Origin of the sequence: Arcobacter sp. YIC-80, assembly GCF_044841725.1 — a bacterium.
In the GTDB taxonomy this organism is placed as follows: Bacteria; Campylobacterota; Campylobacteria; order Campylobacterales; family Arcobacteraceae; genus Arcobacter_B.
In genome coordinates, this window is sequence record NZ_JBJBSI010000012.1 from 5,057 (window position 1) to 62,727 (window position 57,671).

50 protein-coding genes and 3 tRNA genes (1 of these 53 cut by a window edge) are annotated in these 57,671 nt (G+C 27.1%); 15 read left to right on the forward strand and 38 right to left on the reverse strand.

Annotated elements, in window-relative coordinates; all coding sequences use genetic code 11:
- The 5 genes from ACH5BK_RS12920 to ACH5BK_RS12940 form a co-directional block, all read right to left on the reverse strand.
- A partial coding sequence (locus tag ACH5BK_RS12920) for a Calx-beta domain-containing protein (protein WP_404308068.1) occupies positions 1-1,398 on the reverse strand: 1,398 nt, incomplete at its 3' end.
- 29 nt (positions 1,399-1,427) lie between these two features.
- Positions 1,428-1,613: a hypothetical protein gene (locus ACH5BK_RS12925; protein WP_404308070.1), complete on the reverse strand. Its 186-nt coding sequence runs from the start codon at positions 1,611-1,613 to the stop codon at positions 1,428-1,430.
- A gap of 105 nt (positions 1,614-1,718) precedes the next feature.
- Positions 1,719-3,269, reverse strand: a complete 1,551-nt coding sequence (locus tag ACH5BK_RS12930; protein WP_404308072.1) for an HlyD family type I secretion periplasmic adaptor subunit — start codon at positions 3,267-3,269, stop codon at positions 1,719-1,721.
- On the reverse strand, positions 3,269-5,431 hold the full coding sequence (locus ACH5BK_RS12935) for a type I secretion system permease/ATPase (protein WP_404308074.1): 2,163 nt from the start codon (positions 5,429-5,431) through the stop codon (positions 3,269-3,271). The genes ACH5BK_RS12930 and ACH5BK_RS12935 overlap by 1 nt, the downstream gene beginning before the upstream one ends.
- Positions 5,432-5,448: 17 nt before the next feature.
- Positions 5,449-7,275: a TolC family protein gene (locus ACH5BK_RS12940; protein ID WP_404308076.1), complete on the reverse strand. Its 1,827-nt coding sequence runs from the start codon at positions 7,273-7,275 to the stop codon at positions 5,449-5,451.
- 188 nt (positions 7,276-7,463) lie between these two features.
- Between ACH5BK_RS12940 and ACH5BK_RS12945 the strand changes: the two genes are divergently transcribed.
- The 3 genes from ACH5BK_RS12945 to ACH5BK_RS12955 all read left to right on the forward strand — a co-directional run bounded on the left by ACH5BK_RS12945 (position 7,464) and on the right by ACH5BK_RS12955 (position 11,899).
- Positions 7,464-8,171 (forward strand): response regulator transcription factor, encoded by a 708-nt coding sequence (locus ACH5BK_RS12945; protein ID WP_404308078.1) that lies wholly within the window; start codon positions 7,464-7,466, stop codon positions 8,169-8,171.
- 69 nt (positions 8,172-8,240) lie between these two features.
- Positions 8,241-10,289 (forward strand): PAS domain S-box protein, encoded by a 2,049-nt coding sequence (locus ACH5BK_RS12950; RefSeq protein WP_404308080.1) that lies wholly within the window; start codon positions 8,241-8,243, stop codon positions 10,287-10,289.
- Positions 10,286-11,899: a WG repeat-containing protein gene (locus tag ACH5BK_RS12955; RefSeq protein WP_404308082.1), complete on the forward strand. Its 1,614-nt coding sequence runs from the start codon at positions 10,286-10,288 to the stop codon at positions 11,897-11,899. The genes ACH5BK_RS12950 and ACH5BK_RS12955 overlap by 4 nt, the downstream gene beginning before the upstream one ends.
- Before the next feature lie 15 nt (positions 11,900-11,914).
- Here the strand turns inward: ACH5BK_RS12955 and ACH5BK_RS12960 are convergent.
- From ACH5BK_RS12960 to ACH5BK_RS12970, 3 genes are all read right to left on the reverse strand, one after another.
- Positions 11,915-11,990: transfer RNA gene (locus ACH5BK_RS12960), tRNA-Cys, on the reverse strand.
- 62 nt (positions 11,991-12,052) lie between these two features.
- A tRNA-Ser gene (locus ACH5BK_RS12965) sits at positions 12,053-12,141 on the reverse strand.
- A gap of 15 nt (positions 12,142-12,156) precedes the next feature.
- A tRNA-Leu gene (locus tag ACH5BK_RS12970) sits at positions 12,157-12,243 on the reverse strand.
- Positions 12,244-12,445: 202 nt separating this feature from the next.
- Here ACH5BK_RS12970 and ilvD point away from each other — a divergent pair.
- From ilvD to ACH5BK_RS12990, 4 genes are all read left to right on the forward strand, one after another.
- Positions 12,446-14,134: a dihydroxy-acid dehydratase gene (gene ilvD / locus ACH5BK_RS12975; protein WP_404308085.1), complete on the forward strand. Its 1,689-nt coding sequence runs from the start codon at positions 12,446-12,448 to the stop codon at positions 14,132-14,134.
- Positions 14,135-14,252: 118 nt separating this feature from the next.
- Complete coding sequence (locus ACH5BK_RS12980; protein ID WP_404308087.1) at positions 14,253-15,671, forward strand: Do family serine endopeptidase; 1,419 nt, start codon at positions 14,253-14,255, stop codon at positions 15,669-15,671.
- Between the two features lie 12 nt (positions 15,672-15,683).
- Positions 15,684-16,370, forward strand: coding sequence for a response regulator transcription factor (locus ACH5BK_RS12985; protein WP_404308174.1), 687 nt, complete (start codon positions 15,684-15,686; stop codon positions 16,368-16,370).
- Positions 16,367-17,596 carry an ArsS family sensor histidine kinase gene (locus tag ACH5BK_RS12990; RefSeq protein ID WP_404308089.1) on the forward strand — a complete coding sequence of 410 codons (1,230 nt, stop codon included), beginning with the start codon at positions 16,367-16,369 and terminating at the stop codon, positions 17,594-17,596. The genes ACH5BK_RS12985 and ACH5BK_RS12990 overlap by 4 nt, the downstream gene beginning before the upstream one ends.
- Here the strand turns inward: ACH5BK_RS12990 and ACH5BK_RS12995 are convergent.
- Genes ACH5BK_RS12995 through ACH5BK_RS13005 form a run of 3 tightly spaced genes read right to left on the reverse strand, consistent with a single transcriptional unit; the run spans position 17,593 to position 20,286 of the window.
- Complete coding sequence (locus tag ACH5BK_RS12995; RefSeq protein WP_404308091.1) at positions 17,593-18,021, reverse strand: hypothetical protein; 429 nt, start codon at positions 18,019-18,021, stop codon at positions 17,593-17,595. The two genes, ACH5BK_RS12990 and ACH5BK_RS12995, sit on opposite strands and share 4 nt — an antisense overlap.
- Entirely contained in the window at positions 18,018-18,905 is an 888-nt protein-coding gene (cbiB, locus tag ACH5BK_RS13000) for an adenosylcobinamide-phosphate synthase CbiB (protein ID WP_404308093.1), read from the reverse strand. The genes ACH5BK_RS12995 and cbiB overlap by 4 nt, the downstream gene beginning before the upstream one ends.
- Positions 18,895-20,286, reverse strand: a complete 1,392-nt coding sequence (locus ACH5BK_RS13005; protein WP_404308095.1) for a cobyric acid synthase — start codon at positions 20,284-20,286, stop codon at positions 18,895-18,897. The genes cbiB and ACH5BK_RS13005 overlap by 11 nt, the downstream gene beginning before the upstream one ends.
- Before the next feature lie 143 nt (positions 20,287-20,429).
- Between ACH5BK_RS13005 and ACH5BK_RS13010 the strand changes: the two genes are divergently transcribed.
- Both ACH5BK_RS13010 and ACH5BK_RS13015 read left to right on the forward strand, forming a co-directional pair.
- A complete protein-coding gene (locus ACH5BK_RS13010; RefSeq protein ID WP_404308097.1) occupies positions 20,430-21,833 on the forward strand; it encodes a sensor histidine kinase in 1,404 nt (467 codons plus the stop codon).
- A 58-nt stretch (positions 21,834-21,891) separates the two neighbouring features.
- Positions 21,892-23,415, forward strand: a complete 1,524-nt coding sequence (locus tag ACH5BK_RS13015) for a diguanylate cyclase (RefSeq protein WP_404308099.1) — start codon at positions 21,892-21,894, stop codon at positions 23,413-23,415.
- A 127-nt stretch (positions 23,416-23,542) separates the two neighbouring features.
- Here the strand turns inward: ACH5BK_RS13015 and dtd are convergent, their stop codons facing one another.
- From dtd to ACH5BK_RS13060, 9 genes are all read right to left on the reverse strand, one after another.
- Positions 23,543-23,992 (reverse strand): D-aminoacyl-tRNA deacylase, encoded by a 450-nt coding sequence (gene dtd, locus ACH5BK_RS13020; RefSeq protein ID WP_404308101.1) that lies wholly within the window; start codon positions 23,990-23,992, stop codon positions 23,543-23,545.
- On the reverse strand, positions 23,989-24,597 hold the full coding sequence (locus ACH5BK_RS13025; protein WP_404308103.1) for a hypothetical protein: 609 nt from the start codon (positions 24,595-24,597) through the stop codon (positions 23,989-23,991). Before ACH5BK_RS13025 ends, dtd begins: the two co-directional genes overlap by 4 nt.
- A complete protein-coding gene (locus ACH5BK_RS13030) occupies positions 24,591-25,604 on the reverse strand; it encodes an aminotransferase class I/II-fold pyridoxal phosphate-dependent enzyme (protein WP_404308105.1) in 1,014 nt (337 codons plus the stop codon). The genes ACH5BK_RS13025 and ACH5BK_RS13030 overlap by 7 nt, the downstream gene beginning before the upstream one ends.
- Positions 25,601-26,347, reverse strand: a complete 747-nt coding sequence (locus tag ACH5BK_RS13035; RefSeq protein WP_404308107.1) for an adenosylcobinamide-GDP ribazoletransferase — start codon at positions 26,345-26,347, stop codon at positions 25,601-25,603. Before ACH5BK_RS13035 ends, ACH5BK_RS13030 begins: the two co-directional genes overlap by 4 nt.
- Positions 26,344-26,838, reverse strand: a complete 495-nt coding sequence (locus ACH5BK_RS13040) for a bifunctional adenosylcobinamide kinase/adenosylcobinamide-phosphate guanylyltransferase (protein WP_404308109.1) — start codon at positions 26,836-26,838, stop codon at positions 26,344-26,346. The genes ACH5BK_RS13035 and ACH5BK_RS13040 overlap by 4 nt, the downstream gene beginning before the upstream one ends.
- Positions 26,838-27,437 carry a MarC family protein gene (locus ACH5BK_RS13045; protein WP_404308111.1) on the reverse strand — a complete coding sequence of 200 codons (600 nt, stop codon included), beginning with the start codon at positions 27,435-27,437 and terminating at the stop codon, positions 26,838-26,840. The genes ACH5BK_RS13040 and ACH5BK_RS13045 overlap by 1 nt, the downstream gene beginning before the upstream one ends.
- Positions 27,438-27,441: 4 nt before the next feature.
- Positions 27,442-28,509, reverse strand: coding sequence for a nicotinate-nucleotide--dimethylbenzimidazole phosphoribosyltransferase (locus tag ACH5BK_RS13050; protein WP_404308113.1), 1,068 nt, complete (start codon positions 28,507-28,509; stop codon positions 27,442-27,444).
- 61 nt (positions 28,510-28,570) lie between these two features.
- A complete protein-coding gene (dsbD, locus tag ACH5BK_RS13055) occupies positions 28,571-30,349 on the reverse strand; it encodes a protein-disulfide reductase DsbD (RefSeq protein WP_404308115.1) in 1,779 nt (592 codons plus the stop codon).
- A gap of 5 nt (positions 30,350-30,354) precedes the next feature.
- Positions 30,355-30,729 carry a thioredoxin family protein gene (locus ACH5BK_RS13060; RefSeq protein ID WP_404308117.1) on the reverse strand — a complete coding sequence of 125 codons (375 nt, stop codon included), beginning with the start codon at positions 30,727-30,729 and terminating at the stop codon, positions 30,355-30,357.
- Between the two features lie 138 nt (positions 30,730-30,867).
- On the opposite strand from ACH5BK_RS13060, the gene ACH5BK_RS13065 reads away from it, so the two are divergent.
- Positions 30,868-31,230, forward strand: coding sequence for a rhodanese-like domain-containing protein (locus ACH5BK_RS13065; RefSeq protein WP_404308119.1), 363 nt, complete (start codon positions 30,868-30,870; stop codon positions 31,228-31,230).
- 13 nt (positions 31,231-31,243) lie between these two features.
- Here the strand turns inward: ACH5BK_RS13065 and ACH5BK_RS13070 are convergent, their stop codons facing one another.
- From ACH5BK_RS13070 to ACH5BK_RS13080, 3 genes are all read right to left on the reverse strand, one after another.
- Positions 31,244-31,480: a hypothetical protein gene (locus ACH5BK_RS13070; RefSeq protein WP_404308121.1), complete on the reverse strand. Its 237-nt coding sequence runs from the start codon at positions 31,478-31,480 to the stop codon at positions 31,244-31,246.
- Between the two features lie 65 nt (positions 31,481-31,545).
- Positions 31,546-33,585 (reverse strand): EAL domain-containing protein, encoded by a 2,040-nt coding sequence (locus ACH5BK_RS13075; protein WP_404308123.1) that lies wholly within the window; start codon positions 33,583-33,585, stop codon positions 31,546-31,548.
- Between the two features lie 68 nt (positions 33,586-33,653).
- Positions 33,654-34,460 carry a phosphatidylserine decarboxylase gene (locus ACH5BK_RS13080; RefSeq protein WP_404308125.1) on the reverse strand — a complete coding sequence of 269 codons (807 nt, stop codon included), beginning with the start codon at positions 34,458-34,460 and terminating at the stop codon, positions 33,654-33,656.
- A gap of 161 nt (positions 34,461-34,621) precedes the next feature.
- On the opposite strand from ACH5BK_RS13080, the gene ACH5BK_RS13085 reads away from it, so the two are divergent.
- A complete protein-coding gene (locus ACH5BK_RS13085) occupies positions 34,622-34,861 on the forward strand; it encodes a hypothetical protein (protein ID WP_404308127.1) in 240 nt (79 codons plus the stop codon).
- Between the two features lie 9 nt (positions 34,862-34,870).
- Here the strand turns inward: ACH5BK_RS13085 and ACH5BK_RS13090 are convergent, their stop codons facing one another.
- A complete protein-coding gene (locus ACH5BK_RS13090) occupies positions 34,871-35,941 on the reverse strand; it encodes a murein transglycosylase A (RefSeq protein WP_404308129.1) in 1,071 nt (356 codons plus the stop codon).
- A 141-nt stretch (positions 35,942-36,082) separates the two neighbouring features.
- Here ACH5BK_RS13090 and ACH5BK_RS13095 point away from each other — a divergent pair, with 141 nt between their 5' ends.
- The gene (locus ACH5BK_RS13095) at positions 36,083-36,499 is read left to right on the forward strand and encodes a DoxX family membrane protein (protein WP_404308131.1); all 417 of its coding nucleotides are present in this window, start codon (positions 36,083-36,085) and stop codon (positions 36,497-36,499) included.
- Between the two features lie 25 nt (positions 36,500-36,524).
- Here ACH5BK_RS13095 and ACH5BK_RS13100 read toward each other — a convergent pair whose 3' ends face one another.
- The 4 genes from ACH5BK_RS13100 to ACH5BK_RS13115 all read right to left on the reverse strand — a co-directional run bounded on the left by ACH5BK_RS13100 (position 36,525) and on the right by ACH5BK_RS13115 (position 40,316).
- A complete protein-coding gene (locus tag ACH5BK_RS13100; protein WP_404308133.1) occupies positions 36,525-36,806 on the reverse strand; it encodes a hypothetical protein in 282 nt (93 codons plus the stop codon).
- A 10-nt stretch (positions 36,807-36,816) separates the two neighbouring features.
- Entirely contained in the window at positions 36,817-38,712 is a 1,896-nt protein-coding gene (gene dnaK / locus ACH5BK_RS13105; RefSeq protein WP_404308135.1) for a molecular chaperone DnaK, read from the reverse strand.
- A gap of 215 nt (positions 38,713-38,927) precedes the next feature.
- Entirely contained in the window at positions 38,928-39,509 is a 582-nt protein-coding gene (grpE, locus tag ACH5BK_RS13110) for a nucleotide exchange factor GrpE (RefSeq protein WP_404308137.1), read from the reverse strand.
- A 15-nt stretch (positions 39,510-39,524) separates the two neighbouring features.
- Positions 39,525-40,316 (reverse strand): heat-shock protein, encoded by a 792-nt coding sequence (locus ACH5BK_RS13115; protein WP_404308139.1) that lies wholly within the window; start codon positions 40,314-40,316, stop codon positions 39,525-39,527.
- Positions 40,317-40,674: 358 nt separating this feature from the next.
- On the opposite strand from ACH5BK_RS13115, the gene ACH5BK_RS13120 reads away from it, so the two are divergent.
- Entirely contained in the window at positions 40,675-41,622 is a 948-nt protein-coding gene (locus ACH5BK_RS13120) for a TAXI family TRAP transporter solute-binding subunit (RefSeq protein ID WP_404308141.1), read from the forward strand.
- Positions 41,623-41,729: 107 nt separating this feature from the next.
- Positions 41,730-43,853: a TRAP transporter permease gene (locus ACH5BK_RS13125; protein WP_404308143.1), complete on the forward strand. Its 2,124-nt coding sequence runs from the start codon at positions 41,730-41,732 to the stop codon at positions 43,851-43,853.
- A 34-nt stretch (positions 43,854-43,887) separates the two neighbouring features.
- Here ACH5BK_RS13125 and ACH5BK_RS13130 read toward each other — a convergent pair whose 3' ends face one another.
- From ACH5BK_RS13130 to ACH5BK_RS13175, 10 genes are all read right to left on the reverse strand, one after another.
- Positions 43,888-44,607, reverse strand: a complete 720-nt coding sequence (locus ACH5BK_RS13130) for a response regulator transcription factor (RefSeq protein WP_404308145.1) — start codon at positions 44,605-44,607, stop codon at positions 43,888-43,890.
- A gap of 57 nt (positions 44,608-44,664) precedes the next feature.
- Entirely contained in the window at positions 44,665-47,199 is a 2,535-nt protein-coding gene (locus ACH5BK_RS13135) for a PAS domain-containing protein (protein ID WP_404308147.1), read from the reverse strand.
- A 13-nt stretch (positions 47,200-47,212) separates the two neighbouring features.
- Positions 47,213-47,935 (reverse strand): tRNA pseudouridine(38-40) synthase TruA, encoded by a 723-nt coding sequence (truA, locus tag ACH5BK_RS13140; RefSeq protein WP_404308149.1) that lies wholly within the window; start codon positions 47,933-47,935, stop codon positions 47,213-47,215.
- 3 nt (positions 47,936-47,938) lie between these two features.
- Positions 47,939-48,955 (reverse strand): LptF/LptG family permease, encoded by a 1,017-nt coding sequence (locus ACH5BK_RS13145; RefSeq protein ID WP_404308150.1) that lies wholly within the window; start codon positions 48,953-48,955, stop codon positions 47,939-47,941.
- Positions 48,952-49,734 carry a prepilin peptidase gene (locus ACH5BK_RS13150; RefSeq protein WP_404308152.1) on the reverse strand — a complete coding sequence of 261 codons (783 nt, stop codon included), beginning with the start codon at positions 49,732-49,734 and terminating at the stop codon, positions 48,952-48,954. Before ACH5BK_RS13150 ends, ACH5BK_RS13145 begins: the two co-directional genes overlap by 4 nt.
- The gene (locus ACH5BK_RS13155) at positions 49,709-50,398 is read right to left on the reverse strand and encodes a di-trans,poly-cis-decaprenylcistransferase (protein ID WP_404308154.1); all 690 of its coding nucleotides are present in this window, start codon (positions 50,396-50,398) and stop codon (positions 49,709-49,711) included. The genes ACH5BK_RS13150 and ACH5BK_RS13155 overlap by 26 nt, the downstream gene beginning before the upstream one ends.
- A complete protein-coding gene (gene coaBC, locus ACH5BK_RS13160) occupies positions 50,391-51,662 on the reverse strand; it encodes a bifunctional phosphopantothenoylcysteine decarboxylase/phosphopantothenate--cysteine ligase CoaBC (RefSeq protein ID WP_404308156.1) in 1,272 nt (423 codons plus the stop codon). The genes ACH5BK_RS13155 and coaBC overlap by 8 nt, the downstream gene beginning before the upstream one ends.
- A gap of 10 nt (positions 51,663-51,672) precedes the next feature.
- Positions 51,673-52,968 (reverse strand): bifunctional UDP-N-acetylglucosamine diphosphorylase/glucosamine-1-phosphate N-acetyltransferase GlmU, encoded by a 1,296-nt coding sequence (gene glmU, locus ACH5BK_RS13165; protein WP_404308158.1) that lies wholly within the window; start codon positions 52,966-52,968, stop codon positions 51,673-51,675.
- Positions 52,969-52,973: 5 nt separating this feature from the next.
- The gene (locus ACH5BK_RS13170) at positions 52,974-54,896 is read right to left on the reverse strand and encodes an ankyrin repeat domain-containing protein (protein ID WP_404308160.1); all 1,923 of its coding nucleotides are present in this window, start codon (positions 54,894-54,896) and stop codon (positions 52,974-52,976) included.
- Between the two features lie 69 nt (positions 54,897-54,965).
- On the reverse strand, positions 54,966-56,540 hold the full coding sequence (locus ACH5BK_RS13175; protein WP_404308162.1) for a helicase-related protein: 1,575 nt from the start codon (positions 56,538-56,540) through the stop codon (positions 54,966-54,968).
- A 55-nt stretch (positions 56,541-56,595) separates the two neighbouring features.
- Here ACH5BK_RS13175 and trmA point away from each other — a divergent pair, with 55 nt between their 5' ends.
- Positions 56,596-57,671, forward strand: the 5' portion of a protein-coding gene (gene trmA / locus ACH5BK_RS13180; RefSeq protein WP_404308164.1) for a tRNA (uridine(54)-C5)-methyltransferase TrmA. It continues 46 nt past the right edge of the window; only the first 1,076 of its 1,122 coding nucleotides appear in the window; its start codon is at positions 56,596-56,598; the stop codon falls past the right edge of the window.

Genomic DNA, 57,671 nt, shown 5'->3' on the forward strand with positions numbered 1-57,671 from the left:
TCCATCTTTATCTACTAATTTAACTGTATATGTTAACTCTCCACCTTCTTCTACACTTGATTTATCTACACTTATCTGCGCGTATACTGTATCTTCTGCACTTGGTGGGTTTGTTGGTGTTGTATCATCTGTTATAAAAGATTTACCTGAAGCAGTTGTATTTGTAGTTGTTCCTGAAATTATTGTAGCTTCTAAAGAAAAAGATTCTGTAGGTTCTTTATATACATCATCAATAGTTTTTACTCTTATTTTTATTGAATCTTCACCTGCTGGAATTGTAGCTGTTGTTGATTCAACCCATTGACCATTTACAAAAACTTCTATTTTTTGGCTATAGTCATTTTGTGTTGCTGTATCTTCTTTAGTTTGTAAAGAAAAAGTAATGTCTTCATAGCTTGAGCCACTTAAACTTATATCAAAATTAGCATATTCACCTTCAACTACTTCGCTACCTGTAATACTTAAAGTTGGTATACCATTATCTAAAATAGTACCTTCACCTTGTGCATCTGCAATTGTTGCATTTATTACATTCGTAATATTTAAAAAGAAATTTTCACTTGCTTCATAAATATTATCATTAATTATTGGGATTCTAACTTCTTGTACTGTTTCTCCAGGGAAAAATCTTAAAGTCCCTATAGAATTAAGATAGTCTTTAATTTCTTCTGCTGTACCATCAGAAGTTGAGAAATCAACACTTACTAATACTGTTGTAGGGGCACTTAACGTAATATTAAATACTATTTCACCATCATTTTCATTAACTGTAACATTTGAAACTGAAACTTCAGGAATAAAAACATCCTCAGCAGTAGAAACAGCTGTAGAAGAAATAGATTCTGATAAGTTTTCCCATCTATCAGTTTCAGCAATTCCAGGTAAAGAATCATCTGTAGGATTAAGAATTGAATTAAATGTAGAACCGTCTGATGTAGGCTCCGCTGCTTCTGGACCAGCAGCTGCTGCATCAAGTGCTCCAATTAATGTTTGAAAATCAGAAATTAATGCTAAATTATCAGAAGGTTCAGTATTTACACCTAAAGAAGCTAATTGTTCTAATTTATCTAAGATTTCACTTCCATTAAATGCTGATTCTTCTAATGCTTCTTCAATTTTATTATTATCAACATTTTTATTAATAATAATAGATGTAGGATTATCTGTATTAGTATTATTTTGTAATAATGGAACAATACCATTTAGTTCAACTTGAATATTTTTACCACTAATATTAAATACTAAAATAATTGATTCTTGATCATCTTTAAAGTTTAATACATAATTAGTAAATCCATTAGAAAATACGTACTGTTCGCCTTTATTGACATTAAAAGATAAATCTTTATTTAAATCTATCTCTTTTAATTGTGTTCCAGTTTTTATTGTAAGTTTCATTTTCAATCCTTCTTTATTTCTTCAAAATCTTATAAATCAACTATTATTTCTTCATTAATATATAATTTAACTAATGAGTTTTGTCCTGTTCCTTGATAAACATTATATGTATTACTATCTACAGTTTGAGTATTCTCTTGAATCCACTCAGTATTAATGTTTTCAGTATTCTCATCAGAAATTAAAATGTCTTCTAAATATAAGTCATAATTCATCTTAGACCCTTTTATAATATATTCATATTATATATACTATATAAAAAAAGTCTCTAAAAAGTTTTTTTTGATATTTTTTAATGTTTTAATAAATGAGAGATAAAATTATCTCTCATGAAGTGAGTCTTGTTTAACTTTTAAAATAGGTTTTAAAATAAAGTCCAGAATAGTTTTCTTTCCTGTTATAATATCAACAGAAGCTACCATTCCAGGGATAATAGGTAATTTCTTACCTTTTCTTTCTAAGTAGTTTTTATCAGTTTTTACTAATACTCTATAGTAACTTTTATCATCTTTTGAGTCTTTATCTTGAATAGTATCAGCTGATATTTCTACAATTTTACCTTCCAATCCACCATAAATTGAAAAGTCATAAGCTGTAATCTTTATAATTGCCTTTTGACTAGGGTTTATAAAGGCTATATCTTTAGGATCAATTTTTGCTTCAACAACTAAAGCATCGCTTAAAGGTACAATTTCAACTAAATCCATACCAGATTGAATTACTCCACCTATTGTGTTTAAATTTAATTGTTTTATAATACCATCTACAGGTGAAGATATTATTGTTTTTTCAACCTTATCTTTATCTCCAACTAGTTTTGCTTCAAATCTATTTACTTTACTTATAACCTCTTGTAAACCTTTTGAAGAGGCAGCTTTAAAAGTATCAATTTTTTCTAAAATTCTATTTCTTGCTTCAGAAATAGCATATCTTGATCTTGAAATTGATAATTTTGCTGTTTCTAAATCACCTTTTGTTTGATTATATTCTTTTTCAATATCTAGTAAATCAAACCTTGATTTAACGCCTCTTGCTACAAGTTTTTTAATAGTTTTTCTTTGTTGTTCAATAAACTCTAAACTTTTAGTTAATTTTCTAATAGTACTTTGTATTTCTAGTTGTTCTTGTATTTTTTGATTTACTTGATTTTCTAAAACTCTAATCGATGATTTCAATTCATTAACTCTATTTTCTAAAAGTAATTTCTCAGTCTTATCATATCTTGAAGGATCATTTAAAACTTTTTCATCAAATTTTAATTCAGGAATTTTTTTATCTAAATCTAATTGAGACTCAATTTCTAACCTTGCTTTTAAAGCTAATAAAGATAAATATTCTTGTTTACTCTCTTCAAGAGAAGCTTGAAACCTTGTTGTATCAATTTTCATTAAAGGATCATTTTGTTTTACTCTTTGTCCTTCTTTTACTAAAATTTCAGAAATGATACCACCATCCAAAGATTGAACTGTTTGAATTTTATCTGTAGGGATTACTTTTCCTTTACCCCTTGCTAGTTCGTCAATTTGGGCTAAAGAAGCCCATATTAAAAATATTGTAAAGATACCAATAATTGTAAAAGCAATTACATTTGATCGTAAAGAAGGTTTTTCATTAGCAAAAGAGTATGTAGAATAAACAAACTCTAAATCTTCATCTTCATTATCAAAGCCATATAATTTTTTAATACTAGAAAAAAAACCTTTTTTCTTTTTTTTCGGTCTTACATCCTCAAACTCTTTTTCATAATTTTTATTTTCTTTAATACTTGAATCATAAATAGATGAAGTTTCTGGTTTATCATTACCAAGAATTGTTAAATGTTCTAAATTTTCATTTTTAGGTTTATTATTGTTTAAATCATTTTCTTTCATTAATTACTCGCTTTTGTAGTAAAAACTTCTTCTTTTGGCCCATCAACTACTATTTGTCCATTTTCAACGATTATCACTCTATCTACTAATTCTAATAAAGATGTTTTATGAGTCACAACTATTAAAGTTTTATCTTCAATAATTGTTTTAAGCCTTTTAATAAATGCTTTTTCTGTTTGTCTATCCATTGAGTTCGTTGGTTCATCTAGCATAATAATACTAGGATCTGAGATTAAAGCTCTAGCTAAAGTTACAGATTGTCTCTCACCTCCACTTAAGCCTTCTCCTCTCTCTCCAACAAGTAAATCATAACCTGCTTCATGTTTTCCTAGGAATTCATCTAAACCTGCAATTTTCGAAACTCTTAATAATTCTTCATCTGAAACATATTGTTCCCCTATTGTTAAATTATCTTTTATTGTTCCCATAAATAGAAATGGTTCTTGAGGAACACATCCTATTGCATGTCTTAAATCAGTAGGATCTACTTGTCTAGTATCTAAACCATCAATTAATACTGATCCTTTTTTAGGTTCATATAAATTCATAATTAGTTTTAATAAAGTTGATTTTCCTGAACCAATTTTTCCTAAAATTGCGACTTTTTCACCCTCTTTAATTGTAAGATTGATGTTTTTTAAAGTTTGATGATTTTGATCTTTATATGCAAATTCAACATCTTTTAATGTTATATCTCCTCTTAAATTAGGTCTACTAATATAAGATTTATTCTCTTTTTCCACAGGCATATTCATAATTTCATCAAGATTATTTAAAGAAAGCATTGTTTTATCAAACTTAATAATCATACCTACAAGTTGAGAAACTGGGGCAATTACTCTACCATTTAAAATCATTGCTGCAATAATTGCACCCATTGTAATCTTTCCATCTTGTGCTAAATAAACTCCACCTGCAACAATAGCAATATTTGAAAATTGAGATAAAAAAGCTGTAAAGTAAGTAATACTTTGAGATAAAAAATGACCTTTATCAGAATAATGCACTGTTTTGTTAATAGATTGATCCCAGTGTGTTTTCATTCTATTTTGAGCTTTTACACTTTTTATTATTTCTAAACCTGCAACTGCTTCTATTAAAGTAGTTTGTTTAATTTGTTCTTCTTTTACAGATTTCTCAATTAAAGCTTTTAAGGGTCTTTGTAAATACCAAGAAAGAGTTATAGATATTAATACTGTTGCTACTGTTATATAAGCTAAAGGTCCTGCAATAAAAACAATTACTAAAATAAAAATTATAACAAAAGGTAAGTCAACAATAGCTGCAATTGTAGCACTTGTAAAAAATTCTCTAACACTTTCAAAGGATTGTAATCTACTTACAAATTGACCAGTTGAAGAAGGTTTTGCATCCATTTTTATATTCATTAAATGATTAAATATCTTATTTGACATAACCGTATCAGCACGTTTACTTGCTATACCTAAAAAATGAGAACGTAATACTTTTAATAGTAAATCAAAAATCATCACAAGTGATATTCCGATGAATAAAGCCCACAATGTTTCTATTGCATTATTTGGTAAAACTCTATCATAAACATTCATTGTAAATAAAGGTGTTGCTAAAATAAAAATATTAATAAATAAAGATACTAAAACTACTTGTTTATAAATACCTTTATTTCTAAACATAGTACCCCAAAACCATTCTTTAGGACTATCTACAATTACTTCTTTTTCTATTCTATTATTAAAATTATACTCTGGTTTAATAATTAAAACATCACCTGTAAATTCTGATTCTAGTTTTTCTATTGTTATTTGAGTTTCACCTGAACTTAAACCCGGTACAATAACATTAGCAATTTGTTCTTCTAAATCATAATCAAGTAAAACACATGCCCTATTTTTATTAAGAATTAAAACAGAAGGTAAAGCTAGTTTTGTTATATCAGATATATTTTCTCTTTTTACAGTTTTAGGAACTAGACCTATTCTCTTTGCAGCTTGATGAAACATAGAGATATTCATAGAAGTTTTATGTATAGGCAAGCCATAAGTTAAAGAGGCTTCTGATGTTTCTCTTTTATGATATTTTGATAAAAAAAGTAGACAACCTAGTAAGTCGTCTACTTTCCGTCTGTCTTTTAAGTTTGATAAGGTTTCCGTTCTGATTTCATTTGAATCATGATTTTCCATGTTCACCTTTTAAATAATTAATGATACTTTTTATATAGTTTTTGATGTTTACTAACATTATCTATATATGGATTACCTTTTAAAACTGATTTAGGTAAAGAAGATAATGCAGCTTTTGCTTCTTTTACAGAATCAAATATACCATAAATTACCTTTGCACTTTTCATACTAGGTCCAAATTCATAAGTATAAGCTTTTGAACTATCTAAACCATTTGATTGTACATAGTTTTTTGCAGCATTTAAACCTTTTGTTGTTGTAATATTAATAGTATATGTTTTTTCTGATGAATTAAGAAACTCTAATATACTACTATCTTCTCTTACTTCTACTGTATCAGTTACTTCTAAAAGTTCTTCTGTTAAATCATCTATATTTTCATTAACTACTACATCTTCTTCTTTATTTTCAAGACTATTTTTTGCTTCTTCATCGCCTAATAAAGCTGTTAACTCTTCTGAAACATTTAAATTGTTTTTTGTAGTATTATTTTTTTGAACATCTTGTTTTATATTTGTTTTTGCACATTGTGCTATATTTGAATCTAAAACAGTCGGAATTAAAATAGATAAACTATTTAGTAAATCATAATAATTTGAATATAATTCATACTCTCTAATTACTAAACTTTTTTTTGCCTCATATAATACTGTTTGGGCATCTAAAATATCTACAAAAGTTCTTGTTCCTGCTTCAAATTCACTTTTATATACTTCAACAATATTTTCATTAGCAACTACATATTTTTTAAGAACATTTATTCTATCTTTATTCTTTTTATATCTTTGATAAGTAACTTTTACAGATTCAACTACTTTTTTTGTAATAGCATCTAATCTTTGTTTTTGCTCCGCTAAAAAAAGTTCTTCTTGTTTAGATATAGCATAATCAGAACCACCATTATAAATATTCCATGCCAAATTTATTCTACCGAAAACTTGATTTTCTTTTCCTTCTTCATTTAAGCTTAAATCATTATCTGTAATAGCCTTTAATTCAAGACTTAAGTTTGGTAAAAAAGTTGCATCTGCTTGTGCAATTTTTTCTCTTTGAGCTTTTACTCTTTCAATTTGTTCTAAAATTTCATAGTTATTTAAAACTGCTTGCTCTACTATTTCTTGTAAAGGTTTATTAACAATAGTTTCATTGATAAAAGGTCTACACTCATTACCTGTAGGTTTTTCACCGATATATCTTTTAAAAGTACTAATTTTTGAAGATTTTAAATCTTGCTCTTCAATATATTTTTCTTTTACAAAACTAAGTTTTGAATCTACTTGATAAGTTTCAAGTACTTCACCACTTATTTCTTCTTTTTGTTTAGCTATTTCTAAATTATCTTCATTTGTAGTTATCATACCTTTTGTTAGTTTTAGAAATTCATTATATTGAACATATCCAGTATATGCGTTAATTGTTTCTAATACTATATTGCTTATGTTTCTATTTGTCCTATATTTATTTGCGATATCATTATGCTTGGCTTCTCTTACTCTACTTGGAGTTAAATCTCCATCATAAAGCATTTGATTTAAAGCAATACCAAAGTTATAACCATCTTCTTGATCTGAACCATCTTCATTATTATTAGGATTTGGTTGATTATAATTTTTATCTGTATTTACTTTTTCAATTCTACCATCAATATCAATTCGAGGGTAATAATTACCTCTTCTTTCATCAACATATTTTTTAAATGCTTCTTGATTTTTCTTTTCTGCAATTATCTCTGGATTTTTATCTAAGACTTTTTCAACACTTTGCTTTAATGTATAGGCATTAAGTAATGTTGTACTAGCAATAATAGATAAAAATGAATATTTTAATATTTTAGAAACTCTCATGATATAGCCTTAGTAATTTTTTTTATTATTTTAAACATATTATGTTTAATTATATATTAAACATTAACTTATATATCATATATTATAACTTTTTTTTCCATTTTTTTTATAAAAATTACATATTTAAATAATTTTAAATTTAATTTATTAAAGTTATAATTAGTCTAAGAAGCGAAATAAGGTAAATAATGAGTGAAGATAATATTAAAAAATTTAACAATATTTTAAAGAATTTAAATGTTCTTTACATTGAGGATGAAGAAAACATAAGATTAAATATAAAGAAAGTTCTTCTTTTATTATGTAAAAATGTTTTTGATACAGGAAGTGTTGAAGAGGCAAAAGAAATATTGGAAAAACAAAGAATAGATATTATTATCTCTGATATAAATTTACCTAAGCAAAATGGTTTAGATTTTGTAGAAGAAATAAGAAAAATCAATAAAAAAATCCCAGTGATTTTATTAAGTGCATATACTGAAACAAACTACCTTTTAAAAGCTACAAAACTTAAACTTATTGATTATCTAACAAAACCTGTTAATTTTGAAACTTTGAATCAAGCTTTATTAAAATGTGCAGAAGATATTTATGAAAATGCAATGTTTATTATAAATTTTCAAAATAAGATTCAATACAATGTCTTAAATAAGAAACTAGAAGACTCTAATAAACAAGAAATTAATCTTACGTCAAAAGAGGTAGCTTTGCTTGATTATTTTATAAAAAATAATACTAGAGTCATATCCCATGAAGAACTTAAAAATAATATTTGGGAAGATTCCTATGAAACTACTGATTCAGCTTTAAAAAATTTATTAAATAAACTACGAAAAAAAATAGGGAAAGACTCAATTTCAAATATTTCTGGGGTTGGTTACAAATTAAATATCTAATTTTTTAATTTAATACTTATTTTATATAGTTTTAACTAGAATTAATAATACTATATAAAAGAGCATATTATGAATAAATTTTTACTATTATTTTTATTACCTTTTTTTACACTTAATGGCGCTACTAAAGAGCTTTTAAATACATTTGAAACTAATTCAGATGTAATGCTTTTAATTGATCCCAAAAATGGGAAAATAGTAAAAGCGAATAAGGCTGCAAGCAATTTATATGGCTACTCAATAAATAAATTAAAAAAAATGAATATAAAAGATATAAATACTTTTACAAAAGAACAAATTTCAAAAGAAATGAACTTAGCTAAAATTGAAAATAGAAATTTTTTTATTTTTAATCATAAATTAGCTTCTGGTAAAATAATAAAAGTTGTGGTTCATTCATACCCAATAAAATACAAAAATAAGAAATTACTGTTTTCAATTATTCACAAACAATTATCATCTCAAAATATTAAAGAATTTAATCAAAGATTAGAAGAACAAGTTCAGATACAAATCAAACAAATAAAAGAAAACGAAGAGAATCTAATCACTATATTTTTAATTTCCACTATTTTATTTATTATTGGTATTATATTTTTATTTTATTTATTAAAACAAAGAGATTTATTAACAAAAAAACTACTAAAAACAAACAAAGAATTAAACGAACTTAATCAAAGATTTGAACTAGCTATGAATAGTACAAAAGATGGTCTTTGGGATTGGGATCTAAAGACAGATTATATATATTATTCACCTACCTGGAAAAATATGTTTGGTTATAAAGAAGATGAGATTAAAAACTCAATAAAAGAATGGGAAATCAGAGTTCATCCAGAAGATAAAGAACAAGCACTTATAGATATAAAAGAGCACCTCGAAAATAAAACTAAATTTTATGAAAATATACATAGAATTAAACATAAAGACGGAAGATGGCTATGGATTTATGATAGGGGAAAAGCTATTTTTGATAAAGATGGTAAACCTATTAGATTTATTGGTTTTCAAACAGACTTAACAACACAAAAAAAGATTGAAAAAAGAATAGAAGAACAAAAAGAAGAATTTAAAGCCATCTTTGAAAACTCAATGGATCCAATTGCTATTTTAGATAAAAATGCAGATTTAATAAAATTTAATAAATCATTTTTAAAAATTACAGGTTATAAAAATGAGGATTTAGTAGAAAAATCATATTATGATTTAATTGTAGAAGATGAAATCGAAAAGATGAAAGAAATACTAAATATAGTTTTAAACCAAGGACAAGTAGAAAACATAGAAAAAAGATGTATAACAAAAAACCTTGAACAAATAACTGTAAGTATGAGTATAACTTTAATGCCTGATAAAAAACGTTTCTTAATTAATATGAAAGATATTAGTAAACAAAAACTTATTGAAACCCAATCAAAATTAATATCAATGGGTGAAATGATTGGTAATATTTCACATCAATGGAGACAACCCCTAACAATAATTTCAACAGTAGCAAGTGCTTTAGTTGTAAAAAAAGAGTGTGGAATATTAGAAGATTCAGATATAAAAGAGAGTTCAAATACAATTGTTTCTCAAACTAAATATTTATCCCAAACAATTGATGATTTTAGAACATTTATTAAAGATGCTGAACCAAAAGAAGATTTGAGTTTAATAAAAGCAATAAATAAAACTGTTTCATTAGTAACACCTAGTTTAAAAAACAACTATATTACTTTGATTAAAAACATTGAAGATGATATTTCTATTCCAGGATATGAAAATCAATTAGTACAAGCTTTTGTAAATATTATAAATAATGCAAAAGACGCTTTAAAAGAAAACTTAAATGATACAGAAGATAAACTAATATTTATATCTACAAAAAAGATTGATTCAAAACTTATTATTACAATAAAAGATAATGGAGGTGGTATCTCAAAAGATATTATTTCAAGAATATTTGAACCTTACTTCACGACAAAACATCAAAGTGTTGGAACAGGAATAGGTTTATCTTTAGCCAATGATATTATTTCTAAGAATCATAAAGCTAAAATAGAAGTTTTAAATGAAAAATATGAATATAAAGGAAAAGAATACACAGGTGCTGTATTTAACATAGAATTTAAATGAATATCAAAAAATTAATAAAGAAATATATAACATTACAAAAGTTTTTAAAAGAAGACTATAAGAATTTGTTAGAAAAAAATTATACATTTTATATACTTGAACTTTCTCAAGATGCAAGAAAATGGCAAAGTAATATTTGTTTATCACAAAATGAAGTAAAAGCCCTAAAAGCTTTTTATGTAAATAATACAAATAAAAGAAAACCTTATCTTTTAGAATTAGAAAAACCAAGAAAAGCAAAAATCATCAAACTATCTCTTGAAGATATTTTAAAAGATGAAATATTAACAAAAAAACTTACTAGAAGAATAGAATTAATTCCAAAATACAATGAAAAAATACTTGTTAGTTTAACTAAAAAGTCTGATATTAAGATATTTTGGAATTTTGAAAAGAATCTTGAAGTAAGATATCTTTACTATAAAGAAGATAAATTCATATATAACTTTTATGAAAATAAAAAATTACCCTTTTTTATAAATGAACCCTACCTTGAAGTAATTAATAGTAAAGGTAAATATGGACTTATTCATAAAGATGGTATATATCAAAATGGTCAATTAAAATTAATATATAAATGTAAATATCATCATATATTAACAAAAGGTGTATTAGCTCAGATTCAAAAAGAAAAAACAAAGAGTACTCAAAACTATAAAAATTATTTGTGTACTATTATTGATTTGGAAACAAATGATATTTATTCAAATAAAGCTTTATGTAATACTTTAAATCAAGATAATTTTATAGAAATAACAAAAAAGAAGAAATTTAAATATATTAAAATTGATAAAAAAAGAGAAAAACCTATTATCAAAAGTAAAGAATATGATTATATTATAAATTTAAGCATTCTAAATGAAAAACCCGTTTTTAGCAAAAAAGAAAAATTATGGGGATACATAAATAAAAATGGCGAAGAAATAATAAAGCCTAAATTTAAAAACTATGGTATTTTTAATAGTGGATATGCACTTATCAATGAAGATGAAAAGTATTTTGTCATAGATACTCAAGGGAAAATACAAATAGCAAAAAAAGAGTTTATAAAACATTTTAGAAACGATGTTTTTTTTGTGAAAGAAAACAAAAAATATGCCATATACAAAAAAAATAAAAAGATAATTGATTTTATAGATATCAACAAAGAACTTGAAAAAATAAAAAATGATCAAAACTTTGATGAAAAAGAACTTTTAAAGTATTTAAGAAGAATCCATAGAAAAAACACTTATCAATTTAGCCAAGAAAAAAATCCTATATTTTTATTTTTAGAGCTTGAATTAATAAAAGAAAAATCAAAACTTATTAAAAATAAATATAAATTATCTCTAAAAGAGTATATAAATCAATTTAAAAAGTTTGAGAATCAAATAGATTTAAATATAAGTGAACTTACAAATCATAAAGTAAAAGTAAAAAACTGTGAAATATTAAAAAAGTACAAAGATATCATAATAGAATCAACAAAAGGTACAATAAGCCTTAAATATCCAATAAATAAAAATATGTTTGATATGAACAAAGAACTTCCTGTGCAATTTGTAAAAACAAATAATGAAATATTAACATTAGGAATAAAGTTTAAATATCTTGAATTAATCAGGTAAGTTTAAAAGATAAAATGGAGGAGCTAGTCGGACTCGAACCAACGCATACCGGATTTGCAATCCGGGGCATTACCAGCTTTGCTATAGCTCCAATTGTCAGAAAATCATTAACAATGATAAAAGTTAGATGATTTTGCATGATTAAAAAAGAAGTGGCAGAGAGTGGGGGATTCGAACCCCCGGAGGCGTGAACCTCGCCGGTTTTCAAAACCGGTACTTTCGACCAACTCAGTCAACTCTCTACAATTCTAAAAAAGTGGTGCGAATGGTGAGAATCGAACTCACACTCCGAAACCGGAATGGGATTTTAAGTCCCACGCGTCTACCTATTCCGCCACACTCGCACTTTTAAATCTAAGTTTTCTTCGGTTTTTTGAACCGTTCTTCTTAAATTGGACTGGAATTATAATAGATTTTTTTTTCTTTGTCAAGGGTTTTTGAAAAGAATTTCAAAATTTTTTAAAATTTAGCTGTTTTAATAAAAAATGAAAATCAATAAATGTATAATATCTGCTATACATATAAGAAGAATTCAAAGGATTATAATTGAGAAGTAATGAGATAAAAAAAGGATATGATAGAACTCCACATAGATCTTTATTAAGAGCTACTGGATTACAAGATGAAGATTTTGATAAGCCATTTATTGGTGTAGCAAACTCTTTTATTGAACTTATTCCTGGTCACTTCTTTTTAAATAAAGTTGGTGAAATTATAAAAGAAGAGATTAAAGCAAATGGTTGTGTTCCATTTGAGTTTAACACTATTGGAGTTGATGATGGTATTGCCATGGGACATGATGGTATGTTATTTTCACTTCCATCAAGAGAACTAATAGCAAACTCTATTGAAACTGTAATGAATGCACATAAACTTGATGCAATGATTGCTATTCCAAACTGTGATAAGATTGTACCAGGTATGATTATGGGTGCCTTAAGAGTAGATGTACCTACTGTATTTGTATCAGGTGGACCAATGCAAAAGGGTCATACAAAAGATGGAGCTCCTATTGATTTAGCTACTGCTTTTGAAGCTGTTGGAAAACATGAATCAGGTGAAATGAGTGATGAAGAGTTAAAAGATATCGAATGTAATGCCTGTCCAAGTGGTGGTTCTTGTTCAGGAATGTTTACAGCAAACTCTATGAATACTCTTATGGAAGCTATGGGTATTGCTCTTCCAGGAAATGGAACAATCTTAGCTTTAACTCCTGAAAGAGAAGAGTTATATAGACAAGCAGCAAGAAGAATTTGTGAAATAGCAAAAGATGAAAAAGCAAGAGAAGAGTACAAATTAAAAAATATTTTAAATGAAAATGCTGTAAGAAATGCTTTTGCAGTTGATATGGCAATGGGTGGATCTTCAAATACTGTTTTACACATGTTAGCTATTGCTAAAGAAGCAGGAGTAAACTTCAACTTAGAAGATATTAACTCTATTTCAAAAAGAGTTTCTCATATTGCTAAAATCTCTCCATCTTTATCAACTGTACACATGGAAGATATTAATACAGCTGGTGGAGTAAATGCTGTAATGAAAGAGATGTCAAAAAGAGGTGATGATATTCTAATTGACAATCCAACTATTGGTGGAATTTCAACTTTAGAAAAAATCAAAGACTCTGAAATTAAAGATACAAATATTATTCACACTATTGACAATCCATACTCAGAAGTTGGTGGATTAGCTATTTTATACGGAAACCTTGCAGAACAAGGTGCTGTTATCAAAACTGCTGGTATAACAGGAGATAGAGTTTTCACTGGGAAAGCTGTATGTTTTGATGGACAACCAGAAGCTATTGCTGGTATTGTTGGAGGCAAGGTTAAAGCTGGTGATGTAGTTGTTATTAGATATGAAGGGCCAAAAGGTGGTCCAGGTATGCAAGAGATGTTAGCTCCAACTTCACTTATTATGGGAATGGGACTTGGAGATAAAGTTGCATTAATTACTGATGGTAGATTCTCTGGTGCTACAAGAGGCGCTTCTATCGGTCACGTTTCTCCTGAAGCTGCTGAGGGTGGTATGATTGGTTTACTAAAAGATGGTGATGAAATTCATATTGATGTTGACCAATATATCTTATCTGTAAACTTAACTGATGAAGAAATAGCAGAAAGAAAAGCAAACTTCACTCCTCTTAAAAAACCTCTTAACTCTTCTTGGTTAGGACAATACAGAGCACTTGTAACAAATGCAAGTTCTGGAGCAGTTTTAAAAACTGACTTATAAACACTAAAACTAGGGCTTTGCCTTAGTTTTAACTATTAACCATTTATTAACTATTTATTGAAAAATAGTTTACAAACATACCCTACAATTATATTATCAAAATTCGAAAGGATGAATTGTGAAGAAAAAACTTTTATTCGCTTCAGCAATGATTGCAAGTCAATTATTTGCACAATCAATTGACTTTGAAATGATGAATAAAAACCCTCAAAGAGTGGTTCCTAATTCTACTACTGAAATATTATCATTTAATAAAAATATTGAAAACTCTATGCATTCAGTAGTTAATATTTCTGCTAAAAGACATGTAAATACAAGAGTAAATAATTTACCTCTTGAAATGTTTAATGACCCATTCTTCAAAAGATTTTTTGGAGAACAGTTTGGTAATCAGTTTAGACAAAATAGAGTTCAACGATCACTTGGTTCTGGTGTAATTGTTTCAAAAGATGGATATATTGTAACAAATAACCATGTTATTGAAAATGCAGAAGAAATTACAGTAACTATTGGTGATGATACAACAGAATATAATGGAAAATTAATTGGAAGAGATGCAGATAGTGACTTAGCTGTTATTAAAATTGAAGGTAAAAACCTTGAAGCTATGAAACTAGGTGATTCATCTTCACTAAAAGTTGGTGATGTAATTTTTGCTATGGGTAATCCTTTTGGTATAGGAAGTACTGTAACACAAGGTATTATCTCAGCACTTAATAAAAATAAAGTTGGTATCAACAGATATGAAAATTATATTCAAACAGACGCTTCTATAAACCCAGGTAATTCAGGTGGTGCTTTAATAGATTCAAGAGGTGCGCTAATTGGTATTAATACTGCAATTTTATCAAAAAGTGGTGGTAATAATGGAATTGGTTTTGCTATTCCCGTAAACATGGTAAAAGATGTAGTTAAAAAACTTGTAACAGACGGGAAAGTAACTAGAGGTTATTTAGGTGTTGCTATTGGTGACTTAGATAAAGACTTGTCAAAAGTATATAATCATAAAAAAGGTGCTTTAGTTCTTGATGTGTCTACTGGAACTCCAGCTGAAAAATATGGAGTTAAAAGAGGTGACTTAATTTATGCTATAAATGGCAAAAAAATAACTGATAGAACATCTTTACAAAATGTTGTTGCTTCATTTAAACCACAACAAAAAGTAACTATTTCACTTGAAAGAAATAAGAAAAATATTAAACTTGATATAGTTTTAGGAAATAGAGAATCTTTAATAAAAATTTCTTCAAATAATAGTAAAGTTCTTGGTGGATTACGACTTAAAAATATTGATATGAATATTAGAAAACAATATAGACTGCCATTAAGTGCACAAGGTATTCTAATTTCAGATGTTGAACCAAAATCAAAAGCTGAAAAAACTGGTTTCCAACCAGGGGATATTATAATTCAAATTGAAGATGTTGAAATAAAAGATTTTAGTGATGTTGAAAAAGCTTTAAGTAAGTATAATAAACAACACAAAAGAATTTATGTAAATAGATATGGTCAAACAATTCTATTTGTAACTAAATAAAAAGGATTTGTCATAATTAAAGTACTAATGATAGAAGATGATTTAGAATTAGCTCAAATCATTACTGATTACTTAGCCTCATTTGATATAGAAGTTACTAACACAGATAGCCCATACACAGGGCTATCAATGTTAAGTGTTAATAAAGACTATAAACTTCTAATTTTAGATTTAACTCTTCCTGAAATTGATGGTTTAGAATTAATTCCTAAAATTAGAGAAAAAAGTGAAATACCTATTATTATTTCTAGTGCAAGAGATGATATTTTAGATAAGGTTATGGGCTTAGAAAGAGGTGCTGATGATTATCTTCCAAAACCATATAACCCAAGAGAGCTTCAAGCTAGAATAAAAACTATTCTAAAAAGAGTTGAGACAAATACACCTGAAGTTAAAAGTGATATAAAGCAAGCTAATACAACATTTGAAATCAAAGAAGATGATATGCAAATCAATTTTAAAGATAATGCTTTAACTTTAACTTTAGCAGAATATGACATCCTAAAGCTTCTTATTCAAAGAAATGGTGGTGTTGTATCAAGAGAAGATTTTATTTATGCAAGTGATCATATTGAAGATGATTCATCTCTTAAAAATATCGATGTAATTATTTCAAGAATAAGAACAAAACTAGCAAAAATAGATGATAGTCAAACTTATATCAAATCAGTTAGAGGTATTGGATATAAACTAGTATGACAAAAAATATTTCTATTTCTGCTTTTATTAATATGATATTTTCATTAGCATTTGTGGCCATTATGATTACATTTGCTTTATTTATAAGATTTGATCAACAAAGACATGAAATAACCCTACAAAATAGATATGAACTAATTGCAGAAAACTTTTTGAGTGCTTTTCAAAACCTTCCTACAGTTGAAACACTTGAAAATCTTTTCGAAAAATTTAAAGTTGAACCTATAAAAGAAAGAGATGCAAAACTTGAAATAATTAAGCAAGCCCAAGAGCTTACTATTACTCAAAACTATTTAGGAACATATAGAGTTTATAAATACAATGAACACTATTATATTTATGTACAACAATATGGTTATAATATTATGCTTAAAGATATTAGAAACCATAATTATAGTGTTGCTATTATTATACTTGCAATGATTTTATCTTTAGTAACTTTACTTTTTTTATACATAACTTTAAAGAGAAAACTTTTACCTTTAAAGCTTTTAAATAAACAAATTATAGAGTTTTCAAATGGGAAAAAAGATGTAAAAATAAAAAGTGTAAGCAATGATGAAATAGGAACCATCGCAAAAAGTTTTAACGAAGCTTTAACTATCATAAGTAATCAAACTAAATCAAAAGATTTATTTATGAGAAATATGATGCATGAACTTAAAACACCTATTACAAAAGCCATGTTTATAGCTGAAACTCTTGAAGATGAAAAAGCTAGAGATAATCTTCAAAAAGCTTTTAAAAGAATGGATGCCATTATCAAAGAGTTAGCAACTGTTGAGAAAATCACATCTCAAAATAGAGTTGTGTATAAAGAGCTTACATCTTTTTTCAATATCTATAATAAAACATTAGAAATTATGATGATCAACCCTGAAAATATTGCTTCAAAAATTAGAGATTTTAAATTTGAAGTTGATATTTATATGTTTTCAATAGTTCTTAAAAATTTAATTGATAATGCAATAAAATTTTCACCAAATAAAAAAGCTATTATAAATGCTTCAAAAGAACAAATTATTGTAAGTTCAAAAGGTGAACCTTTAAAGCATGAACTTGAGTATTATACAGAAGCTTTTTGTCAAGAAGAAAAAAGAAGTGATGGCTTTGGTCTTGGACTTTATATAGTTAAAACTATTGCTAATTTACATGGTTATAAGTTAGAGTACTTCTATAAAGATGAAAAAAATCACTTTGTGATAAATATGAAAGAGAAGAACTAAGATTCTTCTCTAACATCTTTCATAACTTCAAACCAGTCCCTTGAAAATTTATTTTTAATATATTTGGCCCTATGGGGCACAATACAGCCAGAACAGTTTTGGTGAATATAATCATCACCTTTATACTGAGCTCCATCTTTTGAGTTAATTCCACACTTTGAAAAAAGTGTTCTACCCTCAACTACTTCAAAACCTTCCATTTTAAATCTAAAGTTTGGACAGGCACATAAATAGCAGTTTAAATCTTCGTAATCATGGCATTTTTTATTGTCTTTGTATAAAGGACAAAAATCTGGTTCATTCTTAACCATGTTGTCAAATCTAAAATACTCTATAACCTCATCAACAGATTTATCACTTAGTTTCTTCATTACGTTTGCATGAAGATTACCTTGCTTGATAAACCACTCTTCATAAGTCATCATAGTACTCCTAAAATTAATACAATTATTATAAATATATCTAGTTTTCTTTTAATTGATAATGCATTTAGCACATCATAATTTTCTATAATTTCTCTACCTCTACCAAAAAATGGTTTTTCTTTTAGTTTCCCAAAATAAGAAGTAGGACCGCCAAGTTTAACACCTAAACCTAAAGCAATAGCTGAGATAGGAAGTCCTGCATTTAAACTATCATGTTTTTTCCCATATTTCCCAAACTCCAAAAGTGCAGATTTTGAGAAGAAGAAAAGTGCTATTAACACTGCGGTAATTCGAGAGGGAATATAGTTTACTATATCATCTAATATGGCAGATATTTTACCAAAGTTCTCATATTTTTTATTTCTATATCCTACCATAGAATCAAGTGTATTTATAGCTTTATATATGAAAGCCCCAACTATTCCAAAACATATAAGATAAAACAAGGGAGCTATTACACCATCACTTAGGTTCTCTCCATAAGTTTCCACTGCTGCTTTATTCACATCACTATTTGACATCTCACTTGTATCACGGCTTACTAAATATGAAATCTTTTGCTTTTTTACTTCTAAGTCATTGGAACTAACTATATCTTTTACACTCTCATATAACATCTTTGAAGCTAGAGTAAAAGAAGCTAAGAAACCTTGAACAAATACATTATCAATTAGTGATAAAACATACGAAATTACAAATACCACTAGTACTGTTGATATTGTAAGAAATGCACCTCTTAAAACAGAGTCCTTATAAAACTTCTTTTGAAACCAAGAGATATAATTTCCTATTAGAATAATTGGATGTTTTATAAACTTCAGTTTTTCAAACTCACCAAAAACTAAATCAAGAACATAAGCTATTAAAGCAATACTAGAAAACACTCTGCTCTATCCTCTTCACATCTAATCTACTTCTCATCTCATCTATAAAAGTATCAACTGTATTTTTCTTATACTCTTTAAAACTATAACCTATATAGTCCTTATTGATTGCTTTAAAATATGATGTTCTAAACTCATCATTATCAAAGATACCATGAACAAATGTTCCTTTGAATTTATTAGACTCATAAGATAATGGATACTTATCACAAACCCCGTGATGTATCTCAAAACCATCTATCTTACAATCAAATAAATCATAAGATTGCTTTTTTAAAACCTTTTTTTTCTCAAAAACAATATTTGATGGTATTTTTCCAAAGCCCTCTTCTACTAAAGGCTCGCTATTTTCTAAAGCATACTTATCATTAAGTGTTTCAAACATCATCTCATATCCACCACAAATAGTACAGATATATCCATCATAGTTTTTTATTTTATCAAATAGCCCCATATCTTTTAGCCATTTTAAATCTTTGATTACAAGTTTTGAACCAGGAAGAATCACTAAATCAAATTTCTCTAAAGATATATTATAATCTACAAACTCTACAAATACTTCATCATCAGCAATTAATGGCTCTATATCATTATAGTTACTCATAAAAGGATATGAGATAACAGCAATATCTAGTTTTTTCTTTTTTGGCTTTTGTACGAAGTTTTTTAGACTTGCAGAGTCTTCAAATCCTAAGTTAAATGGAATATATGGTAATACTCCTAATACAGAGATTTTAAACTCTTCTTCAATAATCCTAATACCTTCATCAAAAAGCGTTAAATCGCCTCTAAATTTATTTACTATAACTCCCACTACATTATTTCTTAGTTTCTCTGGTAATAAGTGATAAACTCCATAAATAGAAGCAAACACTCCACCCTTTTCTATATCTGCTACAAGTATAATTTTTGTATTGTACTCATCTGCTATAAAGATATTTGATAAGTCTTTATCCATTAGGTTTAACTCTACTGGGCTTCCTGCACCTTCATTTACTACAATGTCATACTTATCATCTAAGTACTCATAACATCTTTTAACTGCAGGTTTTAATAAATCTAAGTCTCTATAATATTCTCTAACATCTTTATTTGTAACTATTTGACCTTCTACTATAAGTGAAGCAGAGTTTCCACGACCTGATTTTAAAAGTACTGGGTTTAGATGATAAGAAGTCTCTACTCCTAAAACTTCACTTTGAAAGTATTGGGCTATTGCTATTTCACTGCCGTCATCACATACATGTGAGTTATTAGATACATTTTGTGCTTTAAAAGGAGCAACACTATAACCTAAGTCTTGAAGTATTTTTGCTATTACGAAAGTGATAGTTGATTTACCAGCATCAGAACTAGTTCCAAAGATAGAGATATTTTTCATTTTATTCCTGAACTTATATTTTGTGATATTATAGTAAAAATTAAATTAGAGTCATTTTCTCATACTTTATCACAAATAAATAAAAATATATTTAAGTATTTATAAAACACTTATATGATATTTTTCTATCTTAGGATTTTATAATGTATCAGAAAATAAAAAACTTATTTGACATAAAAGTCATATATACTATTATATTCATAACTCTAGCATCATGGTCTTTCTTCGCCTACTATACTATGAGTACTTTAATCAAAGAACAAAAAGTTTATGCAAATATAATCAATCTTAGTGGAAAACAAAGAATGCTTTCTCAAAAAACTGCACTTATGGCAGAAAGATTTTATGAATCAAATAATAAAAATTTTAAAATACATTTTTATGAATTAATTACTCTTATGGAAAAAGAGCATAAATACATCACTAATAATCTAAATACAAAAGAAAGCCAAAATATATATTTTAAAAAGCCTTATAACTTAGATAAAAAAGTAACTACTTATATATCCATGCTTAAAGAATTTTATAAAAATAAACAAAAAGAGACTTTAGAAAAAATACATGATTATTCTTTTAATCTTTTGCCTAAACTAAATCATGCAGTATATCAGTTTGAAAAAGAGAGTCAGGATATGACTCAAAACCTTTTAGAAAGAGAACTCTTTATTTTAATTGGTACTTTATTTACGCTATTTTTAGAAGCTATATTTATAGTAATTCCATCTATAAAATTAACACAAGAAAAAGAAAAAGAACTTCAAGAGTTAAATAGTGTATTAGCTCATAAAATAGAAAATGCAATAAAAGAAAATCGCAAAAAAGAAAATATGCTAAAACATCACTTTAGACTTGCTCAAATGGGAGAAATAATAAAAAACATTGCTCATCATTGGAGACAACCTTTATCAGTAATATCAACCCTAGCAAGTAGTATGAAAATAGAAAAACAATTAAATATACTTGAAGATAAAAGGCTTATTCAAAATTTAGATACAATTGTTGATTATACACAAGACTTATCAAAAGTTATTGAAAATTTCACTTTATTTACAGATGACTCACATGATTTAATTTATTTCAATGTTACAAAATGTATGTATCTTACAACAAACCTAATAGACGCTACTTTAAAACATGAAAATATAAAACTTATTAAAAATTATGATAATAAAGAACTTCGTATAGAAGGTAATAATATCAAGTTTAGACAATTGCTTTTAAATATTTTAAATAATGCAAAAGATGCTTTAGTAAAAAGTACTAATAAAGATAAATATATAAAAATATCATTAGAAGAAAAAGCAGATTCAATCAAAATTCTAATTGAAAATAACGGTGATAAAATAAAAGAGAATATTCTGCCTAAAATATTTGATATATATTTCACGACGAAACACTCATCAAAAGGAACAGGATTAGGATTGTTTTTATCTTATGAAATTGCAACTAAGCACTTCAAAGGTGATTTAAGTGCAAAAAATTTAACAAATGGTGTTCTTTTTGAAATAAATCTTCCTAAATTCTCTAATACTAGTAAAACCTTATAATTTATATGTAATTATTATTGCTATATACTTAATATAAATTCTTATATTAAGGAAAATAATGAAAAGTCATAAGTATTTATTTATAAAAGTATTTATTCCATTTTTTATAGCTTTTGTAATAATTGGTGCTTTTTCACTGTTTTCACTTGATAAATTAAACAATAATTATCAAAAAAATCGGACAAAAGATATTTTGCTAAATATTGAAAGAATCTATGAAAGTAAAATAAATGAAAATAATAATATTTATAAAGAACTCTTACATAATATCAAAAATGATAAAACAATTGCTAAACTATATCTTCAAAAAAATAGAAAAGCTCTTTATGATTATACAAAAGACACCTATTTAAGATTGAATAAATCTTTTGGTATTACGCACTTTTATTTTCATGATTTAGATTCAAGAGTATTTTTAAGAGTTCATAATTATAAAAAACACTCTGATAAAATAGATAGATTTACACTAAAAAAAGCTCAAAATACTTTAAAAGATAGTGAAGGAATTGAATTTGGTATTGCTCATAATCTAACTAGTCGTTATGTAACTCCGTATTTTATAAAAGGAAAGCTTGTAGGTTTTTTAGAATTAGGAGAAGAAGTAGATTATATGACTCAATATTTATCAAATATTCTTAATGCACAAATACTTGTAGCCATAAAAAAAGATTTAATAAATCTAAAAAATATAAGACTTACAAGTAAACTAAATAAACAAATAAAAAACTATCCAGAAACTGCAAAATACTATATAATAAATTCAACAATTAAAAATATTGATGATAATATAAAAAACTTGATAGATAAAGATGTAGATATATTTAAAATACAAAAGAACATATCAATAAACTATGAAATAGGTATGTTGGAACTTTATGATATAGAAAAAAGAAATGTAGGAGAAATAATAGTTCTTATAAATACCCAAGAAGATAAGATAAACCTTCTATCTGAAAAGACTAAACTAAGTACTTTGATTTTTTTAGTAGGATTTTTTATAGTAAGTACTTATTTTGTTTACGTTAAAGGTATTACTAAAAAATTAGATAAATCTACAGAAGATATTATAAAACTTACGAATATTGATCAATTAACTTCACTTTATAATAGAAGATATTTTAATGAAATAATTCCTAAAGAAATACAAAACGCTATAAATGCTAATCAAAATGTATCTTTTATAATGATAGATATTGACGACTTTAAAAAATATAACGATAACTATGGACACTTAAAAGGTGATATAGTTTTAAAAGAAGTTTCAAAAATATTACTTAATCATCAAAAAAGGGCCAATGATATTGCCTTTAGAATGGGAGGGGAAGAGTTTGCTTTATTTGTTATAGAAAGAGAAAATCAAATCAGTGCCATAAATATTGCAGAACAAATACGTAAAGAAGTATTTGATTTAGATATTGAACATAAAATGTCTCAACATAAAAAAATAACTCTATCAATAGGTATCACAACTCAAAAAGCAACTAAAAACCTAGAAATAGATGAGTTATACAAACAAGCAGATGAAGCTTTATATATAGCGAAAGAAACTGGTAAAAATAAACTACATCCTTACATGAAATAAAATATAATTACCAAAAGTTTGCCTATTTAAACTTATATCCTTCGTTTACTATATTCTTAATGATTTCTACGGGACTGTTTAATCATTGAGATTCAAACTATTCCATAAATGGTAGATGAGTAAATATCTAATTTAACTCACTACTATCTAAAATAAAAGTTACCGGGCCATCATTGTGAATATCAACATCCATATGAGCTCCGAACTCTCCTATTTGAGTGTGAATTCCTAAAGACTCAAACTCCTTTACAAACTGTTCATACATAGCCTTTGCAATATCTGGTTTTTCACTGCTATCAAAACTAGGACGTCTTCCTTTTTTCACATTTCCTGCAAGAGTGAATTGAGAGATAATCAAAGCTTCACCTTTTACATCTAAAAGAGATAAATTCATCTTTCCATCACTATCAGAAAAGATTCTAAGATTTGCTATCTTACTTACAAGCTTACTTATATCTTCTTGTTTATCGCCTTTTTTTACACCAAGTAAGATATTTAAACCCTTCCCTATTTTTCCAACCACTTTTCCTTCAACTGTAACACTTGAAGAACTAACTCTTTGAATTACTGCTATCATCTATACTCCAACTTTTCAATTACTAACTTTTTATTCTCAAAAGGATCAATTATCGCTTCTATTTCATCAAACTTATACTTTAATCTAAAGCCTATTTTAGAACCTGTTGCTGTGCTTTCTAAGATATAAAATCTCTTATCATTTACATATAAAGCTTTCTTATTTGCTATTTTTTCTTTTAGATTTACTATTACAAATATATGTTTTGGAACTAGTACAAAATAAGCTTCATATCCACTTATTTTAAGAAGAGAGATTAAAAGATTTGATTTATCATCACAATCTCCAAAGTTTTGTTTTACTACTTGTTTTGCACTTCTTGCTACTGATTCATTTATCTTATATGGTATTGCTGTTGTGAAATCAAGCATTGCTTGAACTTCACACTTTTCATCACCTTTGATACAATCTTTTGTTAAGTATGAAGCTAATCTTTTTGTATAATCATCAACTCTTACTTGATTTACATAAGTGCTATCACCTATATCTATAAACTGATTTTTAACAATAAAAAATGAAGTGATTATCATATAAATCACATAAGCTATAAATACAAAAGATAGTATAAAAGAGAAGTATTTTAAAAACTTATTGTCTATTAGCATATCTTATTTAGTGCCTCTTTTAACACTTCATTACTATGTGAAGACTTCACAGCTATTCTTGCATAAGTACCATCTAAAAAATCAAAATTACTACAATCTCTTATCATGATTTTATAAGGTTTTAGTTTCTGTTGAAACTGTTTTGCTGTTATGTTTTTAAGTTTCACAAGAACATAGTTTGCACTACTTTGATAGATATGCTCTATTAGATTACAAGATTGAAGTATCTTTTCTAATTGGATTCTATTTTTTACATTTATAGCTTTTACAATTCTTTTAAAAGTGTAATCTTCCAAAGCAGCTTGTAAATAGTTTGAATCAAACTGAGATAACTTCCACATTGGTTCAAACCTTCTTAAACTATCTATATTTTGCTCATTTGAAACAATAGTTCCAATTCTAATACCTGCACTTGAATAGAACTTTGTCATTGATTTTAGGATATAAAGTTTGTCGTATTTTTTGATATATTTTGTAGCTGATTTTCCATCACAAAAATCTAAAAAACTCTCATCTATCAAAATAGTACAGTTTCTTTTTATCCAATACTCAAGTAGTTTATCAATATCATAGTAAGTTCCATCAGGAGTTGAAGGATTTACAAAAACTACTAAACTTCCCTCTTTTACTGGTAAAAAAACATTTTCAAATCTATTTATAGTTCGAAGTTCATAGCCAAAGTTTATAGAAGCTTTTTTATACTCTAAATAAGCCGGACTATAAATAGTACAGTGTGTTAAATCAAGATGCCTAAACAAAGTAAAAATAGCACTACTTCCACCATTGAAAAGCTCAATTTGATTTGGCTTTACACTATAGTTTAAAGCTATTTTCGCATATAAACTATCATAAGTTGGATAAGCTGAAATATCAAGTGAGTTAAAATCCAAATTGATATTTGGTTTAATAAAGTTGATATTTGAAGATAAGTCTATTATATCTTTTACTTCGCACTCAAGCTCTTTGGCAAAAGCTTCTACTTGACCACCATGCTCAAAAGTATTCATACTACTAAAACCAATGCCACATTAAGTAAGATTAGTTCTACATGCTCTAAAGTAAAACCTAAACAATCCCCATTTACAAAACCAAACTGCTTATCTAGCTTCTTTAAAATCAAATAAAAACTAAATAGTGAAACAAATAAAAGGGTTAAAACATAAGAGCCAATAAACAAAGCAAAAACTATATACAAAAGACTAAAAAGTTTAACTTTTCCTACTCCTGCATCTTGAAAGGCAAGAGATAAAAAACTATCTTTAGCAAATTTAAAGTAGCCAAGTAAATAAATAAAATTTAGCCTTGAAAACATACAAATTATAAAAAACAGAACATACTGCTCTTCAAAAAGTAAGTATGTAATAGCTGCAACTTTTAGTAAAACAAAACTAAAAGTATATAAAGCCCCAATAGCTCCAATAGTTGGTTCTTTCATGATTTTATAAGCATCTTTTCCACCATGTGAAGCAAACCAAGCATCAACCACATCACAAACTGCTTCAAGGTGTAAAAAACCATATAAAGCAAGATATATAACAGCACTTATGAAAGAAGCATATAAAGGATTAAATAGCTCATTTAATCCTAGATTTAAAACTATTACAAGTGTTGAGATAATAGCTCCAACTAAAGGTAAAAGAGCTAAAGTATATTTGTAAGTTTCATTGTTTATTTCCATGTTTTTTACAAAAACTGGAATAGTTGAGAAATATGAAAGTGCAAAATAAAAGGCATTTAAAACTGTTTTCATTTTAGTCTTTTCTCCAAGCTATATTTTACCTCATAAACCTCATCACATTTTTGAGCTAAATATTGTCCTAAAAGACCTGAGATATCCACAAAGTCTCTACTATATCTCTCCATAGGAATTACACCATTTCCAATATCATTTAAAATAAAAATTACATTACAATCAAGTGCAAATATTTGATTCAACTGTTCTTTCATTGAGTCTATTCCATCATCCATATTGTTTAATATAAACATTGTCATACAATCAATCAGGTAAGTTTTACCCTCTTTTACAACTTTTATTAAATCCTTTGGCTCTTCAATAGATAAAAAGTCATCTTTTCTCTCATCTATATGTCTTGAAATTCTCTCAGCCATTGCCTCATCATTATATGAGTTATCATAAGTTGCCACATAATATGGCTTTTTATCTTTTGATAACTCTAAAGCTTTAGCACTAGCTTTTGAAGTTTTTCCTGACTTTTGACCACCAAAGTAAAATATTTTCATTATAATCCTAAAAAGTTTTTAATACCTGTAAATACAATCTGAGCTGATAAGGCAGCTAAAAATAGACCTGTGATTTTTGAGATTACTAATAAACCTTGTTTTCCTACTACTTTTTCAATGTAAGTAGACATATAAAGCATAAAACCTATCATTAAAACAGCACAAACTAAAGCAAAACTTCCCATAAGCATAGAGGAAGTATTATCAAAAGTAGCACCCATTACAAGTAAAATACCAATAGTACCTGGGCCTATTGTAATAGGAATAGCTAAAGGTACTACTGCTAAATCACTTACATTATCAACGCTTTTTTTACTACCCTCTTTATTTCCTTTGATTAAATCAACAGCTGATAAAAATAGTAAAGCCCCTGCACCTATTCTAAAAGCATCTAAAGTTATACCAAATACTTCAAAAATATGTTTTCCAAAGAAAACTAAAACTAAACTCATAACAATAACTGAGATAGTAACTTTTATAGCTAAAGCTTTTTTTTCTTTAACTGTTGCTTCATTTGTTACTGTTAAAAATACTGACAACACAAAAAATGGTGTCATAATAAAAAACATTTTTAAAAATGTTGAAATAAATACTTCCACTATCTTATCCTAAGAAACTTTCAATTTTATCTGTTAGAGCTTGTTTATCAACTCCATTTATAGAAGCATAACAAAGAGCACCTCCACAACCAACACCCTCTTTTGCTTCACCTTCATCATAAAGCTTTAAAGCAGAATGAGAAGATAAATTAAAGTCAAAATCACTTGCGTAAGCATTTATAGAAAAGTTTAACTGCTCTAATAAAGCTTTTATATCTGAATTTTTATCTTCTTTTATCCATTTTGTTGTACATAAAGCAATATTTTTAGTATCAACAACTCCACCCATGCCCTCAACAATTGAATTAGCAATAAGTAAAGCACTTGCCATTTGTGTACCACCTGCAAGAACTACTTTTAAATCATCTCTTCCCGTTGAACCAAGTATAAACCCTGCTGTAAAAATCAACATATTATCAGATACTTTTGACAATATAGCAAAAACATCATCCTCTTCATTTATTAAAGCCATAGCTTCATCTATAGTTTTTGCTCTTATATCATCTGGTGAGTTTTTAAATGAACTTGAAAATAGTTCATCAGCTTTATATCCTAATGCTTTAGCTGTTGCATAGGCTGTTGTAGTTCCACTTGGAACTGACTCACCTAAAATCACATAATCACTTTGAAGTTCTAGATTTTGAGCAAATTCAACACCCTTTTGGAAAACATCCATCGCGTTTATGTTTGCATTTTTATTTATAGCTTCACTTGGTTTTAAATCAAAATTATGAACTTTAAAATAGTCTAATTTAGGAAGTACTTCTAAACCTAAATTTAGTATTTCTATATTTAAAAAAGGTTTTAGTTCATGTACAGCTCTTGTAATAAGTGCAGGAGTTGGTACACCTTTTGGTGTTTGAGCTATATTTTCTAAAGATCTAACTTCTTTTACACATAAAAACTCACTATCAAGTGTAGGGGTAAGGTATAATCTTCCAGGAATTCCAGCTTGGGAAATATTAGGTATTTCACAAGTTTTTGTAACACTTGTATTCAATAAAAAAGAAGCTGATTTTCCCCTAAGAGATTCAAGAAAGTCTACACTTCCTAAAATAGTTTTAAAGTTCATTAAAAACCTTTATATAAATTTTTAGGAAGTATAACAAATATTAGTTTTAAAGTGGTTTTTCTTAGAAATTCTTATTTACAATTTCTAAGAAATCTTTAGGGTTTTTATATCCTACAATCTGAGATGATTTAACCTCTTTATTGTTTTCATCCCAAAAGATAAGTGCAGGAGGTCCAACTACTCCAAACTTAGCTTGTAAAGCTTTATCATCATCAGTGTTTTTTGTAACATCAGCTTTTAATAAAGTAAAGCCTTTTAGCTTTTCAATAACCGCAGGATCTTTAAATGTAATTGCTTCTAACTCTTTACAAGATACACACCAATCAGCATAAAAGTCTAACATTACAGGTTTAGAAGAAGCTTTTATAGCATCTTCTAACTCTTTTAAATTCTTTATATATTTAAAATCTAAAGCTTTTTGCTGTAAAACTACACCTTTTGAAGATGTAAACATAGAGTAAGGTTTTAAAGGATTTGTAGCACCACTTAAAGCACCTACCATTAAAGAAACACCATATATAAAAATCACAACTGTAATCAATTGAGCTAAAATATGTTGATATATTTTTAAATAAATTGCTGTAGCTAATAATAATAAAGCCCATAACCACATAACATAAATAGGATCTAACACTCTATCAAGCATCCAAACTGCAACACCTAGCATTACAATACCAAATATTTTTGATACAGAATCCATCCAACCACCTGGTTTTGGCATGTATTTTCCTGCACCTAATCCAATTAAAAGTAAAGGTACACCCATACCCATACTCATTACAAATAGTGCTGCTCCACCAAGTACAGCATCACCTGTTTGTCCTATATATACTAAAGCTCCAGCAAGTGGCGCTGCAACACAAGGACCTACTATAAGTGCTGATAAGAATCCCATAATCGCAATACCTGCAACACCTTGTTTTTCTTTTCCATCTGTTGTTTTTGTGATTTTATTTTGAATACTTTGAGGTAACTCCAATTTAAAATATCCAAACATAGAAAAAGCAAGTGCAACAAATATACCTGCAAATACTACTAAAACATACGGATTTTGAAGTGCTACTTGTAAGTTTGCACCAAATACTCCTGCGACTACTCCTGCAATTGTATATGCTAATGCCATTGAAATTACATACACAAAAGATAAGAAGAAGCCTCTTGCTGGTGTTATTTCACTTTCATTTCCTGCTTTAACAATAATAGATGAAAGAATAGGAATCATTGGGAAAATACAAGGAGTTAAAGATAGTCCAAGTCCTGCTAAGAAAAAGAATCCAAGTATTACAAAAAAGCTTCCACCTTTAAGTAAATTTGCTATTTCATCTGTTTCATTTAAAGCTTGTGTTTCTTCTTTTGTTTCAACACTTTTTTCTTTTTGAACATCTGTCTTTACAACTGAATTATTAGTATCACCAAATCCTACTAAGTCTAAAGTATATTTTTCACTCATTGGAGCATAACAAAGTCCAGCTTTTGAACATCCTTGAAACTTAACTTCTATCTCATAATTATTTGAATCAATTTTTGACTTTAAAAGTGAAATGGGAATATTAATATCTAAGTTATCAAATTGCACCATCCACTCTTCATAAGGAACAGCTTCGGGGATATTTAAATCCTGTGTAATTTCTATCTTTGATGGCTTAGTAATAAAAACTTTTAATTTATCATCATAAAGATAAATATCTTGTCCTAAACCTAACTTAAAATTAATTGCGTCTTGTGTTTTACTAAAGCTTGGTTGAAAAGCTTGATGTGGTTCTAAAATGACTCTTTTCTCAATTGAAAAAACTGATTGAAAAAGTAATGCTAATAAAATTATCGATCTGATTATAAACACTTAAATTACTCCTGTTCTAATTCGAAAATTTTTCTTGAACTTTTTTGAAGTTCAACTGCTGATTGTATTCCAACTATTGTTTGTATAGCTTCTCCATCTTTAAAATATACTAATGATGGAAGTTTAGTGATATTATATTTTTTTGCAAGAGATAATTGCTCATCTATGTTTACTTTATAAATACTTATATTATCTGATTTTATTATATCAAACTCTTGTAGTTTTTTATTTAATACTTTACAAGGAGGACACCATACAGCATAAAAATCGATAATAACATTTTTACCTTTTATTTTAGATTGAAAATTATCTGTAGTTAACTCTTCAAATGCAAAAAGTGAAACCACTGTAAAAAGAAATGTAATTAATATTTTTTTCATAAAACTAGCCTTTAAATAAATCATTATTATAATCATGACATTATATATTATAAATATAAAGAGTTTGTTAATTTGTTTAACTTATATTATATATATTTTTTATTATAATTTTTTATTATATTTAAAGGGATAATTAAAATGAGTGAATTAGTTGACTTACAACCTAAAACTGTAGAAAAAATGATAGATGATTCAAGTGTTGTAATGATAGATGTAAGAAGAGAAGATGAATGGGAAAGAACAGGTATTATAAAAAATGCCCATAAAATGACTTTTTTTGATATATATGGTAACCATAATGTTGAAGAATGGATGAAGGATTTAGAAAAAATTGTCCCATCTAAAAATACTACCATTGTACTTATTTGTGCCCATGCAAATAGAACTAGAACAATTGGTAATTTCTTAATTGAACAAGGGTATAAAAATACTGCTCATTTATTTGGTGGTATGGCCTTATGGCAACAAGAATTAAGACCTACTATTAAGCATAAAGCTTAATAGGTCTAATAAATTAAGCTTCTGAAGCTTTTTTATCTGCACTTGCTTTTTGTAAAATTTCAATAACCTCATCTAAATTTTCATAAGGAATATGTGATTTCCACTGAACATCTTGACCATTTAAAGAAATACCAATACTTACAATATCTGCTGTATCTTTCCCATAAGGCTCAGTTACATTTGAAATAGAAATTTGTCCTTTTTTTGTTCCTGCTAAAGGAAGTGAACCTAGCTGTGTAATAGTTGACATTTTTAATCCTTAGTGTTATAAATTTATTTTTTATTTTACATAAATAAGCTTGTGTTTTATTAAAATCAATCAATATTTATATTAGGTTTACCTAAATAGTACCCTTGAAACTCATTTACACCCATTTCTAATACAGTTTTAAATACCTGTTCACTATGTATAAATTCAGCTATAACTTTTATATTTAGTGCCTTTGAAAATTCTACTATTGATTTTACTATTTCATAAGAGTTTTTATCTTCATTAATACTTTTTATCAAAGAACCATCAATCTTTATATAATCAGGTCTTGTTTCTAAAATATGAGCAAAATTTGAATATCCTGTACCAAAATCATCAATAGCTATTTTTATACCTTGAGCTCTATATTTTTTTATAAATTCATTTAATATTTTATAATCTGAGATAAAATCACTTTCTAAAAGTTCAAAAACTAATCTATTTTTATAAACATTATCAATATGATTTAAATAATTATCTAACATTTCTACAAAAGTTCTATCTTGAATATCTTTAAAACTTAAATTTATACTTATTTGTTTATCTGTATTTTTTAAAGCTTCAAAAGTTTTTTTGAATAATTGAGAGGCTAAATAAGGATATTGTTTTGTCTTAATAGCCACATCTAAAAATTTATAAGGAAGAATATACTCTTCTTCTCCTTTTTCATTTTTATCTCTTATTCTCATCAAAGTTTCATATTTAACAACTTCTTTTTTATCATTACAAATAGCTTGGAAAAAAGGTACAATATTGTCTTTTTCTATTGCATCTTTTATCTTATCTCTCCAATATATAGCTTTTTTTATTAACTCTTTTGTATCAAATTCATCTGAATAAGAAACTGATTTAAGATTACTTGATTTTGCTTTTTTTAGTGCAATTCCAGCTGTTTTTAGAGGTTCTTCTTGTCCTAAAGATATACCAGTGGTAATATCTATAAAAATATCTATATTTAAATTTTCTAAATATATTGATTTATTCTTGAATAACTTATTTAGCTCTCTCATTAAATCTTGGAACTTTTTTGTATCTAACATATTATTTTTAACAATCGCAAATTCATTTCCATAAATCCTATAAGCAGTTGAATTATATTTGATAGCTAAAGATCTTAACCTTTTTGCTACTTCAATTAATACAAGGTTTCCAGAAGAGAATCCATAAAGCTCATTTAAATCATTAAAAGAATCAATATCTATAATAATCAAAGAAACAAAATCTTCATTTTTAATATTCTCTTCAAGAGCATATCTATTTTCTAAAGTAGTTAACTCATCATAAAAAAGCTTTTCTTGAATTTCTTTTGTTTTAGCTTTAACTTCAACTTCTAAATTTTGCTTATTATTTTCAATTTGATTTATCATACTATTAAATTGATTAGCAAGAAAACCTATTTCATCATTTGTTTTTTTACTAAGATAAAACTCTTTTGTTTTTTCATCTTTAACTTCATTTAACATTTTATTTAAAGGACTAATAACTTTGATTGTAATAAAAATCCCAATAATCGCTAACACTGAAAAAAGTAATAAGGAAATATTTAAAAGAAGTGAATTTATACCTGCTAAAAAGATCGAAAATTCTTCTGTATAAATTGATGAAACTATATAGTAATCCAACGTTTTATTATATCTTATCCAAGAAACTTTTTCATAAGTAAAATTATTAGGATCATATACTCTATTCCAATTATATGTAAATGTTTTTTCTTTTTTATATGATTCCATAACCTTATCATATAAAGTAATATTTTCTTGTTTTAACTTTATTTCTTTTACATTCTTTGTATTTAATTCAGAAGAAGGATTAACTATTAATCTTCCTGTTTTATCAAAAATATAAACATAGCCATTTTTACCTAAACTTATATTTTTTAATAGAAAATCAATTTCATAAATAAATTTTTCTTTATCTTTAAAACTTTTAGATTTATAATTTATAGTAGATACAATTTTTTCAAATTTTTCTTTTATTTGTTCTTTTTGAGTATTTGCAAGGTATGTATTTATTTTAGGAGATAAGAAAAAAACTACAAAAAATAAATATGCAAGAAGCAAGAGGATTAACATCCACGTTACTTTAAAAAATATTCTATTAGCCATAATTTCCCTAATTATTTTTAATTAAGGAATTATAACGTAATTTTTTTACATTAATATAAAATTTATTTTTATTTTAATGTAGCAATTTTATCTGTATATTTAATATTTTGCTCTAAAAGCTCTTCAATTTGAACAAAATCTTTTTCCCAAAGCATAACAACTGTAGAGCCCATTTTAAAGTAACCTAAACAGTCAGCTTTGCTTATTTTAATATTTTCATATTCATATACTTTAATTTCAGCTGTATCAATATTTGTTTCAACTCTTGGTTCAAATTCAAATACCATTTGTCCAACATTAAGTGCACCAACAAAAACCATATAGAAAACTTTTCCGTCTGTTTCACACTCTATGATAACTCTTTCATTTTGAACAAAAAGTTCTAGTTCTTTATTTAAATACTTTAAATTAACAGGATAAAGTTTACCTGGAACATGAATAAGTTTTTTTAACTCAAAATCAAAAGGCGAATGGTATCTATGGTAATCTTTTGGAGATAAATAAAAATTCATAAAATCTCCATTTTCTAACTTTTCAAAATTATCTTTACAATAAAAAGTTAATAAATCCTCATAAGAGTATTCCATTCCTTTTATCTGTAAAGCTAAATCCCCTTGAATTTTTCCACACTGTGTTATTAAACTATCAGTTGGTGAGATAAACTCATTAGCAGCACTCTTAACTTCTCTTTGTATCTCAAGCTCTCTTGTAAATAAAGCATTTAAAGATTTATAATGTTTTGGGTGCTTAAATTCACTCATATTTAAGCCTAAAAACTTAACATACCCTCTATTAATAATACTTTGAATAGGTGATGGGAATTGAGTTTTCGCAAATTTGCCAAACCATTGAGAAATTACATTTGTAATGTGCATATTTTTCCTTTTATAAATTAGTAATGTAATATTATCAAGATTTACTTCTTAAACTGCTTTAATTAAGTATAATTAGTTAATGTAATTTTAAAGATAAACTTTTTCTTTGAAAAGTTTTGATAAAGTTTCATTTCATTTAAAAAATATTAAGGATTATATTAATGTACAAAATTATAGTAGCCAATCAATGTGGTTGCTTTAAAAGAAGTAATTTACAAAATAATTTAACTTTTCAATCTAAAGATGAAGCTCTTTTAAAAGCAATCGAAATGAAAAATCAAATGAATAAAGAATTCTGTAAAAAACACGAATTTGATGTTCAAGAAATGTATAATAACTTTGTTATCTCATTTTATAGTGATGCAAGAGATAACTGCTGTGGAAATGGATGTTGTTCATAAGAACAACATCTATATCTTAGGTACTAAAATAAAAAGTCTTCCTTTTTCCTTCATAAGCCCTGCCAACTCTTCGGCATTATTTCCATAACCAAAAAAGAAATCAGCTCTAACTTCGCCTTTTATAGCACCACCTGTATCTGCTGCAACAACTAATTTATTTATAGGTTCTTTCGTCTTTGGATTTTTTGTTTGAATAAAAACTGGCATTCCTAAAGGAATATGTCTTCTATCAACTGCTATATTTCTTTTTGCTAGAAGAGGTACTCCTAAGCTCCCTGTTGCTGTTTGTTCATTTTTTGTAAAAAATATATAACTAGGATTTGTATTTAAAATCTCATCAATTTTATTTGGATTTTCATCTAAAAACTTTTTTATTGTTTGTAAAGATATATTTTCTTTTTCTAAGTAACCTTTTTCAAGCATAGTCTTACCAATAGCTACATATTTTCTTCCATTTTGATTTGCATAACCAATATTTATAATCTCACCATTTTCTAGTTGTACTCTACCTGAACCTTGAATATGTAAAAAAAATAAATCTACTTTATTATCTACATAAACTATGGGTTCTAAATCTTTTCTTTTCTCAATCTGCTCTCTTGAATCATAAGGATATAGAAGTCCATCTTTTACTTTTGCTTTATATTTAAATCTCTTAAAATTCATATACTTTTGCTTATCTTTTAATGTGACTAAATCTTTTGGTGTCTTATAAATTGGATACTTATATCTTTGAGTTTTTTTCAAGCTTCCATAGAGTAAAGGTTCATAATAACCTGTAATTAAACCTAAGTCACCTTTATTTGAAACCAAAATTCTTGGAGTAAAATATTTTGTAAAAAACTCCTCACCATTTTCATAATATAAAGAGTTTTCACACACATTCTCAAAAATATGATTCTTTGAAGCTTTCTCACATGCTTTTTTAAAAACAATTAAAGCTTCATCTAAATCATCATCAAAAAAACCATGCATATAATCATAAGTTGACTTCTTCAAAGTAGGAGTTGGCTCTTGTTTATTTGAAGAACATCCTGAAAACAATAAAATTAAAGAAATTGTAAATATAATAAACTTCATAATTCTCCTAATACTCAAACATTGAGAGTTCTAATATTTTTGAGTTTTATTATTATATAAATAAAAGGTTAACAGTCATTAATAACACTATATTTTAGCATAATTTGATTATAATTATCAAAATTAATAGTAGGAGTTTGTATGAACAATATAGTGAATTATTTAAGAATTTCACTTGGAATAATCTTTTTATGGTATGGAATATTAAAATTTTTTCCAGAATTAAGTCCAGCAGAAACATTAGCAATAAATACAATCAATTGGATTTTCAATGAAGCTATTCCTGGTGAAATTTCAATTAAACTTTTAGCAACATGGGAAGTTGTAGTAGGGATAGGTTTTATTTTAGGTATATATACTAGATATATAACATTATTATTTTTAATTCACATGTTTTTAACATTTTTACCTTTATTTATATTCCCTGAATTAAGTTTTACACAAGCACCTTATGCTTTTACAATAATAGGACAATATATAGTTAAAAATATAGTATTTATTTTAGTAGGTATTTTAATTTTAAAAGAAGAAAATTTAAAATTAATCAATAATAGATAAAAGTAGTTTCTACTTTTATTTATTATTAGCCTTGAGAATAAACCTCTTTTAATCCACATTGTTTACATTTATACTCTATATCATTTACTCCTGAACATCCTCCACTTTTTAGCATTCTAGCACTTATAGCTTCTGATTTAAAAGTTGTTTTTGTATTTTCATCATAAAAAGTTTTTGTAGTAGCTCCACAATCTGGACAGATACCTTTATTTAGTTTATCAACACGAGAGTGTTTACTTTTGAAGTATAATAAAACTGAGAATATAACTATTAAAAAGACTAATAGTAAAAAAATTAGGGTTTGCATGAAGTAGAGATTACTCTACTTCAGCATCGATAACATCGTCATCGTCTTTCTTCGCTTTTTGGTTTGGTTGAGCACCTTGTGCACCACCTTGAGCTTGTTGCTCTTTTGCATACATAGCTTCTGCTAACTTGTGAGAAACTTCAGTTAAAGCTTTTACTTTTTCTTCAATTTGCTCTTTTGTTGCATTTTCATCTTTTAGAACTTCTTCTAGTTCAGCAGCTGCATCGATGATTTTCTTTTTCTCTTCTTCTGAAACAGCACTTTCGTTCTCTTCTAAAGTTTTCTTAGTTGAGTGAAGTAAAGCATCAGCTTGGTTTCTAACTTCAATTACTTCTTTTCTTTTTTCATCAGCTTCTTTATTTGCTTCTGCTTCATTTACCATTTTTTCGATTTCTTCATCAGATAATCCAGATGAACCAGAAATAGTAATTTTATTTTCTTTACCAGTTCCTTTATCTTTAGCAGATACATTTAAAACACCATTCGCATCAATATCAAATGTTACTTCAATTTGAGGAACACCTCTTGGAGCTGCTGGGATATCTGATAATTCGAACATACCTAAAGATTTGTTATCTTTAGCGAACTCTCTTTCACCTTGACCAACGTGAATAGATACAGCTGGTTGGTTATCTTCTGCTGTAGAGAATACTTGAGATTTTTTAACAGGGATAGTTGTACCTTTTTCAATTAACTTAGTCATAACTCCACCTAAAGTCTCAATACCTAAAGATAATGGTGTTACGTCTAATAATAATACATCTTTTACATCACCTTTTAATACACCAGCTTGAACAGCAGCACCAGCAGCAACTACTTCATCAGGGTTAACACCTTTATTTAAATCTTTTCCAAAGTACTCTTTAACTACTTGATTAGCTTTTGGTAATCTAGTAGATCCACCAACCATAATTACTTCTTCAATTTCATTTTTATCTAATCCAGCATCATCAAGTGCTACTTTGATATGATCTAAAGTTTCATTGATTAAGTGCTCAGTCATAGACTCAAATTTAGCTCTTGTTAAAGATTTAACTAAGTGAACTGGTCCTGCATTACCCATAGAGATAAATGGTAAGTTAATTTCTGTTGAATCAGCAGAAGATAACTCTTTTTTAGCATTTTCAGCTGCATCTTTTAATCTTTGTAATGCCATTTTGTCATTTTTAATATCAAAACCATTTTCAGCTTCAAATTCACTTGCTAACCAATCAATAATCGCATTATCAAAGTCATCTCCACCTAAGAAAGCATTACCATCAGTTGATAATACTTCAAAAGTACCATCACCAATTTCTAATACAGTAACGTCAAAAGTACCACCACCTAAATCATATACTAATACTTTTTCTTCACCTTTTTTATCTAAACCATAAGCTAATGAAGCAGCTGTTGGCTCATTGATAATTCTTAATACGTTTAAACCAGCAATAGTACCAGCTTCTTGAGTTGCTTTTCTTTGCGCATCATTGAAGTACGCAGGAACTGTAATAACTGCATCAGTTACAGGTGCTCCTAAATACTCTTCTGCATCAGCTTTTAATTTTCCTAAAATTTTTGCAGAAATTTCTTGTGGAGTATATACTTTATCAGCAATTTCAACAGCTGCTGCACCATTTCTATCAACGATTTTGTATCCAACTTTTGATTGTGCTTCTTTAGCATTTTCTTCATCCATCATAAGACCCATAATTCTTTTAATAGAATAAATAGTTTTTTCAGGATTTGTAATAGCTTGTCTTTTTGCTGGATCACCAACTAAAACCTCACCTTTATCAGTGAATGCTACGATTGATGGAGTAGTATTTTTACCCTCTTTATTAGAGATAACTTTTGCTTCTCCATTTTCATAAACTGCCATACAAGAGTTTGTTGTACCTAAGTCAATTCCAATTACTTTGCTCATTTTTTTTCCTTATCAAATTTTTATTTTTGTTTTCAAATATACATTTTAAAATCTATTAGTTTTATGACATTCCGGTCAATCCTCAAAATATAAAAGTTCTATTTTGAGGATAGTTCAAGGCGGGCAAAAAATTTAAGGGAGGAACTTACTTTCAGTAAGTGAGTCTCTTAAATTTTGCAGACCAACGCCGAAATATTCCAAAAGAGGACTTTTATCTATTTTTTACAGATGCTTACCATTGCTGGTCTTAATAATCTCTCTTTTAATTTATAACCCTTTTGAAGCTGTTGAACTATTTGTCCATCTTCATGATCAGGGCTATCAATTTGCATTACTGCATCATGGAAGTTTGGATCAAACTCACCATCTGTTTCTACTACTGAAATATCATGTTTTTCAAATGCTGTATAGAAGTTTTTGATTGTTAATTCAACACCTTCTTTTAACTTTCCAAGTAACTCTTCAGCTGGCATATCTTTTGATGCTTCCTCAGCAGCTAAAGCCATTTCTAAAGTATCAATTGGAGCTAATAAGTCTTTTGCAAACTTTTCACTTGCATAATCAATAGCTGCATATTTTTCTCTTTCTAGCCTTTTTTTGATATTTTCAAAATCTGCATGAACTCTTAAATACTTATCTTCTGATTCTTTTAATTTAGCTTCTAATTGAGCTATTTTTTCTTCAGGGCTTAACTCTTTTTCTTCATTTACTTCTTTTGTTTCCTCAGAAGCTTCTTGAGTCTCTTGCTCTTCAACAATTTCTTCGTTTAAAACTTCGTCTTTTTTTTCTTCACTCAATTTCTTCTCCTATTATTAAAAGCTTATTATTTTTTTATAAAAGAACTCATAATCTTTTGCAAGTTCTCCAATTACTAACATTTTCACATCTTTACCTTCAATGCTACACGTATGACAAATACCAATATAATCTTGAGGTAAAAGATTTTCGAAATATAATCCTTCTTCTACCTTATTTAAAATTTCACCTTTTAAAAAACTATCAATTGTCATTTCATCAAAGTTATAACTTAAAGCTAAATTTAAAAACTCTTTGTAATTAAAAACTTCAAAGTTAGAGTTTTGCAATGTATAAATAATTGCATTATAAACTTCATACGCGCCTACATCTTTTGAGATTTTTAAAATATCTTTTAAAGATAAACTTATCATATCTTTTAAAAATCTATAAAGTGCATTAGAATATTTTACATTTATCGCAAATGAAGTAAACTCTAATATCATATATTTATCTTCAACATTTATAATATTTTGCAGTAAATCAGAGTCTTCTTTTTTTAAAAATACAGTAACTCCTACTTGAGATGCATAATATTGTAAAGCTTTTAAATTAATTTCAGAAATCTTAAAATTTAACTTACTTTTCCAATATTGTTTTAAAGCTTCTGTAGTTGGAGTTCTTCCACTACTAATATGCTCTTGTGCTAAAAATCCCTCATCACCTAATTTTTTAAAGTATCCTCTAATTGTTGCAGGCGAATAAGTTATATCATACATTGATTTAAGTTGTGTAGATCCAATTGGTTCTAAATGTTCAATATATGCTCTAATGATAGACTGTAGTAAAAACTCTTTTTTATCAATCATAATTCTTTACCATTTTTTAATTTTTAGCACTCGTTCTCTCAAACTGCTAAAGAATTATAACTTATTGAGTGTATCTTTGTCAAGTGTTATTTTGAAAAATTTTTAAAATTTTTTATATTTTTTAGAATAAAATTTCTTAACATTTAATGTAACATATCCCACTTATTATACACTTTGGTAGCCATTTTTAAGAATAGTTTTAATTTTTATATGCTAAATTAATGATTAATTGTAATTTTTATACAATTTTTATGTAATTAATTGTAATGGCTACAGTTTGATTATTTATCTATATCTGATATAATTATTCTATGTACTTTGTTACATCTAATTTATATAAAAAACTAAAGGAGAAAAAATGAGAAAAATTGCTACGGCTGCTTTATTAGGAGCACTTACAATTCCAGCATTTGCTGCTGAGTTTATTACTATTGGTACTGGTGGTGTTACAGGAACTTACTATCCAACAGGTGGTGCTGTTTGTAGATTAGTTAATAAATACAAGAAAGAAACTAAGATCAGATGTTCTGTTGAATCAACTGGTGGTTCTGTTTATAATATTAATACTATTAAAAATGGAGAATTAGACTTTGGTATTGCACAATCTGATGTTGTTTACCAAGCTGCACAAGGTACAAAGAAATTCAAAGGAAAGCCAGTTAAAAACTTAAGATCAGTTATGGCTATTTATCCTGAATTATTTACATTAGTTACTAGAAAAGATGCAAATATCAATGGTGTTATGGATCTTAAAGGTAAAAGAATCAACTTAGGAAATCCAGGTTCTGGAAATGAAGCTACTGCTTTAGCATTATTTAAAGCTGTTGGTATGTCTAAAGATGATTTAAAATTTGCAGGTGCTTTAAAAGCAGCTGAAATGCCAGATGCATTAAGAGATAATAAAATTGATGGTTACTTCTACATGGTAGGTCACCCAACTGCAAATATTAAAGATGCTTCAAACTCTGTTGATGTAAAAATCACACCTTTAAAAGGTGATAAAGTTGATGCATTAGTTAAAGCTAATCCATATTTTGCACAAGCTGATGTTCCAGGTGGAATTTATAAAGGAAACCCAGAAGGTACACCTACATTTGGTGTTAAAGCTGTATTAGTTTCAAGTACTGATGTTAGTGATAAAGCAGTTTATACTGTTGTTAAAGCTATCTTAGAAAACTTCGATGCTTTCAAAAAATTACACCCTGCTTACGCAAATATCACAAAAGAATCTTTATTAGATGGTCTTTCTGCTCCAATGCATGAAGGTGCTAAAAAGTACTTCAAAGAAGCTGGAATTTTAAAATAATTCCTCTCTACTCAAGGGCTTAGGCCCTTGAAACCTAATTTTTATACGCCATTTAAAACACAATTTGGATGACGTATGACAATAATATAATTATTAAAGGATTTACTATGGCTATTTATGAAGAGAAGCCTCATAAACTTAGTGAATTAGAAGAAGAGCAGGCACATGAAACCGAAGCCGTAGTTAATGAACTTGAAGGACAAAGAGTCTTTGGTTCAGAACACTATGAGTTTTGGTTAATTTCTGTTATTGCTTTAAGCTGGTCACTATTTCAATTATATATCGTATTAGAACCAATTAATTCTACTATTACTAGATCTGTACACTTATCATTTGCTATTGTATTAGCATTTTTAATCTACCCAATGTTTAGAAAACCTTATTTTCTTAAAAAAATTAGATGGTTTGGATATACATTTGCGGCAGTTGGTTTAGGAACAGCTTCATATATTGCTGTTTTTTATGAAGATTTATCATTAAGACCGGGAGATTATACACTTGTAGATATTTCTATTGCTCTTTTAGCTATTGTAATCTTATTAGAAGCAGGTAGAAGAGTACTTGGTTTTGCTCTTAGTTTAATTGCTATTATATTTTTGGCTTATGATGTTTTAGGTCCTTATATGCCTGAAATGATTATCCATAAAGGTGCTTCATTAAATAAACTTGCTGGACACATGTTCTTAACAACTGAAGGTATTTTTGGTGTTCCTCTTGGAGTATCTGCTGGATTTGTTTTCCTTTTTGTACTTTTTGGTGCTTTATTAGATAAAGCAGGTGCTGGTGAGTACTTTATTAATTTAGCATTTGCTATGCTTGGTAAATATAGAGGTGGTCCTGCAAAAGCTTCTGTTGTTGCATCAGGATTTACTGGTATTATTTCTGGTTCTTCTATTGCTAATACAGTTACTACTGGTACATTTACGATTCCTTTAATGAAGAAGGCTGGATTTAGGCCAGAACAAGCAGGTGCAGTTGAAGTTGCCTCTTCTACAAATGGTCAATTAATGCCTCCTGTTATGGGTGCTGCTGCATTTATTATTGCTGAATTTTTAGGTATGGCATATACAGATGTAATTGTTGCTGCATTTATTCCTGCTTTTGTTTCTTATTTTGCACTATTTTATATTGTTCATTTAGAAGCATTAAAATTAGGTCTTAAGGGTATGGATGATGAGGACTTACCTCCAAAATGGAAAACATTTGCACAAGGTGTTCACTATTTAGTTCCTATATTCTTCTTAATGTATACTCTAATGGTATTAAGAGAAAGTGCTGCAAGTGCTGCGTTTAATGCTATTATGTTATTAATGTTATTAATGGTTGTACAACATCCATTTAGAGCTTTCCTAGCAAAAGAGAAATTAACAAAAGAGATTTGGTTATCTGGATTTGTAGATATTTTAGCAGGTATGATTAGTGGTGCTAAAAATATGGTTCCTATTGCAATTGCTACTGCTTTAGCAGGTATTGTTGTTGGATCTATTACATTAACAGGTCTTGGTCAAGTATTATTAGAAGTAATTGAAACATTATCAGGTGGAAATATCTTTATTATTCTATTCTTAGCAGCATTTGTATCATTAGTATTAGGTATGGGATTACCTACAACTGCTAACTATATTGTAATGGCATCATTAACTGCACCTGTAATTTTAATTCTTGCACAAGATAATGGATTCTTAATTCCAGCCATTGCTGCACACTTATTTGTATTCTACTTTGGTATTTTAGCTGATGATACCCCACCTGTTGGTCTGGCCGCTTATGCTGCTGCTGGTTTAGCAAAAGCAGATCCAATTAAAACAGGTATTCAAGGGTTTAAATATGATATTAGAACAGCGATTTTACCATTTATGTTCTTCTTCAACCCAGAGTTATTATTAATATCAGGTGTTGATGCGATGAACCCAGCAGATCCAAAAGGATGGATTTGGATTACTAATCCAGTTGAAATTTTAGTAATATTTACTACTGCGTTTATTGGTATGGTTGCATTCTCTTGTTTCACACAAGGATATTTTGTAACAAGAACAAATATAATAGAAAGATTTATATTCCTATCAATCGTTCCATTTATGTTCTTACCAAAAATAGTAGAATCATTCTTACATTTACCATCTCATTATATATCTTATGCCATAGGTATAGGTATATTTGCCGTTCTTTACTTTTTACAAAAAGCAAAAAGTAAAGCACAAAAAGTCTCAGTTTACGAATCTGAACTATAAAAAAAGGCAAAGAGTCTAACTCTTTGCCTTTTTTTTATTTTATAAAAGGTTTTTCTATTATATACCCATAACCTTTATGAGAAATTACAAAATCATCTTCTATAATTTTATCTTTTAATCTTTTCATTACTGTTCTAAAAGCAGAATCGTTAGTTTCAATATCACCCCAAACTTCTTCTTTAAAAGTCTCAACTGAAACAACCTCTCCTAAATTCTTTGTTAACACTACTAAAATATCAGATTCTTTTTTTGAAAGTTTTACAATATTTTCTTGGTTATATAATTTATTGTTAGATAGATTATATGTATATGTTTTATTTAACTCTATTAAATCACTATTTTTAGAAGTATCTTTTTTGTCTTCTAATACTTCATTTTTAGCTTTTTGAAGCATTTCCATCATATTATCAATATTTAAAGGTTTAACAAAATATCCCAATACCCTTAAATTGATTAATTTTAAAAGATCTTCTTCATTTTTATGGGCACTTACAATTATAAACCTTTGAGAAGGTACAAGTTTTAATATTTCTTCTATCATATCCATACCATTTTTATTAGGCATTTTAAGGTCAGTTAATACTAAATCGAACTCTTTATTAACTTGGATATTTTCTTTTATTATAGAATAGCCTTCTTCTCCATCATTTGCAACTATAACTTCATCAAATATAGTATTTAAATAAAATGCAAGAGTTTTTCTTGCTACATCTTCATCCTCAACCAATAATACTCTTGTTTTATATTCGCTCATTTTCTTCTTCCAACTCTTGTAATGTTATAAATAACTAGCATTATAACAAATTCTTTATTAAGCTCCTAATGTTATAATAAACTCTACGCCATCAGCTTTATTAAAGACTTCTATTTTACCTTTCATGTTTTTCTCTATAATTATCTTTGACATATAAAGACCGATACCTGTTCCTTGATTCTCAAATTTTGTTGTAAAATAAGGTTCAAACATTCTTTCAAGAACATCTTTTTGAACATTTCCACAGTTATTTGAAATTGAGATTTTTATATCATCTTCTTTTTTAATTTCTATATATACCTTAGGATTAAAATTAAGTTCTTTCTTTTTAACAATTGCAGCATCAACTGCATTATTTAATATATTAACTATTACTTGTTCAAACTCATTTTCATAATTTTCAATCTCAATATCATCACCTACAACTACAAGTTCAACACTATTTTGTTCAAAAGAAGTAGCAACAATTTTAGAACTTTGTATTATTGAAGTTTTAATATCAAATATTCTTTTATCTTTTGTTGGTTGATAAAAATTCCTAAAATCATCTATTGTTTGGCTCATATAATCAATTTGAAGTTTAGCACTAGCAACAGATTCATTTAAATCTTCTTTTGTAAAGTTTTTAAAATTATCTCTAATAAAATGTAACAATAAATTTATATTATTTAAAGGTTGTCTCCATTGATGTGCTATATTTCCAAGCATTTCACCCATTGAGGCCATTTTATTTTGTTGAATTAACATTCTATCTTTCTCTATATTTTTTTCTACTTCTTCTTTCACTCTTACTTTAAGATCTTCTTCATTCATTTTTATTTTAGTAATATCGTTTAAGTAACCATATAAAGAGGTAACCTGTCCATAATCATTTTTAACTAAAATAGTTCTATTATAAACCCATTTTATATTTTTTTGTTTATCAATTACTCGGTGTATACTAGTGAAAGATTTCTCATCATTACTTATAGCTTTAATAATTCTATTTTTTAATTTTAAAATATCTTTTTCATAAACAAAATTGAAAAATGCTTCATCACTTTCTATAAATTCTAAAGGACTATATCCATAAGTTTCAATACTTTTAGATACAAATTTTACAGTTAAGTCTTCATTGTTTTGCCATCTAAAAATTACAATTCGCCCAAATTCAGTTAAAAGCTCTACATCTCTTAATTCTTTAGTTAAATTCATCCTATCATCAATATCCATTGACATCATAAGCATTCTGCTTTCATTTTCATCAATAAAAGCCTTTCCTCTAACTAAAATCCACTTATAATCCCCTAGTTTATCTTTTAGTCTATATTCACAAATAAAATGCTCTGTTTTTCCCTCAACATGTTGGCTAAACTTTTTTAGAACTTCTGGTTTATCTTCTTCATGAACTAAAGTAAGCCACTCTTTAAAGTTTTGTATTTCATCTCTTTTATAGCCAAACATATCAAGCCATTTATTAGAAAAGAAAATTTTATTAGTCTTTAAATTTATATCCCATAGTCCATCATTTGAAGCTATAATTGCTAATTCATATCTATCTTTCCATTTTGAAAGTAATAAATTTTTTCTCTCTAATCTTTTGTTATATCTATTAAAAATACTATTAATAAACCTACCAAAAATATTTGCAGTTGTAATAAGTAAGATTGCAATAAATAAAATTAGAAAAATTCCTATAAGCATTTTATTTTCTTGATCTAGTTTTATTTTTCTTTTTTTACTTTCAAAATGATTATTTTTAACAATAACTTTATAGTTGTATTTAGGGAAAGTATAAATATAAGCATTGTTATCTAATAAATCAAATCGACTTATATCTTTTACTAAAATTTTTTTATTTTTACCATTATAGTTATAAACAACTTTTTCATTTATATCATAAAAAACAAAATGTGCTTTCTCTTCTAATTTACTTGAGTTAGATATAGAGTTTAAAATTGCTTGTTTTGTTAAGGCTTTTAAATCATCTACTTTAGAGAATACTCCTAGCATTAAACCATTTGGATTAATAAAGTTAAAATAAGATAATCTAACTTCTCTTTTCTGATTATCTATCCAATATGTCATATTATCATTACTATTATATTGAATATTTTTAAGCATAAAATGATTAAACTTTTCAGATACTATTTTAGAATTTGTTTGTTTACGTAGGTACTCCAAAATATTATGACCGTGTAATACTTTATATTTAATTGCATCAAAAAGTATAAACTCTACATTTTGTGTTTGTTCTAAATTATACATATAATTTTCAAGAATTTGATAATCAATCGCTTTATTACTTAATAAAAAAGACCTTGTATAACCTTTTAATTCATAAACATATTTTATAAGATTATTTTCTTGTGAGTCAATTTTTTCACTTCTTTTTATATTGATTAAACTTATATAATCACTTAAAATGTTTTGATTATAAAAATTTTCACTCTGCACTAAAAGTTTTATTTTATTTACTTCTTGATGTTTATAAAATAAATAAACTACAAAAGAAGAAAAGATTGCTAAAATTATTACAAAAATTAAAGGAGTATATACAATTTGATTTTTTATATCAGATAAGGTGTAAAACTTTTTCTTTCTAAAAACCATTTTTACTCCTATTTTAATACTTAATTTTTGCCAGATAAAGACCATTTGCCAAAGCAGGAACTTTATATAAATGCTTTTTTAAACTTAACTGTTCAACTAAATCTTTTTTACTTAGTTTACCTCTTGATATTTGAAGCAAAAATCCAACCATTAATCTGATTTGTGAGCGTAAATAAGAGTTTGCTTCAAACCTAAAAACATAAACATCTTTATATTTATAAAAAGATGCGTTGAAAACTTCTCTTACAGTAATATCTTTATCACTTCCCATTTTATGAAAATATTTAAAATCATGTACACCTATAAACTCTTTTATTGCGTCATTTATAAGTTGTTCATTTATTTTAGGCTCATAAGTTATATACTTACTATTAAATGGATTTGTAGGTTTTGTACTTACTAAGTATCGATAAACTCTTTTTTTTGCATGAAACCTAGCATGAAAATCATTATTTACTTTTGAAATATGATTTATTTTTATTGAATTTGGTAATTGGTGATTTAAAACTTCTTTTAGTTTTTCAAGATTTTCCCAAAAAGAAGGAACTTGACAATTGAAAACCTGCCCTGTTGCATGAACTTCTTTATCAGTACGTCCACTTAAAATAATCTTCGTATCAATATTTATTCTTTTAAATACTTTTAAAAGTTCATCTTCAATAGTTCCACCCTCAGGCTGTTTTTGAGAACCTTTATATATTGAACCATCATAAGAAATATTAAATTTTAAATTCATAAACTAATACTCTTTTTTTACTGTTTTACTATAAATATAATATGTCCCTACTAACCAAATTAAAGGAAGAATATATAAACTGTGAAGCTCTAACTCCTTACCTAAAGGCTTAGCTATTACATAATAAATCACAACAGCAATTAAAGAATACATTACAGCTTTATTTTTTTCATATCTTGGATTAAAATATCCAAAAGCTATTACTAAAAACAATGAAATAGTAGGAAAAATAGATGTTAAAATAAAAAAAGTAAAGTCATCAATATCTTCACCTTTTTTTATTTTCACTTTCCAGTAATTATAAGTTGTTGTAAATTGCCCCATTCTGCTGTTTGCTATAGAATCATTAATTAACATTGATTCAAAATTAACTTGATTTATTTCTTTTTCATCAATAAAAAATGCTTTTCCATTATCTAATTTAAAAGATAAATCTCCTTTATCATTTTTAAGTACTGCTGATTGACTTATGATAAATTGATCTTTTTCATTTTGTGTTTTAAATAGCTTTATTTGTTCATAAGTTTTATCATCTTTATTTTGAATATAAATTAACCAATCACCAAACTTTTGACCAAATTCACTTGCTTTAATATTAAAATTAGCCTCTTTCTTTTTCACATCTAAAAACTGTTTTGTTAGAAATTTAGTTTTAGGGATAAGACCTATAGAAACAACTATTAAACTAATTGATAATAGTATTGTTAAAGGAGCAAAAACTCTCATTACTTTTAAAGGATTCAATCCAAAAGATGTAATAACAGTAAGCTCATATTCACTTGCTAATTTAGATAAAGTAATTACAAGTGAAATAAAAAAAGATATTGGCACTGTATAAAATACAATTTGTGGAACAACATAAGTGTATAAAGTAAATAACTCAAAAAAGTTTATTGTAATTATTGATGTCAATGAGGCGATTTTTACTAAAAATACAACAGATGTAATAAAATAAAGTCCAAAAAATATTGGGAAAAAAGTAATTGCTAACTGAGAATATAAATATTGTTTTAATTTCAAATATTAACCTTTAAAAAATCTTCTAATACAAAAAAGTACTCAACATAAAAACCTAAAACTAAATAAGGAATAAATGGTGTTTGAATATCTTTTTTTATAAAACTTGAATAAATTGCTGGTATTATAGCAAAAATTGAAGCTAAAAACACTGCAATTATTGCAGCCTTTACTCCAATAATAACTGCTATCATGGCTAAAATTGGGATATCCCCCTCACCTAAGGCTTCTTGGGTTTTCAAACTTTCATCTTTTAAAATTTTTGATTTAATATTTTGAACATAAAAAGTTAACACAAAATTTAATAAAACAAAAGCACCTGCAAAAATAAATGCACTTTTAAAAGCTTCTAATATAGGTTGTTTTGTAACAAAAAATGATAGTACTAATACTAAAAGTAAAAGATAATCAGGTACAGCTTTATATTTAAAATCAATAAACGATAAAGTAATAAGAACATAAGAAAGAAGTATAAAAATGTAAAACTCATAAGAAAGTGAAAATTTCACAAAAAAAGCCAAAGTAAGACAAGCACTTAATAACTCAACTATAAAATAAGAAAAAGGAATTTTTTCTTTACAAAAGGCACACTTTGCTTTTAAAAAAATATAAGATAGTAAAGGAATATTATAATACCAAGGAATAATTTTTTTACAAGAAGGACAAAAACTTCTTGGGCTTACAACTGATATATTTTTTGGAAGTCTTGAAATAAGAACATTTAAAAATGAACCTATAACCGCTCCAAAAATAAAACTAAATAGCTCCAAATCTTCTCTCACGAGAGTTAAAATCACTTATAATATCATCTAACTCATGTTTTGTAAAATCTGGCCAATAAGTTTGAGTAAAGAACATTTCAGCATAAGCATTTTGCCATAATAAATAGTTTGAAAGCCGAACTTCTCCACTTGTTCTAATCATTATATCAACATCAGGAATACCTGCTGTATCTAAGCATGATTCAAGATTTTCTTCTGTTACATCTAAAGCTTTTTCATTTAATTTTTTAATAGCTCTTATAATTTCATCTTTTGAACCATAATTTAAAGCAAGTACTTGTGTTAAACCTGTAGATTTAGAAGTTTTTTCTTCAGTTGTTTTTATTGTTTCTTGAAGTTTTTTAGAAAATCTACTCAAATCTCCAATTGCTTTAAATCTAACATTATTTTTTAAATAAACTTCTAACTCATTTTTTAAATATTTATCTAAAAGCTTCATTAAAAACTCTACTTCAAGTTTAGGACGTTTCCAATTTTCAGTTGAAAAGGCATATAAAGTAAGAAATTTTACTCCAATATTATTACAATATTTTGTAATGCTTCTTACAACTTTAGCACCTTCTTCATGACCTGCTGTTCTTTTAAGACCTTTACTTTTTGCCCATCTACCATTACCATCCATTATTATGGCAATATGAGTTGGAATCTTTAGTTCATTAGTCATTTTCTATAAACTCATTTTGTAATTTATCTAAAATTCCCATTGATATTGCTAATTTTTCGCCTCTAAATGAAAATGATGTATCTTTTAAAATAAGTTCAATATCATTTGTATCTGAACCAAAATTGTTCTCTTCATTTAAAATATTTAAACAAACTGCATCAAGATTTTTGTTTTCTAACATTGAAGAAGCAGAATTTAAAGCTGTTGTCTCATCCATTTCAGCTTTAAAGCCTACACTTATCATTTCACTTTTATCAAGAGAACTTAAAATATCAATATTCTTTTTAAGCTCTAAGTTCCAAGACTCTCCAATCATTTCTTTTTTCATTTTTCCCTCTTGTGGGAACTTAGGAACATAGTCACTAACAGCTGCTACCATAAATAAATAAGGTCTCTTTTGAATAAGTTCAGGCCTTGAATCATCCATTAATGTAGTTTTTGTTAGAACGCCTTTTTTAGCAACTCTTACTGAATCAACTAAGTATTCATACATTTCTTGTGAACTTTGTACAGGTATCAGATGAATATCACTTGGCAAGTTTTCATGACCTCTTGAACTAACTAAACAAACCTCTGCACCTTTTAAGTAAAGTGCCATTGCTAAAGAAGAAGCCATTTTTCCAGAAGAGAAATTTGATAAGTATCTTACATCATCAATTTTTTCAAGTGTTCCACCCCCACTTAATACAACTTTTCTATTTACCCAGTATTCATCTTGTAATAATTGTTTTGCTGTTGCATAAAAAATAGCCTCAGGATCAGCCATAGCACCATCACCTACATCTTTACAAACAAGCTCTTTTGTTTGAGTTTGAATAATTTCAAAATTACAAAGTTTAAGCATTTTCATACTAGCTTGAGTTATAGGATTTCTTAGCATATTTGTATTAGCAGCAGGAGCTAAAAGCTTCATTCTTGGATATGCAAGAGCTACCTGAGTTAATAAATTATCTGCTATTCCATTTGATAGTTTATTAATTGTATTTGCACTACAAGGAGCTATTACAAAAATATCAGACCATTTACCAATATCAATATGATTATAATCTTGACTTTTATCCCAATTTTCATTTTGCTCATCTAAAACTTTACTTTGAGAAATAGCTTCAAAAGTTATAGGTGAAATAAATTTTTTGGCACTCTCAGTCATAATTACTCTTACTTTTGCACCTGCTTTTATATACAATCTTATTAAATCTAAGGCTTTATAAATTGCAATAGAACCAGTAACTGCAACTAATATTTTTTTGTCTTTTAGTAACATTTATCTTCTTTTATTTCTTTTTTTCAAAATGTTTATAAAAGTAACCTTCAACTGCTCTTTTTTTAGCTCTTGTAGTATAAAGTTGGCCACTTTTTACATCTTGTGTAACTGTTGAACCTGCACCGATTATTGTATCATCTTCAAGTGTTACAGGTGCAACTAACTGTGTATCTGAACCTACAAATACATTTTTACCTATAATAGTCTTATATTTATTAATTCCATCATAATTACAAGTAATTGTACCACAACCTATATTTGTTCCCTCATCAATTTCACAATCTCCAAGGTATGTTAGATGTCCTGCTTTAACACCATTTAATTTTGCTTTTTTAGTCTCAACAAAGTTACCAATATGAGTAGAATTTAGTTCACTTCCTGGTCTAATTCTTGCCATTGGCCCAGCATCACTATCAATTAAAATTGAATCCTCTATTACTGTATTTGTTTTAATATGAGAATTTACAATTTTTGTATTTCCTAAAAGTGTTACTCCATTTTCTAAAATAGACTCACCCTCTATTTGAACACCCTCTTCTATATAAATAGTATCAGGTAATCTCATAATAACACCAGCTTTTAAAAACTCTTTTTTTATTCTATTTTGATGAATAACTTCTGCATCAGCTAGTTCAACCTTTGAATTAACTCCTTTGAAGTTTTCTTCATTTACTGCTAAAGGCTTTAATGTTTTACCTTCATTTATTGCCATTTCAATTAAATCTGTAATATAGTACTCTTTTTGAGCATTCTCATTTGAAAGTTTTGGAAGATTATCTAATAAAAATTTAGTCTCAAACTGATAAATCCCTGCATTTGCAGTTGTAACTGCTAATTCTTCTAAAGATGCATCTTTTTGTTCAACTATTTTTTTAACATTTCCATTTTCAACAATAACTCTTCCATATCCATCAGCACTATCAAGCTCTAATACTGACATTACAATAGTTGCATTAATATCAAATTTCTTAAGTTCATCTGCTTGAATTAATGGCATATCTCCATTTAAAACCAGTGTTTGTTCATATTTAGGAGTTATTCCCATAACAGCCCCACCAGTACCTGGATAATTTTTATGATCTTGAATTACATAATTAATATTTTCAAAATATTTTTCCATCTCACTTTGAACTCTTTGAGCTTGGTGGTATAAAACAACAGTTATATCATCACTTAATTTTAAAGCTTCTTTTATTGAATAATACAACATTGGTTTTCCAGAAATTTCATGTAAAACCTTAGGCTTTTGAGATTTCATTCTTGTACCAGCACCAGCAGCTAAAATAATGATTGACTTATTGTTCATATAAATTATCCTTTTAAAACTTCGTTTACTTCTTTAATTAAATTTTCTGCAACTTCTCTTAATGATTGTCGCATTTTATCATCACTAATATTACTTTTTAATAATTTGAGAAGATTTTTTTCTTTATCTTTAAAAAACTGTGCCACTTTTTTACTTTTTGGGTTTTTATTATACATTAAAACTCCAGAAGCAATTAGTGCTACAACTAACTTTACATGACCAAAAATTGCTGCATAGTTTAAAAGTGTAAAACCTGCATTATCAGGTTCATTCATATTAGCCCCTGCTGCAATTAACCATCTAGCTATTTTATAGTTTCCACTCCATTGAGTATGATGTAAAGCTGTTCTTCCTTGTTTATCTTTTATATCTAAATTTGCTTTTTTAGTTAATAGTTTTTCAACAAGTTCTAAATCATCTGCAATTACTGCTTTATGAAAAACAGTTCTTCCATCTTTATCTTGAACTTCAACATTTACTCTAAACTTTAAGAAAAATACTAATCTTTCAAAAAAACGTTCTCTTGCTTCTTTTATTTTAATTTTTGAACCTGCTTCAACCATAATTGATAAAGGAGTATTTCCATCTTTATCTTTTATATTTGGATTAATCCCATAGTTTAGTAAAGTTTTTATTAATTCAAAATGATTATATTTTACTACATCAAATAAAACATTTTGCCCATCACTTCTTACTGCATCTAATTTGGGCTTTAAAGGTAACAGCTTCTTTAATAAAATCAAATAACCCTTTGGTTCGGCTTCATCATTTTGTAATAAGTTTTCTGTTTTATAAACCTTCTCTATTAAATAATCAAAAGCTGTTTTCTCATTTTCATCTTTGATATTAATATCAATACCCTTTTCAACCAAAAAGTTAATCATTTTAAAGTTTGGATAGCCTTTTATTATTTCTCTAAATAATACTGTTTGACCTTTTTCATCTTTAGTATTTATATTAGCACCACTATTCAATAAGAACTCAATATTTTCATAGTTTTGTTTTTCAATCTCTTTTGAAAGTGTAGTATTACCTTCATCATCAAATCTATCTACTAAAAGTCCATTTTTAATTAAAAAAGAAGCAATATCCAAATAGTTTTTTTCAGGCTTAACAACTACATATTTTCCTTCTAGGTCTTGTGATTTTAATTTTTGTAACTCTAAAATATATAAAATCTCATCTAGTATAGTTCTATTACTTTTATCAAAAGTATTTAGATCTATGCCTTTTTTAATTAAAAGTGTAAGCAAATCAATATTTTCTTCACCCTGCAAAATTGCGTTGAAAAGTACAGTTTGTCCATTTATATCTTTTTTATTAATATCTATCCCATTTAAAATAAGTGTTTTTGCTATGTCAGAGTCTTCTTTTAAAACAGCAGGATATAAAACTGTTTGTTCATTCTCATCTAAAAGATTGATATCATCAATATTATGTATTACTTCTTTTACAATATCTATATTTCCACCTTCTACAGCATCATATAAAACTGTTTTATTGTAATTATCTTTTAAATTGTATTCAGGATTATAGTTCATTAGAACTCTAAAAGTTTTATAGTCCCCTTCTAGTGCAACATCTTGAAGAATAGTTCTATTTGAAGAATTTTTAGTATTTACAGAACATCCATTATCAAGTAAAAATCTTATCATCATTCCATCAGCTCTTGATACAGCTTCTGCTAAAACAGTCTTTCCATACTCATCTTCAATGGAAACATCAATATTATTTTCTAAGAGTATTTTAATAGCATCAATTTTTCTTTTTGCTACAAGAGAAAAAAGGATTGTTCGTCCTTTTTCATCAACTTGATTCAAATCTATACCATTATCTATTAGCTTTTGAACTTTGCTAGTATCTATATTGCTTTTTAGTAGCTCTTTTTGAAAAGTATCATAATCACTACCTTTAAACAATTTTATCATGGCATATATTCCTTTTAGTTTTTGTATATCTTTATAATTTACATATTTTATCTAAATGTGTTGTTTTTTCTACTTAAAAGTATCTCTATTCCTCCGTCTTTCATATACTCTTTTTTTATTATTTTTGTTATTAAATGTTTTATTTTGAGTCTTTTTAAAGTTATTATTTACATCTTGAACTAAATTAGACTTTAAAGTTTGTTCAATAAATGAATTAAAAGAGTTTCTTAAAATATAAGCTTTATCATGATCAGGAAAAATCTCTGGCATCTTATAAGAAAGCCATAAATATAGAGATATTTTTTTTACTTCATCTTCAACTAAAAGTAAATCCCTTTGAGTAATTGCATTTTTTTTAGGAAGAGTGATTGAAGGTCTATATCTACAAACTTTTTTTCTAATAACAGCTGCGATATATGCTTGATAAGCTTGTAAAATAATTGGAGATTTAGTCGTAATTGGAGCTTGTGCTAATAAATATTTATCTTCAAGCTTTAAATTATGCCTTGAATCTACAATTTTTGAAGCTTCTAGCATTGAGGAAATATTTGAAGCAATAAAAGGACCACTAAAAGACATATTTTTCGCAAAATATATTAAAGTTTTTGTTAAAGATTTTGTTTTAATATGACTGGCTAAACCTTCTAATTGTGCCGCATTTATTTTCACTTTAAAAGGAGGTTTAATTGTTTTTATAGGCTTTTTATATTCATTTTGAATATGTTTTAAAACATCTCTTCTAGTTGCACCTAAAAGTCCAGCTTCAAAATGTCCATATCTTCCTGCACGTCCTGCAATTTGAACTATTTCATTTACTGTTAGTTTTCTTCTACTTACACCATCAAACTTTGTATCTGTTGTAAATAAAATAGTATGAATTGGAAGATTTAATCCCATTGCTATTGCATCTGTCGCAATTAAAATATCACTTTGATTTTCTCTAAAGCGTCTTGCTTCATCACGTCTTACCTCAGGAGATAGATTTCCATAAATTACTGAAACCCTGTATTTTTTTTGTAACTTTTGCTTTAATTTTAAAACATCTGCTCTTGAAAATGCAATAAGTGCAGTACCACTACTTAAATTATCTAAAGATGTATGTCTTTGCATAACATCCAAAGGTGTTTTTCTTTTATGTTTTACAACTTTAAGTTCTTCACCTAAATAAGAAGCTATTTTTTTAACTGCTTCTAAAGCATTTACACTTCCTGTCATAATAACTTTTTTAGAAGGAACTCCAATAATAGCATTAACCCATGCCCAACCTCTATCTGTATCATCAAGCATTTGGACTTCATCAATTATTGCTACATCAACATCCAAATCAAAATCAAGCATTTCTATTGTTGAGCAAACATGAGCAGCTTCTTCATTGAAGATTTGCTCTTCTCCTGTGACTAAACTTGCATCTATATTAGAAGCTTTTAAATCTTCATAACCTTCTAATGCTAAAAGCCTTAATGGTGCTAAATATAATCCTGAATTTGCTTGCTTTAATTCTTTCATAGCATTGTAAGTTTTTCCTGAGTTTGTAGGTCCTACGTAAAACTCTAATTTTCTGTTTAAACTTCGCGCTAAAGGGTAAAGCTCTTTTAAATCACAATTTAATAATGTGTGTAGTTGTTCTTGCCAATTTTCTTTCATGGGCGTATTATAGTAAATACTATATAATATCGTATTAAATAAAAGAGGATAATTGATGAATTGTGAATATTTTGGCAAATGTGGTTCATGTACACTGTATGACAAAACTTATGAAGAACAACTAGAAATAAAAATAAAAAGAGAAAAACAAAGATTTTCAAATTTTACAACTCAAGAGTTTGATATCATTAAAAGTGATGAAGAAAACTTTAGATATAGAGCAGAATTTAGAATTTGGAAAGACTTTGATAAAAATGATAAACCTACTTTATCTTATGCTATGACTAGTTTTGACAAAACTGCTTTACAAATAGATTCATGTCAAATCGTAAGTTTACAGATAAAAGAGCTTATGCCAAAACTTTTAAACGATATATCATCAAATGAAACAATGTCTTTTAAAATATATGCTATTGAATTCTTAGGTTCAACACTTAAAGATATGCTTGTAACTATTATTTATCATAGAAAATTAGATGAAGCTTGGAATGAAAAAGCAAAAGAATTAGAAAATAAATACAACATTAAAATTATGGGAAGAAGTAGAAAGCAAAAAGTCGTATTAAGTGCTGATTATATAAATGAAACACTACACATTAACAATCAAAATTTTCACTTTCAATATAAAGAAGGTGGTTTTACTCAACCCAATACAAAAGTAAATATAAAAATGATCGAATGGGTTCTTAATAATATTGAATCACAAGAAAAAGATTTATGTGAACTATACTGTGGTGGGGGGAATTTTACAATCCCATTAGCCACAAAATTTAGAAATGTTTTAGCCACTGAAATTTCAAAAACCTCAATAAATTCAGCTTTAAAAAATTGTGAATTAAACAATACTTCTAACATCAAATTTATTAGAATGAGTGCTGAAGAATTCGTAGAAGCACTTGAAGAAAAAAGAGAATTTACAAGACTTAAAGATGTAAACCTAAAAGAGTATGAATTTAGTACTATTTTTGTTGATCCACCAAGAGCTGGATTAGATGATTTAACAAGAGAACTTGTTACAAACTATAATCAAATAATTTATATTTCATGTAATCCTGAAACCCTTCATAGGGATTTAGAGGTTTTAAATAAAACACATAAAATAGAAAAATTTGCATTATTTGATCAGTTTGC

Excerpts from the sequence above, each read along its gene's own strand:
- ACH5BK_RS13100 (WP_404308133.1), bottom strand. The coding sequence starts at position 36,806 with ATGCAAACCCTAATTTTTTTACTATTAGTCTTTTTAATAGTTATATTC.
- ACH5BK_RS12955 (WP_404308082.1), top strand. The coding sequence starts at position 10,286 with ATGAATATCAAAAAATTAATAAAGAAATATATAACATTACAAAAGTTT.
- ACH5BK_RS12925 (WP_404308070.1), bottom strand. The coding sequence starts at position 1,613 with ATGAATTATGACTTATATTTAGAAGACATTTTAATTTCTGATGAGAAT.
- ACH5BK_RS13120 (WP_404308141.1), top strand. The coding sequence starts at position 40,675 with ATGAGAAAAATTGCTACGGCTGCTTTATTAGGAGCACTTACAATTCCA.
- glmU (WP_404308158.1), bottom strand. The coding sequence starts at position 52,968 with ATGAACAATAAGTCAATCATTATTTTAGCTGCTGGTGCTGGTACAAGA.
- ACH5BK_RS13155 (WP_404308154.1), bottom strand. The coding sequence starts at position 50,398 with ATGACTAATGAACTAAAGATTCCAACTCATATTGCCATAATAATGGAT.
- ACH5BK_RS13030 (WP_404308105.1), bottom strand. The coding sequence starts at position 25,604 with ATGAATACTTTTGAGCATGGTGGTCAAGTAGAAGCTTTTGCCAAAGAG.
- ACH5BK_RS13040 (WP_404308109.1), bottom strand. The coding sequence starts at position 26,838 with ATGAAAATATTTTACTTTGGTGGTCAAAAGTCAGGAAAAACTTCAAAA.
- ACH5BK_RS13035 (WP_404308107.1), bottom strand. The coding sequence starts at position 26,347 with ATGAAAACAGTTTTAAATGCCTTTTATTTTGCACTTTCATATTTCTCA.
- ACH5BK_RS13050 (WP_404308113.1), bottom strand. The coding sequence starts at position 28,509 with ATGAACTTTAAAACTATTTTAGGAAGTGTAGACTTTCTTGAATCTCTT.
- ACH5BK_RS13070 (WP_404308121.1), bottom strand. The coding sequence starts at position 31,480 with ATGTCAACTATTACACAGCTAGGTTCACTTCCTTTAGCAGGAACAAAA.
- ACH5BK_RS13130 (WP_404308145.1), bottom strand. The coding sequence starts at position 44,607 with ATGAGCGAATATAAAACAAGAGTATTATTGGTTGAGGATGAAGATGTA.
- ACH5BK_RS12950 (WP_404308080.1), top strand. The coding sequence starts at position 8,241 with ATGAATAAATTTTTACTATTATTTTTATTACCTTTTTTTACACTTAAT.
- ACH5BK_RS13175 (WP_404308162.1), bottom strand. The coding sequence starts at position 56,540 with ATGAAAGAAAATTGGCAAGAACAACTACACACATTATTAAATTGTGAT.
- ACH5BK_RS13125 (WP_404308143.1), top strand. The coding sequence starts at position 41,730 with ATGGCTATTTATGAAGAGAAGCCTCATAAACTTAGTGAATTAGAAGAA.
- ACH5BK_RS13095 (WP_404308131.1), top strand. The coding sequence starts at position 36,083 with ATGAACAATATAGTGAATTATTTAAGAATTTCACTTGGAATAATCTTT.
- ACH5BK_RS12940 (WP_404308076.1), bottom strand. The coding sequence starts at position 7,275 with ATGAGAGTTTCTAAAATATTAAAATATTCATTTTTATCTATTATTGCT.
- ACH5BK_RS12990 (WP_404308089.1), top strand. The coding sequence starts at position 16,367 with ATGACAAAAAATATTTCTATTTCTGCTTTTATTAATATGATATTTTCA.
- dtd (WP_404308101.1), bottom strand. The coding sequence starts at position 23,992 with ATGATAGCAGTAATTCAAAGAGTTAGTTCTTCAAGTGTTACAGTTGAA.
- ACH5BK_RS13085 (WP_404308127.1), top strand. The coding sequence starts at position 34,622 with ATGTACAAAATTATAGTAGCCAATCAATGTGGTTGCTTTAAAAGAAGT.
- ACH5BK_RS13015 (WP_404308099.1), top strand. The coding sequence starts at position 21,892 with ATGAAAAGTCATAAGTATTTATTTATAAAAGTATTTATTCCATTTTTT.
- ACH5BK_RS13135 (WP_404308147.1), bottom strand. The coding sequence starts at position 47,199 with ATGGTTTTTAGAAAGAAAAAGTTTTACACCTTATCTGATATAAAAAAT.
- ACH5BK_RS13010 (WP_404308097.1), top strand. The coding sequence starts at position 20,430 with ATGTATCAGAAAATAAAAAACTTATTTGACATAAAAGTCATATATACT.
- ACH5BK_RS13115 (WP_404308139.1), bottom strand. The coding sequence starts at position 40,316 with ATGATTGATAAAAAAGAGTTTTTACTACAGTCTATCATTAGAGCATAT.
- ACH5BK_RS13075 (WP_404308123.1), bottom strand. The coding sequence starts at position 33,585 with ATGGCTAATAGAATATTTTTTAAAGTAACGTGGATGTTAATCCTCTTG.
- ACH5BK_RS13090 (WP_404308129.1), bottom strand. The coding sequence starts at position 35,941 with ATGAAGTTTATTATATTTACAATTTCTTTAATTTTATTGTTTTCAGGA.
- ACH5BK_RS13005 (WP_404308095.1), bottom strand. The coding sequence starts at position 20,286 with ATGAAAAATATCTCTATCTTTGGAACTAGTTCTGATGCTGGTAAATCA.
- ACH5BK_RS12930 (WP_404308072.1), bottom strand. The coding sequence starts at position 3,269 with ATGAAAGAAAATGATTTAAACAATAATAAACCTAAAAATGAAAATTTA.
- ACH5BK_RS12995 (WP_404308091.1), bottom strand. The coding sequence starts at position 18,021 with ATGATGACTTATGAAGAGTGGTTTATCAAGCAAGGTAATCTTCATGCA.
- ACH5BK_RS12935 (WP_404308074.1), bottom strand. The coding sequence starts at position 5,431 with ATGGAAAATCATGATTCAAATGAAATCAGAACGGAAACCTTATCAAAC.
- ACH5BK_RS13065 (WP_404308119.1), top strand. The coding sequence starts at position 30,868 with ATGAGTGAATTAGTTGACTTACAACCTAAAACTGTAGAAAAAATGATA.
- ACH5BK_RS13060 (WP_404308117.1), bottom strand. The coding sequence starts at position 30,729 with ATGAAAAAAATATTAATTACATTTCTTTTTACAGTGGTTTCACTTTTT.
- truA (WP_404308149.1), bottom strand. The coding sequence starts at position 47,935 with ATGAATTTAAAATTTAATATTTCTTATGATGGTTCAATATATAAAGGT.
- coaBC (WP_404308156.1), bottom strand. The coding sequence starts at position 51,662 with ATGTTACTAAAAGACAAAAAAATATTAGTTGCAGTTACTGGTTCTATT.
- ACH5BK_RS13170 (WP_404308160.1), bottom strand. The coding sequence starts at position 54,896 with ATGATAAAATTGTTTAAAGGTAGTGATTATGATACTTTTCAAAAAGAG.
- ACH5BK_RS13080 (WP_404308125.1), bottom strand. The coding sequence starts at position 34,460 with ATGCACATTACAAATGTAATTTCTCAATGGTTTGGCAAATTTGCGAAA.
- ACH5BK_RS12945 (WP_404308078.1), top strand. The coding sequence starts at position 7,464 with ATGAGTGAAGATAATATTAAAAAATTTAACAATATTTTAAAGAATTTA.
- dnaK (WP_404308135.1), bottom strand. The coding sequence starts at position 38,712 with ATGAGCAAAGTAATTGGAATTGACTTAGGTACAACAAACTCTTGTATG.
- ACH5BK_RS13025 (WP_404308103.1), bottom strand. The coding sequence starts at position 24,597 with ATGCTAATAGACAATAAGTTTTTAAAATACTTCTCTTTTATACTATCT.